The organism is Psychrobacter submarinus (assembly GCF_904846685.1).
Taxonomy (GTDB): Bacteria; Pseudomonadota; Gammaproteobacteria; order Pseudomonadales; family Moraxellaceae; genus Psychrobacter; species Psychrobacter submarinus.
The window spans coordinates 57,672-115,342 of record NZ_CAJHBQ010000004.1; the positions used below are offsets into that span (position 1 = coordinate 57,672).

Below are 57,671 nucleotides of genomic sequence, written 5' to 3' on the forward strand. Positions count from 1 at the left end.
GATGATGTTGTTGATAAATGCCTAACCAAGTGCCGCCACTTTGGCTATCGCGGCCAGCATAGATCGGCTGATCTGGCCACTGGTGCAACTGCTCGGTAGGACGCGCTAAGAACTCATCACGATTTGATAAAAGTACTAACGGCAACTCATCAAAGAGCTGCCAAGCGATAGCGACGATACACATAGTTTTCCTTTTTTAATTACTGATCAATTCTTGCTTAGCCGGATAACTGATTTGCGAGGTCGACTGCACGACTTGCGACTGTTGCGGCGCTAACTTAAAGTCCCAAGCCACGACTCCTTGATTACTATTCCAATCGCGCTCGCTAATTGGCGGCGTATGGGTGGCACTGACTTTTAAGTTATCATCGCGGCTGATAGGCTCGCTACCTAATACTTGTAAGTTGACCGTTTTATTATGCTGATTAGTAAACTGATAAGCTTCTGTCTTAGTCAAAGTTTGGATGCGATTAAACGCGCCTTTCTCGCCTTGTTTATCTTCATCTACTAATTGTTTAACTAGCATATTATTATCAACACCAAAGCCAATGCCTTGCTCTTTTAGCAGCTGATAGCTATAGCGCGTTTGCCCAATATAATTATCATCACGGTACAGCTGCAGCGAGCCATCGACCCAAGCGGGTGTCAAGAACGGCGCTGACGCATACCAATATCCTGCCAGCTCTGCACTTGGTGTGCTTCGAATCCACAGCTTACTGATTCCTGCTTGCTCATCGATAACAGTGCGTACCCGCCGACCATCACTCGGAATACTAACGCGCTGCGGCAAGCGGTATTCAGTTATGCCGTTTTTATCTTGCCGGTTGACCTCAAAGCTCGGTAACGGCGCCATATTAGCCATAGCTCCAGCGCTTTCGTCTGCTGAGACCACCACGACTGGCGCTTTCATCATTGGCTGCGCGTATCTTGCGACACTATCTTGCTGCTGCTCGTCATAGAGCGATAAGCGCTGCACATAAGGCAGCTGGCCTGTCGCGTTTTGGTTCGGATTCACTGAGCTGAGCATTAAAGGCACGTTTTGCCAGTTTTCTCCGGTTTGCTGCGCGATAATGGCCGAGGCGGTAATACTCAACTGCTTAGTATCGGTATTGAGCCGTGCTTGATAGGTCGGTTGCCAGCTAGCGCCGCGCACTTGATAGTGCAGCTTGAGGTTACTTGGCGTACGGCTAGCGGTGCGCACGCTGACTTGGGTGACGCTATTTTGCGTGGTCGTGCTGCTACCAGCCATGAGCTGATTGAGTGCATTTTGTGCGCGGGCTTGCTGCTGCTCAATCTCAAGGATTCGCTTATTAATAGCGGCGGCCTGCGTCTCTAGCTCACGAGTATTACTGGCCAAAGTGCCCTCGACGCTGATTTGGTTGACTTTGGTCATATTTTGCAAATAGGCTTTGGCCAAACGCGCCGCTTCTAAATCGGCTTTGATACTTGCTAAGTGATTTTGCTGCGTCTGTACCTTAGCATCGCCTTGATACTGGCACAGTTGAGCTTGCTCACCGCTTAAGGTCTCGACACTGACTTCACCGACATTAACGTCGCCAAGCGCTTGTACGCTCAAGCTGTCTTGATCAAGATAAGGCGACAAGCAAGAAAACACTAACGTTTGCTCACCGCTACCAGCAATCGGCAGCGTACGCGTGACGCTCGCTAAGCCTTGATAAATAGTGATTTGCTCAATGCCGCTTTCAGCCGCTTGAGCACTAATAGGAGGCAATAACAAGCTAAGCGCGGTTAGAGCAAATATCGAACTTGGTATTGTGCCTAATCTTTGCTGAGTCAGCACTGCTTTATTTGACCGATAGGGTTTCATGACTGTCCTTATTCTTATAGTATTTTTGGTCTTACAGTATTTTTGGTCTTACAGTATTTTGGTATAAACCATCACAATCTCGTTTGTTTTTATCTTAGCGTTTTTTATCCGACATTACTATCTTATAACTTTGTGCGGTTAGCTTACGCTCGCGGCTATAGTAATGATGATTATTTCTATAGCGCGGCTTCTTTACTAGCAGCATTTTTTTAGCATTGCACGCTTACCATACTGCCCAGTATTACGATGCGAAATTAGTGTACGTAACAGCTAAATTTGCTATCATGAGCAGCATCTTATTCTCAATATTATGACTTTTATGAACATTCATCCTCAGTATGACCCAGTAGCGTTAGCGCTCGGCCCTATCGAAGTACACTGGTATGGTTTGATGTACTTGCTTGCCTTTGCCGCGGCCTTTGGTCTTGCTTGGTATCGCAGTACTAAACGCGATGCTTGGTCGACGGATATGGTCTCAGACTTAGTGTTCTTTGGCGCGCTTGGGGTGATTTTGGGCGGCCGTATCGGTTACGTGCTCTTCTATCAATTTGGCGAATTACTACAAAATCCGGCCTACTTATTTAGGGTTTGGGAAGGCGGTATGTCTTTTCATGGCGGCCTTATTGGTGTCGCTCTTGGCATGCTTTATTTTGCGCGTAAGTATAAAAAGACGCCTTTTCAAGTCCTCGATTTTATCGTGCCTTGCGTGCCAACGGGCTTATTGTTTGGGCGCATTGGCAACTATATCAATGGCGAGCTGTGGGGCCGTGTTTCTGACGGCGGCTATAACTGGCTCACTTATTTCCCGCAAGCGGCGGCCTTTGATGCTCAGCTAATGCAGGCCGACCCGACCTTGCAGCAATTGGCGACTGAGGTTAGCGGTCAGTATTTGCTGCCTCGCCATCCCTCGCAGCTCTATCAAGCGTTAACCGAAGGACTGCTGCTGTTTTTGCTACTGTGGTGGTACTCCTCAAAGCCGCGTCCGCGTATGGCGGTGACGGGCGTGTTTATGCTTGGTTATGGCTTTAGCCGCTTTATTGTCGAGTTCTTCCGTCAGCCCGATGCCGATCAAGGTTTTATCCTTTTAGGCTGGGTCACCAAAGGGCAGATCTTAAGCGCACCGATGATTATCATTGGTATCGTGCTCATCATTTATGCTTATAAACGTGACATTTATGATTGGGGTAGACAAGCTGCTTATTAGACCCATATTAGACATTAAATAAACTTAGTTGTTATTAAATATTGAAGTTGTAGACCATGATTACTAGCAAAAACGAACAAGCTTATCTTGATTTACTCCAGTACGTGTTGGCTCACGGCACTGAAAAAGGCGATCGCACTGGCACTGGCACCTTAAGTCATTTCGGCGCGCAATTGCGCTTTGACTTGGCAGAGGGTTTTCCCTTACTGACCACTAAAAAAGTACACTTTAAGTCCATCGTGTATGAGCTATTATGGTTTTTAAGCGGTAGCACGCACGTTGATTATTTGCAGCAAAATAACGTACGCATTTGGAATGAATGGGCCACCGCTGAGCAAACCGCGCGCTTTAATCGCTCTGCTGGGGATCTAGGCCCTGTCTATGGTCATCAATGGCGCAACTATGGCGCAACTAAAAACACTGATAAAAGTGACAACAATGTTTATAATGATGACGGCGTCGATCAAATATCGCAGCTTATTGAGCAAATAAAAACCAACCCCAACTCCAGACGTCTTATCGTCTCTGGTTGGAATCCAAGTGAGGCCAGTCAAGTGGCCTTGCCGCCTTGTCATACACTGTTTCAGTTCTTTGTTGCGGATAATAAGCTCTCTTGTCAGCTTTATCAGCGCTCAGCGGATCTATTCCTGGGTGTGCCTTTTAACATCGCCAGTTATGCGCTATTAACACATATGATCGCGCAAGTGTGTGATTTAGAAGTGGGCGAATTTATCTGGACGGGCGGCGATTGTCATATTTATCAAAACCATCGCGAGCAAGTTGAATTACAGTTGACGCGGGATCTTTATCAGCTGCCGACCTTGTCATTGAATTCGAAAGTTAAAGATATCTTTGCTTTTACTTTTGAAGACATCAGCGTTAATGGTTACGAGTCGCATCCGGCTATTAAGGCGAAAGTCGCAGTTTAAGCGACTGAACTGTAGAATTGAAAATAACTGTAAAACTAGAAAACTGATAAATAATAAAAGGGATAAGTGATGAGTTACGCGCATACTGAAGTGGCCCAAATCGCAGCGATTAGTAGCAACCGTTGTATCGGTAAAGACAATGAGCTACCCTGGCATATCTCAGCGGATCTACAGCATTTTAAGGCTATGACCACTAAGCAAAACGATGGCGATGCAGATAGCATTCAAGGTATCGTCATTATGGGCCGCAAAACCTTTGAGTCGATGGGCAGTAAGCCGCTCCCTAAGCGAGTCAGCTTTATCATCAGCACTCAGCTTGATTATGCTGAACAAAAGAACCTCACCGATCGTGATGATGCTTATGTGGTGCATAATTTAGATGATGCCTTGACGCAAGCGGCTAGCCTCGCTCATGGCGCGCATTTAGATACAATCTGGGTGATCGGCGGCGAAAAAGTGTTTAAAGATGCGATTATGTACACCGATCGCATCGAGCTGACCCATGTCGATACCGAAATCAGCGATGGTGATGCATTTTTCCCGGAGCTGCCAAGCGATTTTATCGCCGCAGAAACCTCCGACACTCAGCATGATGAAAAAAGTGGTTTGGACTTTCAGTTTGTGAGTTATAGAAGACAAGGTTAGTTTATCATTTGTTAAAAAAATGCTGGGTTAAAAACCTAGCCTATAGCTAGCTAAATTCTAACCCATAAAAAAGCTAGGCTATTTAAAGCCTAGCTTAAACCAATGCCATTTAAAACCTAGGGCGTGTTGAACATTCACAAATGCGCACTGCTGATCGCTACTAGTTAATCAAAGCTGTGTTCTAGTCGTCGTTAAAATTGCAGGTAATGCTTATTGCATTGGCTAGCTGATTTTAATTAAACAGTCGCAACGACTAGGGCGATTTTAGCATCAGCCCTAACTACAACAACAGGGACAGGACTATTTTTTGCCGCTTTATTGATAAAAATAGACGCTTAGAGTGACTAAACTTACCATTTTTATCTGCAAATCGCCTAAAAAATAGTCTCTGTCAGTGCCAAGGTCGAATGTTCAACACGCCCTAATATAGCTATAAAATAGCGAGTGGTTGCAAACTCTACTCATGCAACACCTTATAAATCGTCTTGGCAAGTACAGGTCCAATGCCGTTGACGCCTGCCAGCTCCTGCTGCGATGCACCCAGTAGTTGCTGCATACCGCCAAAGTGATTGAGCAGATCACGGCGACGCTTTTCGCCCAGTCCAGGTATCACTTCTAACACTGAAGAAGAGCGGCGCTTATCACGCTTTTTACGGTGCGCGGTGATGGCAAAACGGTGCGCCTCATCACGGATATGCATCAGTAGATGCAGCGCTTTACTGTCCATAGGTAGATCAAGCGGCTCATGGTCTAAGAAATGTAGCACCTCGAGCCCTGCCTTACGTCCCTCGCCTTTGGCTACGCCAATGAGCAAAGTATCCCCTAAGATTGCAAGTTCTGTCAGCACTTCTTTAGCGATACTCATCTGCCCTTTACCGCCGTCAATCAGTAGTAAATCCGGCAACGGCTGCTTTTTATAACGGCGGGTCAATACTTGCTGCATCGCCGCATAATCATCGCCGCCGACAATATCGTGAATAGCATATTGACGATAGTCGCGCCGGCGCGCCCCGCCCTGATCGAAGACCACGCAGCTACCGATAGTCGCCTCGCCCATAGTGTGCGAGATATCGAAACACTCAATGCGATCGATGGCTCTATCGGTGACATCAGCGAGCACATCTTTTAGAGCATTGAAGCGCGCATGCAGCTCAAGATAATCACCAAGCTTAGTCTTTAGCGCATTGCTAGCATTAAGAGTGGCCAAATCTAACCATTCAGCGCGGTGTTCGCGCACGTTAGTCTTGATGGTGACTTTACTACCGAAATGAGTCGTTAGTGCCTCGCTGATGGCTTGTTGATCGGGTAGTTTGTGGCTTAAGATAATCTCGCTTGGTAAGTCGTCAGTCACCTGAAAATAAAACGAGGTAATAAAAGCGGATAAATTATCAGCGATAGGCTCGCTGCTATCAACATCAGGGAAGTAGTTCTTGCCACCGAGCACGCGCCCGCCGCGGACCGTCAGCACATTCACTGTTGTCATGCCAGCTTGGCTAGAGATGGCGATAACATCGGCCTCACCTTGCACGGTATAGACCGCTTGCCGCGCTTGCACTTCGCGCAGCATCGATAGCTGGTCGCGATAAAACACCGCTTTTTCGAAGTCCAATGCTTCGGCAGCGCCTTCCATTTTTTCGATCAAAGCACTATGGATATCGCTAGAGTCGCCTTTTAAGAAACGAATCGTATTATTGACATCCTCGAGATACTCTTCTGGCGACACCAGTCCCACACAAGGCGCACGGCAGCGCTTGATTTGATACTCCAAGCAAGGACGCTTACGCTGCTTAAAAAAGGTATTAGTGCATTGACGCATTTGAAACATCTTTTGCATTAGCACTAGCGTCTCTTTTGCTGCATGCGCTGAAGGAAAAGGCCCAAAAAAACGGCCTTTTTGATGGTTGCCTTTGCCGCGGCCATAAGCCAAACGCGGATAGGGTTTATCAGCAGAGATAAACACATACAGATAAGACTTATCATCGCGCAGCAGCACGTTATAAGGGGAACGGTATTCTTTAATGAGGTTTTGTTCGAGCAGCAGCGCTTCGGTCTCACTACGAGTAATGATGGTTTCGATATTATGAATACGCGCAACTAAAGCCCGAGTTTTTGGATGGTCGATAGTCTTAGCAAAGTAGCTATTAACGCGGCTTTTTAATGATTTGGCCTTACCCACGTAGAGAATATCACCATTTTTACCCAGCATTTTATAGACGCCTGGCAAGTTAGGTAAGCGCTTGATTAGGTGCTTTAAACGAGCTTTTCTATCGTCTTTACTCTCTACTTCAACAGTATTTTTACTGTTGTCTGCACCCATATTATCGTTTGCACTCATACTGTCATTCGCACTAGCCCCTTTACTAGTAGCACTTTTGACTTCACTACTAGTATCGCTGTCAGTATTCGATTTTAGAACTTTAACCATAACCACTAAAACTCTCGAAGGGTTCGAATTACTATTATTTATGGGGAGCTGCCGACTAGATTACAAGATGGAAAACAACAACCTTATCAAGCCATTATCTGCTTTATTGGACATCTTTGGACATCTATAGTGTCTATAATATCTATCCTACCTAAATATTTATCTTACTTGCGCATTTCTTTACCAAAACACCAATGCAAAAAAAGCCAGCGCTAAGCTGACCTTTTTATTGCTACAACCTGTTTTTGTTTGAGCAGTATTATTTGAGCTGCGACAAAATAGCAACCTCGCGAATATAACTGGCCAGATCTTGCTCAGACTCTTCCATCAGCTCATCGTCTTGCATATGTTTGGCGTACTCAACCCACAATAATAGCTGATACAGGCTATTACGCTCAGAGGCCGTGTATTGCTTAATGAATTGCTTAAGCGTGCTCTCATCATTGATATTGAGCCTGCCGCGCCAGCTTTCTATCTTAGCGACTTGCTCATTCGGAAAAAATGCCTCAAACAGCGCTTTGACAAGCTCGTGACGGTTCTCTTCGCTGATGAGCTTACCGACCCGCTTAGTCTGACGGTTACGCGCATTAGCACTAGTAATATCAGCTAAAGCCATCAATTCCGCCATAAAATAATCACTGGCTGGCAAGGCTTTTAATTGCTTTTTTGATAAATTGGCTAAGGGTATCGATAACGCTTGTAGCCGCTCGTGAGATTTTTTGAGTTCGGTACGCGAAACGCGCATGTCTTGTTCTGACCAATCAATCATAAAAGCTCTCTAAAAATAATGGGAATAAAAGACATAAAGTAGCGACTAAAATAAGCGACTACCAGCGATTTTTTTCACGGTGCTTAGCGACTACGGTTAGCTCTTTTGGTAGATGCTGGGTCAAATGACGCTGTAGCTTTTCAGTGATAAAAACCGAGCGATGCTTGCCGCCTGTGCAGCCGATAGCGACGGTTACGGTATGGCGATTATTATGCAAAAAATTGGGCAGCCAGCGCGTAAGAAAGTGAGCAATATCCTCGCTCATTTCACTGACCTCTGGATAATCCGCAAAAAACGTGGCAACCTCACTATCTAAGCCAGTCGCGCTACGTAGATCGGCATTCCAGTGCGGGTTAGGCAAGATTCTCACGTCAAAGACGAAGTCAGCGTCGATAGGCGTGCCGTATTTAAAGCCGAACGATAGTAAATTAATGACGATTTTGTTTTCTGCGCCGACTTGATCGCGCAGGCGCTCTTTGAGCTGATGGATATTAAGCTTGCTAGTATCGATAGTGATATCGGCGCGGCTAGCGATGGGCTGTAATAATTCAACTTCTCTTTTTATCGCGGCGGGCAAGTTATATCTAGTGTTTTTGATTCCATCAGCATCTTGCGACATTAGCGGATGTACACGGCGCGTGGCGTTGAAGCGAGCAACCAAGATATCTTCTTGCGCGGTGACGTAGATTACTTGTACTTTTGCCTCGCCATAGCGATTATGTAGCTGCTGCTGGATCGCTGCAAAGTTCGACAAGTCAGCTCGCGGTGAGCGAATATCGACACCCAGTGCCACCCGCTTGATGTTACTTTCGTTGACAAGCTTATGCGCCGCTTCAGGCACTAAAGATAACGGTAAGTTATCAATAGAGTAATAGCCCAAATCTTCCAAAGCATTGAGCACTGAGGTCTTGCCTGAGCCTGAGCGTCCAGAGATAATAAGCACGCTGAGCTTATCGCTGTTAGGCGATGGCGTTTGAGCATTTGCGCCGAGCTTGTCCACTTCCATGCTATTACCTTAATCCATAAGCTGATTAATAAATACCGTTACTGCGCTCTAAACGACTGAGCTCACTGTCTCTATCCTACGCTATTTATTTGACGATAATATGACTATTTGACCAATGGGCGGTTTAGTAGTACCAATTGATTATCCAGTAGCCTTGCCTGCCCTAAGGTGGCTGCAACTAGAATAATCAAGTCTTGCTGATTTTCTTTGAGCTTAAACGCTTCAAAATCGATAGCTTGTAGATCAGTCGTTTTTACTTGTAGATAGTCTATCTCAAACCCAGCTTGTGTGATACGCTGAGCCGCCTTTGTTAATAATGATTGCAGTACGGACTCATCAAAACTATCTGCTGCTATTTTTTGCGCTAATTGCTCAGCCAAATCTTCTAGGACTTCATGTAACACAGGTGCGGTTTGTCGCTCAGCAGCAGTTAAATATTGGTTGCGCGAAGATAACGCTAAGCCGTCTTCTGCTCGCACGATAGGCGCGCCGATAATCTTTATCTGATAACTCAAATCTCTGACTAACTGCTTAATAATCGCTAGTTGCTGATAGTCCTTTTGACCAAAAAATGCCACATCAGGCTGCACAATATTGAACAGTTTTGTGACGACAATACCTACGCCATCAAAATGCGTCGGCCGCGATTCACCGCACAACTGCATGGCTATATTACCTGCCGTAACCTTGGTAGGCGGTGGCAATTGCGGATACATCTCATCAATACTAGGCGCAAACACATAATCGGCGTCTACGCTTGCAAGCTTGGCCACATCAGCTTCAAGAGTGCGCGGATAGCTATCAAAATCCTCACCAATGCCAAACTGAGTTGGGTTGACAAAAATACTGACCACCACGATATCAGCGTGTTGTTTAGCCATTTTGACCAGTTGTAAATGTCCAGCATGCAAATTACCCATCGTCGGTACTAAGGCGATACGCTGCTGACTACGCAGAGGATTTAAGGTGTCTTGCAAGCTTGCAATATGATGATAAATGATAGGCATCAAAGGGTCTTCTTATTGTATCGGATAATATTAATCAAACTGATGCTGCGCCTGCGGAAAGCTGCCTTCACGTACCGACTGCTGGTACAGCGCAAACGCGCCTTCGATGCTACGTTCCGTGTTGCGCTCATCAGTTAAGAAATCATGAATAAATCTTGGCGCGCGCCCATGCACCATGCCCAGCATGTCATGCATCACTAACACTTGACCGTCGGTATCTGCGCCAGCACCAATGCCGATGACAGGTACCGCGACTGCCTCAGTCACTGTCTTAGCAAGCTCTGCAGGTACGCACTCTAGTACCAATAGCGCCGCGCCCGCTTCTACCACTGCTTTGGCGTCCGCTAATAATTTGTCTGCCGCTTCATCGCTGCGACCCTGAATCTTGTAACCGCCAAAGACATTGACCGACTGCGGCGTTAAGCCTAAATGTACACAAGTTGGCGTACCGGCTTGCGCTAAAGTCGCGACCAAACGACTCAGCTCACGTCCGCCTTCTATCTTGATGACATGCGCGCCTGCCTGCATCAGCTGACGGCTATTAGCGATAGCCTCAGCTTCAAGCGCATAGCTCATAAAAGGCAGGTCCGCTAAGATCAGCGCTTGTTTATTACTACGGGCGATATTCGCGGTATGGTATGCCATATCGTTTACAGTGACTGGCAAAGTCGACTCATGACCTTGCACCACCATACCTAAACTATCACCAACCAAGATAGTATCAATCTCAGCCTTCTCCATCATCCGCGCAAACATGGCGTCATAGCAAGTCAGGCAAGTGAACTTAGTACCGTCTTTTTTGAACTTTTTTAGCGTAGATAAAGTCGTCATATGACCCTCAATGACTTAAATAAAAGTATTTTGAATAGCTAATAAAGATAGGAGCGAGCGGTGACTTTTAGCGTAGCTTTTTGCACTTATTCAATAAGCTTAAGGCCGCTCCAGTCTGCACTCAATGGATGATCTGAGAGTGGCTGGCTCTTAATCATAAGCTCAGGCGCTAGCTCGCGTAGCGGCACTAGCATAAAGTTGCGCACATGCAGTCCTGCATGCGGCACTATCAACGCCGGCTCATCAATTTGCTGCTGACCATAAAGCAAAATATCAACGTCCAAACTACGCTCGCCCCAACGGCGCACACGCTCGCGCTGCGCTTGCTTCTCTAGCTGCTGACACAAAGCAAGCAGCGCTAGAGGCGCTAAAGTTGTCTTTATTTCCACCACAGCATTAATAAAGTCGGGCTGATCTTGCGGGCCCATTGGCGCTGACGCATAGTAAGAAGACACTCGCAGCTCACGTATGTCCTGATGCTGCTCTAAGCTGAGCAGCGCTTGCTGTAAATGCTCAATGGGCGAGCCAAGCTCATTAGCTAAATTACTGCCTAAGCCTAAATAACAAGTGGTCCAATGGTTACTCATACGCCCCTTCACTCAGCTTATCACTATCAAGCATTATCGGTACTGTTTTTGCTACTACTTTTAGTGCTAGGCTGACGGCGTCGGCGTTTGGCTGGTACCGCGCCTTTATGAGTTGCTGCTGTCGCTGGCGTAGTATTAGCTTTAGGATGACTAGACTTAGCGGCAGCTTGAGTAGCGGATTTAGTAGCTGGGGCTTTCTTCTCGGCTTTGGCAGCAGTGTCTTTTTTAGCAGCTTTGGCAGCAGTGTCTTTTTTAGCAGCTTTGCCGCTCTTAGAAGCTTCGCCGTCTTGCAGCGCTTTATCTGTACTGTTATTTGCTGCAGGTTCAGATAAATTTAACGGCTTACGGCGACGCTTGCTAGGGACAGGCTCGCTACTTTTAGCACTCGCTACCGACTTTGGCGTTTGCGGTACTGACATAGTGGCTGAAGCTTCTAACTGCTTAGCTTCTGATTGCTTAGCTTCTGATTGCTTAGATTTTGAAGGCTGAGCTGGTGTCTTGTCAGCTGCTGATTGAGCGCTTTCTTGATTGTCTGCAGCGGCTTTATTTTTGGCAGAGACTTTACGGCCGCCAGATTTCACCGCCTTGCTAGCGTTAGCATTGCTATTCGTGCTGTTATGATTGACTCTATCTTTATCAGCATTATCGCTACTATTTTGGCCAGCCAACTGTTTGTTTAGCGGTGGCACAACTCTTTCGTCTTCAATCACAAACAACGGCTTTGGCGCGGCAGGCTTTTTATGCGATTTTTTAGTCGCGGCTAATGACAATTGCTGCAATTGTTCAAGCTCTTGACTATCTTGTTGCAGCTGCTCAGGGCTAGCGCCTTGCTGAGCCTTATTCTGAGTGCCCGTTTTATCACTATTGCGGCGGCGACGACGCGAAGGTACATTGGCAGTATCATTTGCCGATTGATTATTATGACTTCGACTGACTTTGACTTGGTCGGGATTGCTGTGGGCAGTCGCTTGGGTAGTATCGTTTTGCTTTTGACGATTACGCCTGCGTCCACGCTGACCTTTTTTGTAAGAGCCGCGGCGGATATTTTCATCAAAATCAGCGATGGCTTGCTGCTTGTCTCTCTCGGACAAGGTTTGATAAGTCTGCCACCACTCACCCATGCCATTGGTAGACTCGGATAACGGATGCTCGCTATCGCCGCACTGCTCACGCAATAATAAAAAGTCGAAACCCGCACGAAAGCGCGGATGCTCAGCCAATTGTTCAATCTGCTTGTTACGCGGCGCCGCCAGCTTCGGCTGCAAAATCCAAATATCACGGATAAATTGTTCAGCGAACTTCGGAATGGCAGTCTTGATGCGCTGACGATCGATCACTTTACCTGCGGCATGTAGCTGCGCATCGCCAAAAGGCATATTACGGTTTTTCGCTTTTTCTAGCTGATGCAGGTAATTCTCCCACAATAAAGCGGCGTAGAAGAAGGCAGGGTTGATACTCTTACCGGCAGCGATACGCTTATCAGTGTTGATAGCGACTTGTTGTACTAATGGACTTGGCTCTGCAGGCGGATAGATAAACAGGTTATCGATAGCACCATATTCGAATAAAAGCGGCAATAGCGGTACTAGATAGCCGCCAGTAAACATCTTTTGCGTCTCGTCATAGAGACGGTGCGGCGAGATTTGCTCAAGCAGTGCCCAATTACTTTCGTGGAACTGCTTGGAGAGCTCTTTGTCAAACTCAAAGCCTAATTTGGCCTTAAAACGTAGCGCCCGTAGCAAGCGCACAGGATCTTCTTCGATGCGAATAGGCGCGTGACCTAACAAGCGAATGATTTTATTGTCAATATCTTCAAGCGCACCGCAAAAATCATGGACTACGCCTTTTAGCGGTTGATAATACAGCGCATTAATTGAAAAATCGCGACGGGCAAAATCTTGCTTGATATCGCCCCAAACATTGTCACGCAAAATCATACCGTCTTGATTGGTACTTGCTTTATTATTGGGCGGGCCACGAAAAGTTGCCACCTCAATGAGCTCACGGCCCGAATAAACATGCGCTAGCTGAAAGCGGCGACCGATAATGCGGCAGCGCTTACCAAAGACATCTTTTATCTCGTATGGCTTGGCATCGGTGACCGCATCAAAATCTTTGGGCGCAAGCCCTAATAAAGTATCGCGCACTCCGCCGCCGACGATATAGGCATCAAACCCAGCTCGCGATAAAGTGGCAATAACTTCGGTAATGGAATTGGGTAATTCAGATTTATTCAGTTCTAACTGCTTGGCGGCACGCTCGGCCATGCATCTACTCCTCGCCGGTATTCTGTCGTTCCCGATAAACACAGCGTTTATCAGGCAAACACATCGGTTAGTTTAACAAATTTTAGGCTTGATTGTTGTATTATGACATTTACTTACAGCCGATTTGCTAAAAAACTTATAACCGATAGCAAATAACAGAGCTACTTTATTAATATAGCTAGTTTTTGGCAGAGATTTTGGCAAGTGCTCAAGGCGTAACGCTTTTGACTGAGCTGCCGAATTAAAAAATGATTTAACGCCTAATGCTGCACCCGCATGCGCGCTCGGTTGTTTGCTATGGTTTTAGCGCCGATACCTTTTACTTTCTCTAGCTCATCAACGCTTGTAAACGGGCCAAACATCTCACGATACAGAATAATGGCTTGCGCTTTACTGCTACCAATACCGTCAAGCGTTACCAGCTCGCCCTCGCTAGCACTATTGATATTGACCACGGCCTGCTCACGCGCTTGCGTTTCATAATTCTCTTGCGCTAATAGATACTCATAAGCCTGCTTTGGATCTGCATAACAAACCGCTGCTTGCACCTTAATTATCATAAAGCATAGGATTAAAACAGACAAAATAGCACTTGACTCAAGGCGTGAGCGTTTATTATGGTTTTGCACACCTCGATAGTTGATAAGCTTATAAAGCGCGTTCATGTTGTTTGGCGGACTCCCAAAGTGCATCCATCTCATCGATATCGCTCTCTTCCAAGCTTTTACCACGAGCTTGCAGCTGATCTTCGATATAACCAAAGCGCGACTTAAATTTATGAACGCAAGTTAAAGTCGCCGCTTCTGCATCAAGATTGAGCTTACGCGCAACATTGACTAAGGCAAAGACACAATCACCAAGCTCTTTTTCAATATCACTACTATTGGCTTTTATCTCAGCCTTGGACTTGCCGGTAATTTCAGTTTTTAATTCATCGATCTCTTCTTCTAGCTTTTCAAACGCGCCTGCCACTCCTTCCCAATCAAAGCCTAACTTTGACGCTTGGCTTTGTACTGACTGCGCTTGCATCAGCGCACTACCTGCCTTCGTCGCATCCAAACGCCGACGCGGTTTGCCCCGCGCTTCGTCGACTCGCCGCTCCTCCGCCTTTATCTCATCCCAGCGCGCTTTTACCGCAGCCTCGTCTTTAAGACTCTCCGCTTCAAACACATGCGGATGACGACGAATTAACTTCTGTTGCAAAGTGGTAATCACATCACTCATATCAAAACGCCCTTGCTCCGCATAAAGCTGACAGTGAAAAATCACTTGCAATAACACATCGCCAAGCTCGCCTTTGATATCCTCATCGTCATCAGTCTGCACCGCCGCGCCAAGCTCGTACGCTTCCTCTATCGCATAAGGGATCAGGCTGTGATTGGTTTGCTTTTTATCCCAAGGACAATCGCGCCGCAGCCGTGCCATTAAAGCCAGTAAATCGCCTAATTCACCGGTGGCAGTGGGTGTGTCTTTTACCGGCTGCGGTGGTAAGGTTTTAGTCTGATATTCATTAACTTGTGAATTATTATCATCGATAGTCATAACCATAGTCACTCTTATTTTTATCGTTTAACACTAATTACTTAAAGCCGCTTACAAGTTAGTGTACCATTGAATGCTTATTGAAGAATAACAATGCTTTTCACTTTTAAGCCTAGGAATATCTGTTTTATGTCTACTGTCAATACTACCAGCTACCAGCCTACGACTACCTTCGATCCCATCACTATCGGCTCGTTTAAAGCCTACGATATTCGCGGCGAGCTTGGCGTGACTCTCGATGAAGACATAGCCTACCGCATTGGTCGCGCCTTCGCGCAAATTTTATCGCAGCGTATTGATGATGACGCTGAGTTAGAAACATTAAAAAAAGCAGTGGTCATAGGCTGCGACATCCGCGACTCCAGCGAAGCCCTAAAACAAGCGACTATCGCCGGTATATTGGATGCCGGTGTTAATATTATCGATTTAGGAATGACCGGCACCGAAGAGGTGTATTTTGCTACTAGCCATTACCAAGCGTTAGGCGGTATCGAAGTCACCGCGAGTCATAATCCAATTAACTACAATGGTCTAAAGTTGGTTAAGGAGCACTCAAAACCCATAAGTGCGGACGATGGCTTAGCTGAGATTCAAGCCTTGGCTGAGTCGGGTGACTTTGCTGCGATCAAGCAAAAAGGCGAATTGGCAATACTAACGGATAAAAGCGCTTACATCGATCACGTGATTGGCTTTATCGATATCGACAAGCTCAAACCGTTAAAAATAGTGATTAATTCAGGTAATGGTAGCGCCGGTCCCGTCGTTGATTTACTGATTGATAAACTCGTGCAAGCTGACGCGCCTATTGAGATCATCAAACTGCACCACAAGCCTGACGGCAGCTTCCCTAATGGTATTCCTAATCCAATGATCTTAGTCAACAGAGAGTCCACTCGCCAAGCGGTATTAGACAATAAGGCTCATGTAGGCATTGCCTTTGACGGTGATTTTGATCGTTGCTTCTTATTCGATGAGACCGGCGAGTTTGTCGACGGTAGTTATGTGGTCGGTATGCTCGCGCAGGCCTTTCTTAATAAGTACCCAAATGAGTCCATCGTTTATGATCCGCGCGTTATTTATAACACCGAAGCGGTGATTGACGATCTCGGTGGCAAGGCAGTGATCAGTAAGTCAGGGCACTCTTTTATCAAGCAAGTCATGCGTGAGTCCGGAGCGATTTATGGCGGCGAGATGTCGGCGCACCATTATTTCCGCGATTTCTTTTATTGCGATAGCGGTATGATTCCGTGGCTGTTGACTATTGAGCTGTTATCAATTACGGGTAAAAGCTTATCAGAACTCGTCAACGGTTACATCAGCGCTTATCCAAGCTCAGGCGAGCTGAATTTTCGCTTAACCACGCATGATGCGCAGGCGATTATTGAGAATATAGAAAGTAGATTTGCAGATGAAAAACCCCGTAAATCTACTCTAGATGGGCTTAGTCTTGACTTTGGCGATTGGCGTTTTAATTTGCGGGCTTCCAATACTGAACCCTTAATTCGGCTCAATATAGAGACTCGTGGCGATAAGGGTTTACTAAAAACCAAAATCAATGAGATTGAGGACTGGCTAGCTCAGCAAGGAGCGGTTCCGGCTTAATATAGTCGAACCACTATTAAAGTGTTACAGCGTTAGACTCGTTTAGCCTACTACTACTGTAGTACTTGCACTCGTCTGCCTTGTACCACTTTTAATATTGATTGACTATAACGGATTAGGCAACGTTCATGCGAAAAGATAGAGTCATACAATCTGTGTTTCTAGTTTGTAGGCTGGAGTAAAACCCAGCCTACGCCAATCAAATGCTTCCTTTACAACTAGGATAGTCTTGTGGCCTTATTTCGCACGCCCAATACCTGTATAAGCGCCGACAAGCGCGTTTATTTGTGGGCGTGATAAAGCATTTTGTGCATCAAATATCGGCATAGCGAATTGGTTGAGCTGCGCGATGTCTAGCTGGTGCTGCGGCGATAGGCTAATAATAAAAATCGCCTGCGCGTAAGCGAGCTGCTCATAAGGACTATCAAGCAGTTGTAGCAGTGGCTGCTGCCCATAGTCCTTGGCAAGCGAGCTTTTGGCTTTATCACTATAGACTAAGGTTTTAATGTTATAAGACCATAGTAGCGCCAGTAGCGGATGGATAGCTGAGCCTGTGGTACGCCCTGAGCCTGACTTATAGCTACCGCCCCAAATCATCACGGTTTTGTTATCTATAAAACCATCATAATGCTGCCAGAATTTGCGGAAAATCAGCTCTTTTTGGTCATCATTGATGTGCAGTACTGACTGCAGTAAAGGCATATTGACGCTATTGTCTTGCGATGATTGCTGCAGCTTGTCAAGCTCAGTTGGTAGCGTATGGCCGCCAAAGCCCCAGCCTGCCTGCAGATAGCTACTGCCTACCCGTGCGTCTAACCCCATAATACGGCTGACTTGACCGATATCCACTTGTTGACTGTCCGCTAAGCGCGATAGCTCATTCATAAAGCTCACTCTCGTCGCTAGCATCGCCATAATACTGCTACGCGCAAACTCGATAGTGGCAATATCAGCATGATGATAAGCGCGAGCATATTGTAGTAACGGCTGCAGCACAGTTAGCTGATGACTACTCTCAGGCGTTTTTTCGCCCAACAGCCACAGCGAGGGTTTGAGCATTGAGCTGTAAGCCTCACCATCTTGCAAAAACACAAACGGCACATAATAAACCCAAGCGCGCTGCAAGCTGTCTGCTAACTTCGTGATATGACCGAGCTTTTCGATACCACTCATAATAACGGGCGTCGTCTGCTGCTGACTATGATTAAAGGCCATTACCCAGTTATCATCTGTCCAAACGCTTTTGATACTCTCCAAAAATAACCAATAGCAACTGACTGATAAGGGCGTCGCTTTTTGTTCGTCTAGCGATTGGCCAACTTTGCCTTCATAACTTTGAATAAGCTCATCCGCGCTAGCCGGTAATGCACATTGAACGATTTGCTGCTGCTGTCCATATAGCTGCCATAATGCCTGTAAATGTCGCTCAAAGCCATACTGCTCAACTTGCTGCACTAACAAGTCTAAATCGGCATAAATGTGCACCTGATGATCTAGGCTCGCTAACACCACCGCGCTAGTAATGGCTTCGATACTATGACCGATGATCACGCAGACCTCAGATGACTTGTCGTTCAATGTGTGATCATTATTAACAGCAGACTCAGAGCTCATAGCATTCCCTTAATTATCGTTTTCTCAGCCGCAAAGTCGACTCTCATTTCTATACTTTGTCTTGCCACCGTTATTCAAATAACTGCTTGATATGCGCAAGGAGCTGATTGGTAGAGCTATCAAAAGGCGCGGTGCTGTCTTGTTGCATTGCCTGATAGACAGTTTCGGCCATCTGCTTACCCATCTCAACCCCCCACTGATCAAAAGGGTTGACGTCCCATATACTCGCCATCACGTAGACCTTATGCTCATATAAAGCAATCAGCTCGCCTAAACTATGTGGGGTCAGCTCATCGAGCAGCAAGGTCGTAGAAGGCTGATTGCCGCGATAATGCTTGTATTTATCCGTAGTACAAACCGTCGTACAAACCGTCGTACTGACAGCAGCGACAGCAGCGTTACCGAAGGCTAATACTCGGCTCTGCGCCAAACAGTTAGATAAAGACAACTCATGCTGATGCTGTAGTGAGCTGTTTTGCACGTCATCACTATAGTGACGCACGCAAGCGATAAAGTCGCAAGAGACATGCTGAGTGCCCTGATGTAGCAGTTGATAAAACGCGTGCTGGGCATTGGAGCCAATCTCGCCCCATAAAATCGGGCAAGTATCATAGTCGATATGAGTACCGTCATGTGTCACTGACTTACCGTTACTCTCCATCTCCAGCTGAGTCAAGTAGCTTGGCAGGTACTCAAGCCGACCATCGTAAGGCAAGACGGTATGCGCGTGTATCTGTAAAAAGGTACTATTCCAAACCGCAAGCAAGCCTAATAGCACTGGTAGATTGTCTTTGAAGTCCGCGCTAGCAAAGTGCTGATCCATACTATGAGCGCCAGCGAGCAGTTCACGAAACTGACTCATACCGATACGAATGGCAATCGCCAGCCCAATCGCTGACCATAAAGAAAAGCGACCACCGACCCATTCCCAAAGCTGCAGCTGATGCTCAGGATGAATGCCCCATGCCGTCATCTTGGCGCTGTTGGCAGAGATACCGATGAAGTGACGGCGCAGCACGCTATTTTGCGAGCCTGAATATAGAGCCGCTGTCGTTAATAACCAAGACAGTGCTGTTTGGGCGTTAGATAGCGTATCAACGGTGCCAAAAGATTTAGAAGAGATGATAAATAGCGTCGTCTCAGCATCTAAACGTTTTAGCAAGTTATCGAGCTGCGAGCCATCCATATTAGAGACAAAATGCACGATAATATCTGTATCAGCCCACTCATCTAGCGCAGACGTTGCCATTAGTGGGCCTAAGTCTGAACCACCGACGCCGATATTGACCACATCAGTGATGGCTTTACCCGAAAACCCGCGCCAAGTACCATTACGAATCCGCGCCGATAAACGCTCAACTTGCTGTAAGCTGTGATGCACATCACTGACCACGTCCTGCTCATTGACGACTAACTCTGCGCCCTCAGGCAATCGCAGCGCAGTATGTAGTGCCGCACGCTCTTCGCTAGTATTGACCATAGCGCCTTGTAGCAAATCTTTGATACGCGCTGTTAGCTCACAGCTCTCAGTCAAATGTAACAAACTTGCTAATACCGACTCATCGATACATTGCTTGCTATAATCCATATACAGGCTGCCTGCCTGCGCGCAAAAGCGCTGCGCTCGACTGCTATCCTCTGCAAACAGCTCCGCTATCGACCACTTCTGCTTCGCTAACGTTTGCAACTGTTGCCAATACTCAGAGTCGCGAGCACTGCTATAAATGTTATTGGCACTCATATCGTTCATCAGCTACCCTTTAGATGCGAGCTGCTGCTCAGCAAAGTAAATAAAAGCTTGCATATAAGAGTGCATGTCACCAGCATCGTAGCTATCACCGCGCATAGTGGTGACATTAACACCAGACTCACTAATCAGCGCATCGATAGCATCGGTTAGCTGAATCTCGCCGCCGACAGAAGCTTTGGTGTTGGCCAAATAGTCAAAGATTTGATTACTAAACACATAACGACCCACTACCGCTAGGCGCGACGGCGCATCGGTTAAATCAGGCTTTTCGACAAATCCCGCTACCCCAAAGCTAGCATTACTGTCTGTACTGTCACTGATCTCAGTAGTGCTATCGACAAGTTTGGCAATGCCATATTTATGGACGTCGCTATCGGCGACTTGCTCAACGAGTATCTGTGAATGCTGATCTTTAACAAATTCCGCCAACATAAAGGCTAAGTTGTCAGTAGCCATATCGCCAGTAAAGGGATCAAGCACGACATCGGGCAGTAAGACTGCAAAGTCATTGTCACCGACAATGGGACGCGCTGCTAATACCGCATGACCTAAGCCCAAAGCCCTACCTTGGCGGATCATCGACACGCTGACATCATCCGGTAGCCAGTTGAGACTATCAGCCAGCTCGTCTTTGCCTTTATGACGTAATTGCGTATCAAGCTCGGCATTTATATCGAAATAGTCTTCAATCGCGCTTTTTTGCGCATGACCGACAAGGACGATATGCTTGATGCCGGCGGCGATAGCTTCCTCGACGACGTAATGAATGGCCGGGCGATTTCCTAAAGGCAATAACTCTTTAGGTACGGACTTGGACAGTGGTAGCATACGAGTGCCGAAGCCTGCGACAGGAATAACGGCATGGGTTATTTTTTTCATAGATTAATAGTGCTTTTAGTTAGTTTTAAGGCAATATAACGATTTTTTCTGAGCTGCTCTAGTATAACCGCGTCTATTTTGTGTTATAGCCGTCAGGATTCATGCTTTGCCAGCGCCAAGTATCTTCACACATATTAGTAATGGAAAGCTTAGCTTGCCATCCTAGCAGCTCTTGCGCTTTATCTGCACTAGCATAACAGCTTGCAATGTCACCAGCACGGCGCGCCGCAAACTGATAAGGGATATCTATTTTATTTACTTTACTAAAAGCGTTAACCAACTCCAGAACTGAGCTACCTCTGCCTGTGCCCAAATTAATAGGCAAAAATCCTGCTGCATGAGTCTGCTGCTGTAAATGATCAAGTGCAGCGACATGGCCTTGTGCCAAATCAGTGACATGAATATAGTCACGCACCCCTGTACCATCGATAGTCGGATAGTCATTACCAAAGATACTAAGCTTGTCTCGTCTACCTACAGCTACTTGCGAGATAAAAGGCATCAGGTTATTTGGAATATCGCTTGGATCTTCACCAATTTGTCCTGACTCGTGCGCTCCTACCGGATTGAAGTATCTAAGAGTAATCAGACTCCACTCTTTGTCTGCTGCTGCTAAATCTTCTAAGACATGTTCAACCGTGAGCTTGCTTTGGCCATAAGGGTTAGTCGCAGAACGCGGTGAAGTCTCATTGATAGGTAAGGTCTCGGGATCACCATAGACAGTAGCTGAGGAAGAAAAGACTAAGTTCTTCACGCCAAATTCAGCCATTACTGCAAGTAAAGTGATGGTCCCGCTAACGTTATTGTCATAATACATTAGAGGCTTAGCGACTGACTCGCCTACTGCCTTGAGTCCAGCGAAGTGAATCACCCCAAAAAACTCATGCAAGTTAAATATTTCTTTTAGTTTCCCAGCATCACGGATATCACCTTCGATAAATTCGATAGACTGTCCAATGAGATTAGAAACGCGATTAATAGCTTCATAGCTGCTATTAGATAAATTGTCGTAAATGACAATCTCATATCCTGACTCGTGCAGAGCAATACAGGTATGAGTACCAATATACCCAGCACCACCCGTCACTAATATTTTATTTTTCATAGCAATTTTCAAACATAAAAAAACACCCCATTATAGGGGTGTTTCTCTTACTTCTCAACATAGCTTTAGTAGTTGGTTCTTAACTCTTTATCTACTATCAAGAATACCTGACTTACCAGCCAGTAACTTCTTTCAGCTTATCACCAATTTTTGATGGGTCACGCGTGTAAGCGATGCCTGCATCTTCAAAGGCCTTAAATTTCTCTTCAGCTGTGCCTTGACCGCCAGAAATGATTGCGCCAGCATGGCCCATGCGCTTACCAGCAGGTGCTGTGACGCCAGCGATATAGCCGACTACTGGCTTAGTAACGTTGTCTTTAATATAAGCGGCCGCTTCTTCCTCAGCGGTACCACCGATTTCACCGATAAGTACAATAGCTTCAGTCTGTGGATCGGCCTCAAACAGTTTTAGCGCATCGATCTGGTTCATGCCTGGGATAGGGTCACCGCCGATACCGATACAGGTTGACTGACCAAAGCCCAGCTTCGTGGTTTGCGCCACCGCTTCATAAGTTAGCGTACCTGAGCGGGAGATGATACCGACTTTACCTGGCAGATGGATGTGACCTGGCATGATACCGATTTTGCACTCGCCTGGCGTGATGACACCTGGGCAGTTCGGACCGACCATACGCACATCACCCGCTTCTTCGATATAGCGCTTCGCTTTTAGCATATCGATCGTCGGTACGCCTTCGGTAATGACGATAATCAGCTTAACGCCGGCATCGACCGCTTCAACGATAGAATCTAGCACAAATGGCGCAGGCACATAAATGACTGACGCATCCGCTTGTGTTTCATCCATTGCTTCTGCCATCGTGTTAAAGACTGGCAGACCTAAATGCGTTTGTCCGCCTTTACCTGGGGTTACGCCGCCAACGACTTTAGTGCCATATTCGATCGCTTGCTCAGAATGGAAAGTACCGTTTTTACCGGTGAAGCCTTGTACTAATACTTTGGTATCTTTATCAATTAATACACTCATTGTTTTATCCTTGTATTCGCTTGTCTGATAGCTGTTAGTAATAGCGGCTTACTCGCTATAGGCAAGCAAGCAGCGACTATTACTGATGAACTCTACTGTTTACCTACTGATGATAAGTTAGGCTTGAACAGCATCGACGATTTTTTGGGCAGCGCCCGCTAAGCCTTGAGCAGAGATGATTTTGACATCGGACTGCTCGAGCAGCTCGATACCTTTCTCAGCATTGTTACCTTCTAAGCGCACAACGACAGGTACTTGTACATCGACTTCTTTTACCGCGGCAATGATAGCTTCTGCAATCATGTCACAGCGCACGATACCGCCGAAGATGTTAATGAGTACGCCCTCGACACTGCTGTCTTCTAGAATAATCTTGAACGCTTCAACGACGCGATCTTTAGTTGCGCCGCCGCCAACGTCCAAGAAGTTAGCAGGCTTGCCGCCGTATAGCTTAATGATATCCATGGTCGCCATAGCAAGGCCGGCACCGTTGACCATACAACCGATGTTACCTTCTAGCGCAACATAGTTAAGGTCAAACTCTGCAGCTTTTAGCTCACGCTCATTTTCTTGCGTTTTGTCTTGTAGCGCGGCGATTTTTGGCAGACGGAATAACGCGTTTGAATCGATACCAATTTTGCCATCGACACAGACGATCTCGCCATTTTCACGTACCGCTAATGGGTTAACTTCGAGTAAAGCAAAGTCATTATCCACAAAGGCATTATAAGCACCAGTCATGATTTTCACGAACTGATTGATTTGTTTGCCTTCTAGACCTAACTGGAACGCAACATCACGCGCTTGATAAGGCATGAGACCGACTAATGGATCTACAGTGACTTTGAAGATTTTTTCTGGCGTCTCATTAGCGACTTCTTCGATGTCAACGCCGCCTTCGGTTGAGGCCATAAAGGTGACACGGCGGGTAGAACGATCGACAACTGCGCCTAAATATAGCTCAGTCTGTACCGGATACATATCTTCTGCGACTAAGACAAAATTGACCGGTTGGCCATCAGCGTCAGTCTGAAAGGTGACTAAGTTAGTACCGATAAGCTCATCAGCAACTTGCTTAGCTTCTTCGCGAGTTTTGACAAGTTTAACGCCGCCCGCTTTACCACGGCCACCCGCATGAACCTGCGCTTTGATAACAGCGATGTCTGTTGGAGTCTTATCAAAAGCAGCGGCAGCTTCGTCACCGCTGTGAGCAACGATACCCTCTTGGATCGGTAGGCCGTAACTTTTCAATAGCTCTTTGGCTTGATACTCATGTAAATTCATTGATTGTATCCTTTATTTTTTTCAATTGAGAAAATGATAATAAATAGTTAAACAAACGCGCCATGATATAACTGACAGCGCGCTTATTGTTAGCTAGAGCGATAATAATAGATAGCGCTACTAGCTGTAATTCTATGCTTAAGGTTGTCCGCATGACAGCGCATTAGCCTGCCAGTTTGACAGCTATTGACGCTTTAGTTGCCATCTTCTTTAGGACGAAGTGATGACTGACTAAGGACATACCTGCACGGATACTATTTACGTTTTTTACGCTGAATAGCGTGAATAGCACGGCCATCAGCAGATAAGGCAGCTTCATGTACCGCTTCTGAAATCGTTGGATGCGCGAAAGTCATCAGCTGCAAATCTTCGATACTAGAGACAAATTCCATCGCGATCATGCCCTGATGGACGATGTCGCCGGCGCCAGCAGAGATAGCATGCATACCGAGTAAACGATCGGTCTTAGCATCGGCAACGACTTTGATTGAGCCTTGCGCTTCACTTTGCGCCAGCGCGCGACCGTTAGCAGCTAGATTGAATGAGCCTGTTTTGACCTCATAGCCTGCATCCGCAGCTTCTTTTTCAGTCAGACCAACCCAAGCGATTTCTGGATGGGTATAGATAACGTTGATAATAGTGTCATAGTTGACTTGTGCTTTTTCGCCATGAATGCGCTCAACCGCCATCATGCCCTCTTCCATCGCTTTATGCGCGAGCATCGGGCCACGTACTAAATCGCCAATAGCATATACGCCATCTAGATTGGTTTTGCACTGATCATCGACATCGATAAGGCCGCGTTCGGTTAACGTCACACCGCTGTCCTCGCCAAGTAGCTTCTCAGAGTAAGCACGGCGACCGACACAAACGATCAATTTATCAAAGCTCTCATCTGAGGCTTCGCCTTTGTTTTCGCTAGTGACGACGACTTGACCGTCTTTGACTTCTGCATTAGTCACTTTGGTATCGACGCGGATATCTAAGCCTTGTTTTTTGAACATCTTACGAGCTTCTTTGGCGATATCTTTATCCGCAGCGGCTAAAAATTCAGGCAGCGCTTCATAAACCACGACTTCCGCGCCCAAGCGACGCCATACTGAACCAAGCTCAAGACCGATAACGCCTGCACCAATCACGCCCAAGCGCTTTGGCGTCTCAGTGAAATCAAGCGCGCCAGTCGAGTCGACGATATGCTCGTGATCGACTTTGGCAACTGGAATATCGATAGGCACAGAACCTGAGGCTAAGATAACGTTCTTGGCAGTAATAGTGCTTTCTGCATCATCCTCTAGCGCAACAAATTTAACTTTTTTGTCATCGCCTTTACCGTCGACTAACGTTCCCCAACCTTGTAGCCAGTCAACACCATTGCCCTTGAGTAGTGCCGCAACACCGCCGGTTAATTGCTTGACGATACCTTCTTTACGCTCAATCATCTTCTCGACGTTGATGCCGACATCACCAGTGCTGATGCCATGCTCGTCGAGCTCGTCTTTTGTCGCCTCATAGCGATGTGAGGTATCAAGTAAAGCTTTTGATGGAATACAACCAACGTTCAAGCAAGTACCGCCAAGCGCCGGCTCGCCTTTGTAAACACGTTTTTCGATACAAGCGACGCTCATACCCAACTGACCGGCACGAATAGCCGCTTCGTAACCACCAGGTCCGCCGCCGATAACGACTAGATCATAATTATCTTTCATAGTAGTTTCCTAATATTTTTATCGTAAAATTTAGTTTGGCTCTATGCTATTGACGTTATTCTCGCTTGCATAGCTATTTATTTTAATCGATTGATAAAGCATCAAATTCAAGATGTATAGCTAATACACTATCTTGATAGGATGATTTATCTAAAATGAATAGCGAGAGTTTTAAGGTGAAGTTTATTGTTCTAAACAGTAGGCAAGACAGAACATTTATTGACATAAAGTTAAAAAGCTTGTATTAGCAAATGCCAATACAAGCTTAGAAGCTTATAGGTCTAATAACAGCATGGTTGGGTCTTCGACAAGATCCTTAAGTGTCACCAAGAACTGTACCGCCTCTTTACCATCAATCATACGGTGATCGTACGACAGCGCTAGGTACATCATTGGCAAAATCTCAACCTTACCATCGACAGCCATCGGACGCTCATTAATCGCATGCATACCTAAGATAGCAGTTTGCGGTGGGTTCAAGATAGGCGTTGACATGAGTGAGCCAAAGACACCGCCGTTAGAGATGGTGAACGTACCGCCTGTCAGCTCATCAAGACCGAGCTTACCTTCTTGTGCCTTACCGCCAAGCTCACGGATTTTGCTTTCGACATCCGCCATGCTCATCTGATCCGTGTCACGAAGTACAGGTACAACTAAACCGCGATCTGATGATACAGCAACACCGATATCATAAAAACCATGATAGACGATATCATCGCCATCGAGTGAGGCGTTCACTGCTGGGAAACGTTTTAGCGCTTCAGTAGCAGCTTTGACGAATAACGACATAAAGCCTAGACGCACACCATGACGCTTCTCAAACTGATCTTTGTACTTAGTACGCATATCCATTAGTGGCTTCATGTTGACTTCGTTGAACGTCGTCAGCATCGCTGTTTCTTGAGTCGCTGATAGTAGACGCTCGGCAACACGCTTACGCAAACGAGTCATCGGTACGCGCTTTTCGCTACGCTCGCCCGATTCGGCGACTGGCGTCCCCTTATCGTTTTTGATGCTGCTATCGGCTTTGAGTTTAGGGCTTGCCATATCAGATTTGGTAACTCGGCCATCACGGCCACTGCCTTCGACATTTTTTGGATCAACGCCAGACTCTTTCGCCGCTTTACGTACCGCTGGGCTTTGGTCTTTATGATCGTCTTCTTTTTTGTCTGTCGCTTGTACTGGCTCACCGCCATCAGCTGCTTGCTTTTTCTGTACTGGCGCCACAGGCTGATCTGGATTGACGGCTGGAGCTTCCGCATCATCACCGCTGCTGTCTTCACTATCGGTACTGCCGCTAGCGCCAGCTTCAAACTCAGCGATAAGATCGTCTGACTCAACCGTATCATCGACTTGCTTAACGATTTTGGTGACTACGCCGTCATCTGGAGCGACTACTTCTAATACAACTTTGTCCGTTTCGATTTCCGCTAAGATATCATCACGGTTGACTTGTTGACCTTCAGTAACGTGCCACTCAACGATCGTGCCATCAGCTACCGATTCTGGAAACACGGGGGCTTTAATCTCAGCCATCGATATACTCCTTAGATTGGGATAAATATTATTTATTATGAAATTGTGGTAACCAGCCAAATCATTTGATTCACTTTAATTTAGTACTTTGTTCCAATACTGTGGTGAAATGAATAACACTCTGACTGCTACCACCTGTTTGTTTGATCTTTCTTAAAGCTAATACTGTCAAAAACTACTTTGTCAATTGTGAGACTTCTACACCTAAGCCGCCGGCAATTAAGTCTTGCTGCTGACTGGCATGCAATTTTGGCGATCCAGTAGCTGGTGCGGCACTTGCTGGACGCGCAACAGGCTCCATCACTTTCGCTTTGGTTGGGTGCGGAACCACAATACGGAACATATGCGGCGCTAGATAATACCAAGCCCCTTGGTTTAAAGGCTCCTCTTGCGTCCAAACGATCTCTTTTAAATTGCTGTATTTATCAAATTCAGCGATCAAACGCTCTTCTGGTAGCGGGTATAGCTGCTCAATACGTACGATAGCCACATGGTCTAAGCCCAATTCACGGCGCTGCTCGAGTAAGTCATAATAGACCTTACCCCCACAAAGCACTAAACGGGTAATTTTATCGTTATCCTGCTCATCAATCTCAGAGATCACCGTCTCGAACTTATGACCAGTCGATAACTCTTCTAGCTCTGAGGTAGCAAGCTTATGACGTAATAAGCTCTTCGGCGACATTACGATCAAAGGCTTACGAATCGGACGTACTGCTTGACGACGCAGGGCATGGAATATCTGCGCTGGTGTCGTTGGAGTAATCACTTGCATGTTATCTTCAGCACACAGCTGCAAGAAGCGCTCAAGACGAGCTGAAGAGTGCTCAGGACCCTGACCTTCATAGCCATGCGGTAATAACATGGTCAAGCCGCACACGCGCTGCCACTTAGTCTCACCACTAGCGATAAACTGGTCGATGACCATTTGTGCGCCATTGACAAAGTCACCAAACTGAGCTTCCCAAACGATTAATGCATTTGGCACAGTCGTAGCATAACCATATTCAAAAGCAAGCACTGCCTCTTCTGATAAAAGCGAGTTATAAATTGCAAAGCGCGCTTGATCTTTACTCATATGCGCTAATGGCACGTACATACTGCCATCGTTCATATTGTAGATCTCGCTATGACGATGCGAGAAAGTACCCCGGCCAACATCTTCGCCAGTGATACGTACTAAGGTTTTGTCATGGTCAACTAAGCTGGCGTAAGCGAGTGTTTCAGCCGCGCCCCAGTTTAGTGGCTCTTCACCGGTTTGCATCGCTAAACGCTGCTCAACCACCTTTTGTACTTGACGCTGTAGCTTATAACCTTCAGGCATCACTGCCATCTGCTTACCATAGCCTTTTAGGATGTCGATATCGACGCCAGTATCCCAGTCATCTTCTAACTCATGACCTAAATAAGGGGTCCAATCGACAAACAGTGCTTCATCAGGCTCACTCACTAAAGAGTTCGCGACATACTCGCCGCGATCTAGTGATTCGCGGTATTCGTCTTCGTATTTAGCGGCTTCATCTTTGCTAATAACGCCTGCATCGATAAGCTTATTGGTATAAATAGTGCGCGTCGTTGGCAGTTTTTTAATCACTGAATACATCAGTGGCTGCGTTGCTGAAGGCTCATCCGCTTCGTTATGACCATTACGACGATAGCAGAAGAGGTCAATAACGATGTCTTTGCCGAACTCATGGCGATAATCTAGTGCCAATTGCGCGGCAAACACTACCGACTCAGGATCATCACCATTCACATGTAAGATAGGCGCATGTACCATCTTAGCAATATCTGTACAGTACTCTGTCGAGCGCGCATCTTCTTGACGGCTAGTGGTAAAACCAACTTGGTTGTTAATAACGATATGTACTGTACCGCCAGTAGTATAAGCGCGGGTCTGTGACATCTGGAAAGTTTCTTGTACAACACCCTGCGCTGCAAAAGCAGCATCACCATGAACGACAATCGGTAATACCGAATTACCGTCTTTACCATGATCTTTTGGCTGGTCATTACGGCGAACTTGACGGGCGCGTACTGAACCTTGTAATACAGGTCCCACAATCTCAAGATGTGATGGGTTAAAGGCCAAGGCCAAATGTGCCTCTCCGCCAGGTGTCATCACGTTTGAAGAATAACCATTATGGTACTTGACGTCACCTGAGCCTTTTTCTGGCTGCACTTTACCGTCAAACTCATCGAATAGGTCCGCTGGATTCTTACCTAGGATATTGACGAGTAAGTTTAGGCGTCCACGGTGCGCCATACCGATGACCATCTCTTTGGTGCCGTAGCCACCAGCGCGCTGAATGATCTCGTTTACCGCAGGAATAAAGCTCTCACCGCCTTCTAGACCGAAGCGTTTTACCCCAGTATATTTACGTGCTAAGTATTTTTCTAATCCTTCAGCAGCCGTTAAGCGCTCAAGAATAGATAAGCGCTTTTCTTTATCGAATTCTATATGACCAAGATTGCTTTCCATATACTGCTCCATCCAGCGCTTCTCAACGCTAGTGGTCACATGCATATACTCGATACCGATATAACGGCAATAGACGCGCTCCATGATCTCAATGATCTCACGTAGCGACGCTTCAGGCTTACCAATTTTTAAATCATTGGTCGGAAAGACGGTATCTAAATCAGCTTCTGATAAGTTGTGGTAGGCCAGTGTTAAGTCTTCGACTTTGTCACGTGGATGCAAATCTAAGGGATCAAGCTGGGCACGGCGATGACCGCGGCGACGGTAAGCGGAGATGAGCTGCTGTACGCCCATTTGCTTAGGGTCAGCACAATTAGCAGTGCTATCACTATTAGCAGCTGAGGCACCAGCTTTGTTTGCCGTTTGATTGCGTGCCAGTAACAAGAACTGATCTTGAATGGCGTTATGCTTAGCATCATTTGGCGATTGATATTGTTTGAAGTACTGCTGCCAATTCTCATCGACACTGTTAGGGTCGGTTAAGAACTGCTCATAAAGCGCTTCGATATAATGAGCATTATCAGCGGCAAGTTCTGTGTATCCTGCATCGGCTTTTCTTTGAGTTGTACTATTCATAATAATCGTCTATTTCATAGATAAATGAATGGAAGTTGCGGGTTGTACTTATAATTATTAGTAACTTTTAGAACGTCTTGGGCTAAATCAATTATTTGTGAACGCTCAGTCTTATTATCTTAGTCGTTTGATAATAATAATTTATATATACTAGCTCTAGCCATAACTATGTCTATCGCTTAGTTTTAACTTTGAAGCGCTCATTAGCGTTTATGGTTTAAAGAGTCTATCGGCTACAAATATTGTATCCTTTTACTCTCGTCACTCTCACTAAATGATGCTCCCTAGGGTAGCACGGCCCACAAGCTAACCATAGTTTGTTTGTTCAATACTAGGTATTTAAGTAATGAATATTCACTATCATAGCCAATGTTAAATACATTGAGCCACTACTAATGAGCATAAAAAACCAACATAGAAAGCGAAAATTTCGTTAATTAAGCTATTATGGCCTATGATAACATTTTCGCTCGTAAGTTTTTATGGCTAGTTTGTCATTATCGCTGTACTTAGCACAAAATATTAACAAAAGAAAAACACCGCCTTAGGACGGTGTTTTTTTTGTGTCTGATAAATAGTATGTCGCTTATTGACCTACTAGATTAGCCTGCTTGATCGATAAGCAAATTACGCAGATGACCGATAGCTTTGGTTGGGTTTAAGCCTTTTGGACAGACTGAAACGCAGTTCATAATACCGCGGCAGCGGAACAAGCTGAACGGATCATCTAAACGCGCTAGGCGAGCTTGCGCATCCGTATCACGACTATCCGCTACGAAGCGATAGGCGTGTAATAATGCTGATGGGCCCAAGAATTTATCTGGGTTCCACCAAAATGAAGGGCAGCTGGTCGAACAGCAAGCACATAGAATACACTCATAAAGACCATTCAACTGCTCGCGCTGCTCAGGAGACTGTAAGCGCTCTGTCGGCGGTGCTGGCTGATCATTAATCAAATAAGGATGTACTTTTTCGTACTGCTCATAGAACTGGTTCATATCTACGACTAGGTCACGAACGACTGGCAGTCCAGGTAGCGGTCTGATGGTAATCTTCTCAGGTAGCGTGTTCATGTTAATAAGACAGGCTAGGCCATTTTTACCATTGATGTTCATACCGTCCGAACCACAAATACCTTCACGGCACGAGCGGCGGAAAGTGATGGTCTCATCTTCTTTCTTTAGGCGTAATAATAAATCAAGCAACATACGATCTGACTCTAGTAGCTCAATCGTATAGGTTTGCATGCGCGGCGCTGCGTCCACATCAGGATCGTAGCGATAAATTTCGATGGTGCGAGTACCTCGGCTCATATTGCTAAACTCCACACTTAGTAAGGGCTGGCATACAAGGATTTTATTCTCTTAGCGTAGGCGCTGCTGAGTAACTTGTAGCTGGCAGTAAACTGCCTAAAATTAAATATCTTAATACTTTATTGGTACTAGCGCACTAGTATGCGCTAGTACCAAACGATCCAAATAGCGATTGACTAATAAACACGAACTTTTGGTTCAATATAATCGACCGTCAATGGCGTCTTACGTACAGGCTTATAAATGATACGGTTATCATCAGAGTACCAGATGGTATGCTTCATCCAGTCGTGATCGTTACGACCATTTGGCGCATAATCATCGTCTTCAGGACGGTCATAGTCGGCAACACTGTGCGCGCCGCGGCTCTCATGACGGCTAGCTGCTGAGATCATCGTCGCTTTGGCTACTTCGTATAAGTTAATCACTTCAAAAGCTTCGATACGCGCGGTGTTAAATACTTGCGACTTATCTGCTAAATGAATATGATCGATCTTTTCTTCTAGCGCCAATAGCTTCTCTACGCCTTCATCCATAAGCGCTTGCGTACGGAAGACGCTAGCATGCTTTTGCATAATTGCGCGAATCTCATCAGCAACGTCTTGTGCATTGTAGCCTTCGGTTGACTGCTGTAGCTTATTCAAACGGCCAACCGTAAAGTCTAGCACATGAGTATCTAGCGGCTTGTAGTTATGATCGTTATGATGGAATCCATCAACGATATGCTTGCCTGCTGCACGGCCAAAGACGACTAAATCAAGCAGTGAGTTAGTACCTAAACGGTTAGCGCCGTGGACACTAACGCAAGCGCACTCGCCAATAGCATATAGACCTTTGACAATCGTGCCTTCGCTATACAGACCTTCGTCGTCGGTACCAGCTTCTAAATTCGGGGTGATGACCTGGCCATGAATCGTGGTTGGAATACCGCCCATCATGTAGTGAATCGTCGGAATCACCGGAATAGGCTCTTTGGTGATATCGACGTTAGCAAAGTTTTTACCAATCTCAAATACCGATGGCAAACGCTTCATAATCGTATCAACGCCCAAATGGGTCATATCCATAACGATATAGTCAGCATTTGGTCCACAGCCGCGGCCTTCTTTGATTTCTTGGTCCATAGAGCGCGATACAAGATCACGTGGCGCTAAGTCTTTGACCGTTGGCGCGTAACGCTCCATAAAGGCTTCGCCATCTTTGTTACGTAAGATAGCGCCTTCACCGCGGCAGCCTTCGGTCAATAGTACACCGGCTCCGGCCACACCCGTTGGGTGAAACTGCCAGAACTCCATGTCTTGTAGAGGAACGCCAGCGCGAACCGCCATGCCGATACCGTCGCCAGTATTGATATAAGCGTTAGTAGAAGCAGCAAAAATACGACCCGCACCGCCCGTTGCCAGTACAGTCACTGGCGACTGGAATACTGCAACCGTGCCCGTCTCTTGCTCAAGAGCGATAACACCGTTGATATTACCGTCTTCGTCTTTGATCAAATCAAGAGCAATCCACTCGATAAAGAACTGCGTACCTTGTTCAAGGTTCTTTTGATATAAAGTATGCAACAACGCGTGACCGGTTCTATCAGCTGCCGCGCAAGCACGTTGCACCGCTTTTTCGCCGTAGTTTGAGGTATGACCACCAAACGGGCGCTGATAAATCGTGCCATCTTCGTTACGGTCAAAGGGCATACCCATGTGCTCAAGCTCGTAAACCACTTTTGGCGCTTCACGGCACATATATTCGATAGCGTCTTGATCGCCTAACCAGTCTGAACCTTTGACGGTATCGTAAAAGTGGAAATGCCAGTTGTCATTGCTCATGTTCCCCAAACTTGCACCAATACCACCTTGAGCGGCTACAGTATGTGAGCGTGTTGGGAATACTTTCGTGATTACCGCAACATTCATACCCGACTCAGCCAGTTGTAGCGAGGCACGCATACCTGAGCCACCACCGCCGACGATGACTGCATCGTAATTAAGGGTTTTGATGTTACTAATAGTATTGTCTTGTCTTGTTGCCATTGTGATTTTCCTAATGCCTGTTTGTGCTCGCGCCTGTGTTATTTATACAAGATGCCAGCGAAGTAACTACAAGGGCTATCTACTATCTAAATCTGTGCTATACACTTATAAAAGATAAGAGCTTGGCGCGTTATGACCGTTGTCATCGGTATTTATTGATATAGCGACTGGCCTGTAAGAATTAAAATGCTAGGCGCTACTGTCAAAAATAGCTTAAGCGCTAATGGTTATAATCAAGCGAACGCATCACTTATCAAGCGTAATGCTAAAAATTATACGGCGATAACGCCAAAGCCATTGCCCCAAAAGATCATGATGCCCCAGAACAAATAAACTAAAATGGCAAGAATCATAAAAGTCTGTAGTACCATTCTGAGTTTAGTAGCACTTTCGCCCATCTTTCCTGAAGTGATATAGTCAGTAAACACAGTCCACATACCTACCCACGCGTGGCCAGCTAATGCCAAAATAGCAACTAAGCTAAATAGACGCATAGGTAAGCTGTACATAAAGCTCGACCATTCTAGAAAGGTCACGTCTCCATGGGTCAAAAAGAAGCCCAGTAATACGATACTGTACACCGCTAGAACAATAGCACTAATGCGCTGCACCATCCAATCACGCGTTCCTGAACCAGTAAGGCCTGTAGCGCTTTTTACTCCTGAATTATTCTTTATCATTAGAACATCACCCATACAAATGACGCGACAATCAATATCGCTGCAATCACGAAACTGACAAAAGATGCCGTACGTGCTGATTTCAACTCTTCATTTTGGCCATTATCAGCAAATAAATGCTTCACACCCATTACAAAATGATAGGCCGTAGCAGCAACAAATATCCATGCTAAGAAACGAAGAAAAACGTTATCGAATACGGTCAAAAAACTCTCAGGCGATGCCAAAGAGGTTTGCAGTAGCCACAACATAACAGGAATGAGTAAAAATAGGATAATGCCAGAAATACGATGCAAGATTGACGCAATCGCAATCGGTGAGCGGTTAACGCTAATCACTTGGCTTAAGGGCAGATCAATAGGTCGGTTGCTTTTCACAGCGGGCATCCTTTTAGCGGTTATACTCGAGTTCTACTTATGGTTTAGCAATCGTCTACCAAACACACTGAGTAACATACGAGATGAATAAAATAAGGAAGAGCTAGCTGACTTTGCTAAATGCACGTTACGCCATCATGGTGATATGACATACTTACTAAGCGATGATTGCATTATTCTAGCTAGTGTCTGTCAACCACCATAAACACAAAAAAAAGATAACGCCATCGGCTATCTTTATTAAGAATAACTACATGATCATCATTCTAAAAATAGAATAAATAACAATAACATTCAAGTCTTAAACGCTTTTTAATCGCCAAAACACCCTATCAATCGTAACAAGATATTAGAAAACGACCTTGTTAGCTGTCAGCTTCTGATAGGTTTGCGTTAAATTAACAAAGCGTATGTCAGTTAAATTACCGCAATTATAAAATGACTGGCCACTAATTACAAATTTATCCCCAAAATAGTCACTTTTGTCGTTGTTTTTACAAAAACTTAAGCTTCAGTGAGTGTTGGTTCAACTTTTCTAGATTTCTCTCTTAATCTGTCTACAATATTTATAAAGGTATATCACAGCTGTATATCTTCTTATATAAAGTAGGCTATCAGCATAGTCTTGCTACTTTGTAATTATTTACCAGTACCCTCATCATCAATATGTGCTTAAGATATATAGTGCTCTTCATCAGTTTGTTTCAGTAACATATGCCTTATAAAAGTGTTAAAACGGATGAAATTAACGCTAAATTACACATCAGACATATTTTGATACAACTTATCACCCTTTTAGCTGCCTTTAAAGCCTACGAATCTAGTGTTTGGAGAGAAAAGTATTTTCACCTCTTCCTGAATTACTGCTAATATAGCTTACATATGAAGTGAGCGGCATACAAAGTACCGCTCCTCAGTAATGACTTAACCAGTAACGAGTCAAACCGTTACGACTACACCGTATGACGCACTAGCAAGCGTCGCTTTTACATTCATACGCTAAAACAATGGAGAGGAAATTATGGCTGACAACATTAAGTCAAATAATGAAGCCAAACTAACCGCAGAAGGTAAGGAATACCAACTTCCTATTATTCAGGGTACTTTAGGTCGTCCAGTTATCGATATCGCTGCCCTACAAGATTCAGGCTTTTGGTCTTATGATCCTGGCTTTAAAGTGACTGCCCCTGTTGAGTCAAAAATTACTTTTATCGATGGTGGTAAAGGCGAGCTGTTATACCGCGGCTACCCTATCGATCAGTTAGCAAACCATGCTGAATACCTAGAAGTGGCTTATGCGCTGATTCATGGCGATCTACCAAACGCAGAACAAAAAAAGGATTTCTTTGAGAAAATTCGTAAGCATACTGGCGTCCATGATCAGCTACGTAAATTCTTTGAAGGCTTCCGCCGTGACGCACATCCTATGGCGATTATGGTCGGTGTTGTTGGAGCGTTATCCGCGTTTTATCATGACAAGCTCGACATCAGCGACGAAGATCATCGCGAAATCACGGCCATCCGCTTAATCGCTAAAATGCCAACTCTTGCGGCTATGAGCTATAAATACTCACAAGGCGAGCCGTTCATGTATCCGCGTAACGACTTTAGCTACGCAGAAAACTTCTTATATATGATGTTTGCTACTCCTGCTGATGTTGATTATAAAGTCAATCCTATCCTCGTTGATGCGATGGACAAAATCTTTACTTTGCATGCCGATCATGAGCAAAACGCTTCGACGTCTACTGTACGTCTAGCCGGCTCTACTGGTGCAAACCCTTATGCTTGTATCGCTGCAGGTATCGCCGCTCTATGGGGTCCATCACATGGCGGCGCGAACGAAGCTGTCCTTGAGATGCTAGATGAAATTGGCACAGTGGAAAACGTACCAGCATTTATGGAAAAAGTGAAAAGCCGTGAAGTAAAACTGATGGGCTTTGGTCACCGTGTCTACAAAAACTTCGATCCACGCGCGCAAGTACTGAAAAAAGCTTGTGATGAAGTATTAGAAGCTCTAGGTATCGACGATCCTAAGCTTGAGCTGGCTATGGAATTAGAAAAAATCGCTTTAGAAGATCCGTTCTTCATCGAGCGTAACCTCTATCCAAACGTTGACTTCTACTCTGGTATTATTCTAAAAGCTATTGGTATTCCAACGTCTATGTTTACGGTTATCTTCTCGTTAGCGCGTACCTCAGGCTGGATCAGCCACTGGATTGAGATGCATAGCGCACCGTTCAAAATCGGTCGTCCGCGTCAGCTCTATACCGGTGAGACGCATCGTGATCTTGTTAAGGTTGAAGACCGCAAATAAGAATCAACGATTTAGTTGTCTTACTAACCTTCTGTACTAATATAGCAAACCATAAAAAATCCCGCCGATGAGCGGGATTTTTTATGGGTGATATTTTATGCTTAGTTTTTATAAGCAGTTACTGAAACTCTTCTAAGGTCTGCTCGTATTTCGCAATTTGCTCATCATAGTCTTTAATAGTTTCATTAAACTTGGTCATCAACTCTTCAAACTCTTGCTGCTGAGCGATTTTCATCTCTTGCATGTAGCGGGCTTGCCGAGCTTCTATTTGCTCCCAAATTTGGTGCTGGACGATGAGACGCGCTAATGCCGGACTTTTGGCATTGAGCCTGTCGGCAAGCTCTGTATGTTCAAACAGCTGTGGTATCAAGGCGGCGATATTGATTAAGGTATTGACCTCGGCGCTACTCAGTGGCTGTGATATCGGCTGATAAAGCGCATCGATGGTTTGCTGATAGCTGTCGATGATTTGTTTTTCGGTCAAGATTGTCGTTTTTCGCGGCTCAGCGCTAATGCGTCTTAATACGCTCAGATCGCGCTCACCTGCATCAGTGCTGCTATTTGGTTCCAGCTCAGTATCAATATTAATATCAGTATCGACATCAGTGTCAGTATTGGCAACGGTCTCGGTTAAGGCGTCAGATTCATTCGCTGAAAGCTCAGCATCAGTAGTGCTATTATTTGCTGTGGCTGAACTGGATCCAGCAGCGGTATCCACCGCCGCTTCATTGTCATCATTAGTCACGTTATTTAGTAACAGATCATCTTCACTGGTCGTCATATCAGCCGCTTGCAAAGACTCATACTCTGCCTGTAACCGGCGCTGTAAGCTCTGCATTTGCGCCACATATACTGGCTGCATCTGCTTGATATGGGCAGCCGCTGAATCACTTTGAGGTACAGGCTTCATCTCTTCAGTAGCCGCTTGCTCCTCTGCGTTAGCCGTACTGTCATCGACTTCTGATTGTGGCTGACATCCCACTAATAGCGATGCTGCTAGCACCATAGACGCTAATACTTGAGGCGATTGGCGGCCGGCAGCTTTAGTAGGTCGTTTATGGCGCATTTGCTGGTCGTCAGCATCAGTGTCAGTGCCAGCATCGGTTTTGGGTCGAACAAGCAGAAAGTTAGGCATCAGAGAACATATCCTTTGTTAAGAGCGCCGCTATAAAAGCTAGATTAAAGTATAAATGGCTACCTTTGACTCACTTGCTCCTAGGGCGTGTTTATTCTTTATTAAAAAGTGTTTTATTGAAAAGTGCGTCGCTTTCATCATAGCGACTATCGCTGACAATCTGAAGATTAAATAGTGAACGAGCTATCGTCAGTATCTTTTTGAATAAATACCAATGTTAAAATGCTAATGAGTATCCTTGTCAATTAGTGCTAATGTTAATTAATACCTTTGCTAGGCTTTATTTGCTCAGTCGCCGCGGTCAAAAAAGGTATGCACTCCTCTAAGTCGTTGCAATCCTTCCCAAGCTTACGACGAATAAAATAGTCTTGTACCATGCGCGCTTGCTGCTCAATGCCATATCTAAAGAAGGATTTGCCCGCTTTTAGCTCATAAGCATAACGCCGATTGACCAGCGCTCCGCGTACAACCTTTAGGCCTTGTTGCCATTGCCAAACGTGAGTGAGCTCATGAATCAGCCAACTTTGTTTGCCAAGTGCAGCCTTGCTAAAGTCATCAAGCCAATTATCAGGATGAAAATAAATATGACCATTGGGACTCACTGCATAGTTTTTTAGCACCCACCAAGCGGTTTTTAAGCGCACATCTTGTAAGTGCAGACTGTCGCCAAAAACCGAGCGTGCCAGCTCACACTCGCCTTCAGTCAAAGGCCGTGATTGTTGATTAAAACGATCCCGACTTATTAGTTTAGACAACAGTCGCGATAACGATTTGGGAGAATAGCGAGACATTATTGAGACCGCCTTAAGGTAGTTTTGGAAGCTTTGTTTGCTTGTACTTTCTAAGTGCTAATTAATCTAAGATTATAAAATCAAACGCGCCACAGTAATGAGTTTTGCGCCGTTGCTCATCAGCAGCAAGTGACAGTCATACTAGTTTGCGATCACTGTTTCAAATTAAAATGGCTCTAAATCACCATCGTTTAATTATTAAAACAGAAATATTAAAACCAATCCACTTGTGAATAGCGAATATGCCCTAATATCAAAGGGGACAGTCCTTTTTAAGATTGTGCTTTTTTATTTAGGGCGTGTTAAACATTCGACCATGGCACTGACAGAGACTATTTTTTAGGCGATTTGCAGATAGAAATTTTAAGTTTAGTCGTTCTAAGCGTCTATTTTTATCAATAAAGCGGCAAAAAATAGTCCTGTCCCTGTTGTTGTCGCGAGGGCTGATGCTAAAATCGCCCTAGTCGTTGCGACTGTTTAAATAAAATCAGCTAACCAATGCAATAAGCATTATCTGCAATTTTAACGACGACTAGAACACAGCTTTGATTAACTAGTAGCTATCAGCAGTGCGCATTTGTGAATGTTCAACACGCCCTAATAGCGCATTACTTTTAATACGCCTTAGGAATTTTATGCCCTCTGCTTTTCATGCTGATACGCCTTTAGCACAGCGTATGCGCCCTACGGCTTTAGATGATATCATCGGCCAAGAACATCTGTTAGCCGCTGACGCGCCGCTGCGGCGTTTGGTCGAACAAAACCATCTGTCCTCTATTATCTTGCACGGGGAAGCAGGCATTGGTAAAACTACTATCGCGATGCTATTAGCAAAAGCGGTAGGCCGACCGTTTCATGCTTTATCAGCTTTGAACACTGGCGTTAAGCAACTGCGCGAAGTGCTCGATAACAATGACTCGCTCAGCTTTGAGTCGCCGGTGGTTTTTATCGATGAGATTCATCGGTTTAATAAAGCCCAGCAAGATGCTTTGCTTGGCGCAGTGGAAGCAGGTGATATTACTTTAATTGGCGCAACTACTGAAAACCCGTCTTTTAGTGTCAATAATGCTTTGCTGTCTCGCTGCCAAGTCTACCGCTTAGAACCGCTGGATAATGAACAAATCGCTGCTGTCTTGCAACGGGCACTCACTCAAGATACGGTGCTAAAAACTTTAAACATTGAGCTACAAGCACAAGGCTTTATTAGTGAGCTGGCACACGGCGACGCTAGAAAGGCGCTAAATTTACTAGAGTTGGCGGTGCAGACTGCTGATCCTAAGCATACCCCGATTATCATCGATGATGAGATTGTCGGGCGCGTGGCACAGACAGCATTGGTGCGATACGATAAAGATGGTGAGCAGCATTACGATATCATCTCAGCGCTGATCAAGTCGGTACGCGGCTCGGATCCAGACGCGGCGCTTTATTGGATGGCTAGAATGCTAGTCGGCGGTGAGCCTGCTGATTTTATCGCGCGGCGGCTGGTCATATTGGCGAGCGAAGATATCGGTAATGCCAATCCAAATGCGCTGCTGCTCGCAGATGCAGCCTTGCGTAGTGTGCAGTCTATCGGTATGCCTGAGGCGCGGATTATCTTAGGACAAGTGGTGGTCTATTTGGCCACTAGCGCTAAGAGTAACAGCACTTATAAAGCGATTAATGCGGCGATGCGCTTAGCGGAAAAGGACGCCTCCCCTGTACCGCTGCATCTGCGTAATGGCGTGACTAAACTGATGCGTAATGAGGGCTACGGCGCCGGCTATACTTATCCGCATAACTACCCCAACCATTACTACGCGCAAAGTTACTTGCCTGACAACCTCATTGGCACCCGCTTTTATGAGTATGCTGACAATCAGCGCGAGCAGCACAGTAAGACGTTTATGGATTGGCTAAAGAGCCAAGCTGCTAGTAACGACTGACACGCGCTTAAGAGAATAATTACCTGTAGTACAGCACGTAAGCGTATCTACTGTTACAATTCCACTGTTACAATGACGCATCGATCTTTTGACACCCAAACCAATAAAAATATAGAGAGTCCTATGAGTTTAAATACTATTCCTGAGATAATTGAAGATATTCGCGCCGGTAAGATGGTCATCTTGATGGATGACGAAGACCGCGAAAATGAAGGCGATATCATTATGGCTGCCACCCATGTGCGCCCTGAAGATATTAACTTTATGATCACCCATGCTCGCGGCTTAGTCTGTCTTACCTTATCACAAGCGCGCTGCCAGCAATTGGCACTACCACTGATGTCAGATCGCAATGAGGCTAAGTTCAGTACCAACTTTACCGTCTCTATCGAAGCGGCTGAAGGAGTGACTACAGGTATTTCGGCGGCTGACCGGGCGCGTACCATTCAAGCAGCGGTGTCTTCGGCAGCGAAACCAGAAGATATTGTCCAGCCTGGGCACATCTTCCCCATCATGGCACAAAACGGCGGCGTGCTCCACCGCGCCGGGCATACCGAAGCAGGCTGCGACTTAGCACGCCTAGCAGGGCTTGAACCTGCTGCAGTGATCGTTGAGATTATTAATGTGGATGGGACGATGGCTCGCCGTGATGATTTAGAAGTATTTGCCAAAGAGCATGATATTAAGATGGGTACGATTGCTGATCTTATTAACTACCGTATCGCCAATGAGCAAACGATAGAAGAGATAGAGTCGCGTCCATTTGAGACGGAGCATGGCAGCTTTACCTTGCACCGCTTTCGCGAATTTGGCGCTGATGAGACGCATTTAGCCTTAGTCAAAGGTGATGTCAGTGCTGGCGTCAGTACTGTACGGGTACACGGCTTTCATCCGCTGCGAGATTTATTTGCCGCCAAAAACGATACGACGGGTCGCAGTGGCTGGAGCGTACAGTCGGCACTAGAGGAAATCAGTGCTTCAGAGCGCGGAGTCATGGTTTGGATTGGCAGTCATCAGCCTGTCGATCTTGGCGATGCGTTAGATAAAGCGGCAGGCAATGAGTCCTTGTCAACGATCACTCAGCAGCCCTATCGTAGCATCGGTGTTGGCGCGCAAATCTTGCGCCATCTAGGCGTACGTGATATGCGTCTGCTATCTTCGCCCATGAAGTTTTATGCGCTATCAGGTTTTGATCTTAATGTGGTCGATTTTGTCAGCGCTCCCAATAAAGAATAAAGTGCTGTATAAGTAAATTATTTTATTCAAAACTGTAGGGCGTGTTGAACATTCGACCTTGGCACTGACAGAGACTATTTTTTAGGCGATTTGCAGATAAAAATGGTAAGTTTAGTTGTTCTAAGCGTCTATTTTTATCAATAAAGCGGCAAAAAATAGTCCTGTCCCTGTTGTTGTAGTTAGGGCTGATGCTAAAATCGCCCTAGTCGTTGCGACTGTTTAAATAAAATCAGCTAGCCAATGCAATAAGCATTATCTGCAATTTTAACGACGACTAGAACACAGCTTTGATTAACTAGTAGCTATCAGCAGTGCGCATTTGTGAATGTTCAACACGCCCTAATTAAAAATAAAAAGGCACGCTAGCTACTGTTAGCGTGCCTTTTTTTGTCGATAGAATGATAGAAGCGCTTTAATGCTCTGGGGTATGATCAAATTGCGCTTCTAAAGCGAGCAGGCGCGAGCGCTCTTTAGCTGTCCAAGGCAGTTTGTGCTCGCTATTATTATCTAAACGTACGATGACCGCTTCTGCCTCTGCTACTACCTCTTGCTGCTGCTGGCTATAATAGCTATATTCTATAATCATGCTGGTAGTACCCAAACGCTGACAACGTAGACCTATAAGTAGCGTGTCAGGATAAGTGACTGGCCGCAGATATTGGCAACTTGAATGCGCCAGCAACATAGCGCCGCTCTCGAACAGATCTAAGGCTTGCAAATAATGAATGCGCGCCGACTCAGCATAACGATAATAAACGACGTTATTGAGATGGTTTAAGGCATCCATCTCACCCCATTGCACCACCTGAGAGTAAATGACAGGATAGTGCTGTAAAGCAGCGGGCGTCTCATCTTCCCCATTGCTATGCGTCTGGTTCTGCTGTTTGACTTTGGTATGCTCAGGACTAGTAGGGCTCATAGTAGAGTATCCATAATTCTGTGTTATTGATTATTTTTAGGCTGATTTAGCACTTGGGTGGTCAGTAGTGGCATAGACTCAGGAGGACTGGCTATTAACTCATCCAACCAAGTAATGACTTCGCTAATATTGCTCGGCGTTTTTACCGCTGATTTGTCACTGTTAGCATTAGCAGCACTGAGATTAGCCGTTTTCTGCTCTGTTGATGACTCACCTTTTGAGACGCTGTGGTCTTTAGCCTGCGTTGGGACGACTAAGGGCTGTAGCTGAGCGCGCGTTTGGCTCAAGTAGCGTGTCAACTGATCAGGCTCACGCATATTGCTCGCTTGTATGGCTAAGTTAAGCGTCATCAGCGCTTCGTGAATGATCAACTGGCGGCGGCTAAGACTGGTGTTTTTAGACGGTAAAGTGTGACTGGACTGCTCATTACTTTTGGTGACTGAGCGACTATCAACAGACTTTTCATAGCGATGCAAAAAGGTTTGGATATCTTGAATAGCTAAGCTCTGTAATTGCCACGGGCTAGGCTGAGCACTCCGCGCTTGCAGACGCTCGATGTCATCACTGAGGCTTTGCTTAATGACGATATTGAGCGCCGGGGCGATCTCATTGTTTGCTTGTGACAGTTGCCACTGTAACCCAGTTAATAAGTCAATCGCCGCGCTATAGTTGTTATCTACAAGCAAACTATCTGCCGCTTGCATCTGAATACGCAATAAGTCTAACTGATTCTGCGCTTGACTGGTGAGCGGCGCTTTAGGAGCTGGCGCGGTCTGCTGGCTAATGGCAAACAGACGATCATCCATCTCATTGAGACGAGTGACTACTTGCTCATTATTATTCAGGCGCTCTTTAATTTGGCTCTCAAAGCGCTGCTGACTGACGTAAAGCCAAACCAGCGCTAGTGCTAAAAGTACAATAAACAACCACTGCAAGCGCAGTAATAATATATTCGCTTGCCGGCGCTGCTGAATGACTAAAGGCGACTCAGATGACGGTTTAGGCTCAGTTGACATAACAAGCACCATTATTTAAAAGAAGATAACTATTAGGGCGTATTGATTGCCATCGAAATTGTTTCAGGAGATAAATCCTCGACCTGAATATACATAAGCTGCTGCGCGGCCACCATGTCCGCTAAGCGTACGCCTAGCACCACATAACGAAAGTCGTCTAACCTAAGAGCGCCCGTATGTCTTGTTTGTGCTTGCTGCACGACACTGACCCAATGCTCAAACGCGGTGCCACTGCTGATAATCACAATAGGCTTAGGTTGCGATGTGCTAGCTTGGTCTTGTTGATTAAGATAGCTTGCTAACCATGTTGCATAATCACTCGCCGCCGAGTTTGGCATCATGCGCTCATACCATGCGATGCTCTCGATCTCAACCCCGCGCGCCTGCAACGTATCGACCAAAAGCCTACGCCCGCCAAGCCCGCGCCAAACCAGTAATTTATCACCTGCTTGCAACCGTTCAATCTCTGGCATCGCTAGCATGCCTTCATTATTCGCTACTAACGGCTGTAGTACTGGCTGAGTCGCCGCTTGTAAAACCTCAGCGGTGGCGTCACCAACAGCAATGATAGCGCTTGGCGGCTCATAGTGAGCGCGCTTCGCTGTTATTGGCTCGATTGGCTGCACTTGCTGCTCATCAATCAGCGCTTGCCAGACGGCCAAACCGGACTGCGCGGCGGTAGGACTGACCACCACTAACGCTTGATAATCACCGGCAAGCCAGCGCCGCATGATGTCGATATCGGCATCGACGACCGCGCGCGTCTGCAACCTCAGCATGGGCATCTCGACTACTGCAAAGCCGACATCTTGCAAGTGCTTGGTCAAAGGAGCGGCGCGTTCTATGGGACGGGTATTAATCACTACTGGTGAGAGGTTACGAGACATTGAGGTGGGCACCGAGTTAAACCTTGAATGAGACATTAAATGACACAGACAAATGCCGCTATGGTCAATCGCCAATACAATAGCGGCATCATTATTAAAGCACGAGTATTATGATGCGCAGCTGGCAGGGCCTATACTAATTATTGCTAATTGCTCATTGCTCATTGCGACTTAAATTATATGCTTAAGGGTTATAAATAGCATCCAAAATAGCGCTAGCACCTTTTGCTAGTAGTTGCTCAGCAACATCAATACCTAGCTGATTGGCTTGCTGCTCTTTTTGTGCTTGTGTGCCGCTCAGCGTTATGCGCTTTTCCGCTTTTAACAGTCTACTGCCATCTTCTTCACCAACGCGTCCGCGCAGCCATAAGGTGTCGCCATTATCATCATTAAGATTACTACTGATATCGGCAGCATCTGCCATTTGCAATATCGCGTAGGCGGCAATGGGCACCTGACACCCGCCTTGCAAGTGACGGTTCAGCGCGCGCTCAGCGATTAGGCGAATACGCGCCATATCATCATTGAGCGGAGCTAGTAGTGCCATTACCTCTTGATCGTCCTCACGGCATTCGATAGCCAAAGCGCCTTGGCCCACTGCCGGTAGGCATGTATCGATATCCAGCTCGCTACGGATACGCTCGTCCAGCTCAATACGCTGCAAGCCACTAGTGGCAAGGATAATCGCATCATACTCTCCAGCGTCGAGCTTACCGAGTCTCGTTCCTACGTTGCCGCGCAAAGTCTTAATCTGTAAGTCTGGGCGATAGGCTTTGATCTGGCATTGGCGACGTAGACTTGCTGTGCCGACCACAGCGCCTTGTGGTAGCTCATCGATATTATTATAAGTATTAGACACAAAAGCATCGGTTGGCGAGGCGCGCTTGCAATATACCCCTAGCGTTAGACCTTCAGGGAGCTGCATCGGCACGTCTTTGAGCGAATGCACAGCGATATCTGCCTGTTTTTCATAAAGCGCCTGCTCAAGCTCTTTGACAAATAAGCCCTTACCGCCGATTTTTGCTAAAGGAGTGTCCAAAATTTTGTCACCCTTAGTGACAATTTTGAGCAGGTTGATGGTCAAATCAGGATATAAGGCCGATAATCGATCGCGAATATGCTCAGCTTGCCATAAGGCTAAAGGGCTTTGACGAGTTGCGATGTTCAAAGTAGACAAAGGAGATGACTGAGTATTGCTCATAGATAGCCTCGGAATGATAAATATAAAGAGATATATCAGAATAAAATGATTTTAGCGCAAAAAAATACCCCTATTTAAGCATAAATAGAGGTCTTATGATATGGTCGGTTAATTAAGGCGTGTTTAACACCCTTAATATCTACATACTTTGGATTTTTTCGCGTAACGCGGGCAGATGGCGACGGCTCACGGCTCACGGCTAGCGTCTCATCTGTTCCTTTAAAGCGCACTTGATAACGACCGCCTTCTATTGTTTCTAAGAAGTCCAAAAAATCTAAATTAATAATGGCATTACGGTGGACACGAAATAAGCGATCGTCGAACTCTTCTTCTAGCTCTTTTAACGTCTCGTCAATCAGCACTATCCCATCAGTGTGACGGACTTTGACGTATTTTTGATCTGCCGTAAAATAGTAGATATCGCTGATGTTAATTAGCTCAACCCCGCGGTGGGTACGAGCTGCGATGTGCTCACGTGGCGGACGCGACATTGGATCTTCAAGCTTACGAATGCCATCGAGCTGCGCGGCATTTAAATTGCTGGCCTTACTCAAAGCGTCAATCAGCTCATCTTTATTGGCAGGCTTTAACAAGTAGCCAATAGCATTGGCCTTAAAAGCGGCAATAGCATAATGATCGTAAGCGGTGACAAAGATAATCGCTGGCGGATGTTCAAGCTCGCCAAGTATTTGCGCGCAGCGTACGCCATCCATCTCAGGCATACGTATATCGAGCAGTATGAGCTCAGGCTGATGGAGTTTTACAGCGTCAACCGCTTCAGCTCCAGTGCCTACTTGCGCCACAACTTCATGGCCTGATTGTTTGACAATCCTGACCAAACGCTCGCGTGCGAGTGGCTCATCGTCACAAACTACTATCCGCATAAAACACCTCTTCTACTCTTTACTCAGTCGGTTGGTTCAAAATCGTCATCTTGACTATCGCCAGCCACTTTTTATATCTATAGCGACTATTTTATACTTCTTATGTTATAGCTTTCGTTTTTACCGTGGTTATCATTTAGGACACTGACAATTTAGGGAGATGACTATTTTTCTTGGGTATGTACTTCATTCTGTAATAGATCTAACACAGTCAATACAGAGCAATAAACATACCATATTGCAGGTATTACTTATGCTTTTTTGAGTATTAACAGCCAGTCATGCAGCAAATACACGGAAATAGGCAGTCCTACATTACAAGCCTGCATCTTGCAAAGGATAATCGATAATCGTCACAATCTGGGTGTTAGTGACCGTACTTTCAATGCTTGAGCTGGGACCAAAATAGAGTTGTAAGCGTTCAGCTTGCATCCGAAAATTAACATGCTGACGTAGATCATGTACGATCATCAAGGTTTTACTCGGAAGCTGTACGCTGACAGTGATAATAACGCGGTGATCTTGCCAGACGACAGCTATATCTATATATATCGTCTCCGTGGTCATCTCTACCACATTGATAAGTATTTTTTCGATAATGCTTTGTAAGGTAAGCGCAGTGATGACCATATCGCCCATCACTTCGTCATCGGGCAGCTGCCAATTAACAACTAATTTATCTGCCAAGCGATAAGACTCAATCGTCACGTAGTGCTTACAAAGCGCCACCTCTTCCTCAAAACTAATCTCGCGTACGCCATTGAAACTGGCTCGAAACAGCGCTGAGACATGCTCAAGTAGCCTAGCTGCATAAGGCGGGTTAGACTCTATAAGCGATAGCAAACTGTTAATCGTATTAAAGAAGAAATGCGGAGATAGACGCGCCTTTATTAAGTCGTTTTGGGCGCTAAGCTTGTATTCAAAGGATTGCTTCAGCGCTATCAGCTCACGATGACGACGCATAAAATAAAGCAAAAATACTAAAGTAAAACCGCCGGTAAACATCATATTAAATAGCAGCTCTAGCCCTAGCGCCTGACGCTCGTACGCCAGCCAGCCGACATTAATCAACACTAAAATGACCAATAGCATAGCTAAAGTAGACGCCAGCATGAACATCAGCACTATATAGAGACTGACTCTAATAGGATTGATCCTTTTGAATATTGGACGCAAATAATCTACTAAATATAAAGTCGGTATAATGGCTAAAATATACTGAATACACTTAGCCAGATAAGCCACTAAAAACTGCGGCCCTGTCGCCAGCTCATGCCGACCAACAATAGTAACAAACAGCGCCCAAGCCAAGATATACTGTAGCCATTGCCAAAGCGTCATCATCTCCATAACTTTCGGCACGAAAAACTCTAAGCGCTCAGCTAGCAAGGCGACCTCATCCTTTGCTATACTTGAGCTCTTATTCTTATGAGTTGTCTTATACCGATATGAACGCCAATTCTTCAAACTCTAGTAATCCTATGCCAGATAATTCTATCTCTTCTGCTGATTTTAGCACAAATGCCATTAAGCCAAGCCCTTCTTCTAGTAGCCAAGGCCAGCAGATGTGGGGCGGACGCTTTAGTGAAGCAACAGACAGTTTCGTCGCCGCTTTTACCGCCTCTGTCGGCTTCGATCAGCGCTTTGCCCGTCATGATATCGAGGGCTCTATCGCTCATGCCACTATGCTAGGTCAGTGCAATATTTTGACCGATAGCGAGGTTGCCACCATCATCGAAGGTCTTCAGCAAGTCTTACGCGAGATTGAAGCAGGAGACTTTAACTGGTCAATTGCGCTCGAAGATGTGCATATGAATGTCGAGTCGCGCCTGACCGATATCATCGGTGCAGTGGGTAAAAAGCTGCATACGGGGCGTAGCCGTAACGATCAAGTCGCCACTGATATTCGCTTGTGGTTACGTGAAGAGACCGATAATATCATTGAGCTGCTAGTACGCTTACAAAGCGGCCTACTTAATCTAGCTGAGCAGCATACCGATACGATTATGCCAGGCTTTACACACTTGCAGACCGCTCAGCCGGTAAGCTTCGGTCATCATGTGATGGCTTGGTTTGAGATGCTCTACCGCGATACCGAGCGCCTAGTCGATGCGCGCCGCCGTATCAATCAGCTGCCTCTTGGTAGCGCCGCGCTTGCAGGCACCACTTTCCCTATTGATCGTACGATTACCGCTGAGCTATTAGGCTTTGAGGGTATTTGCCAAAACTCACTCGATGCCGTCTCTGATCGAGACTTTGCTATTGAGTTTACCTCAAACGCTTCTATTTTGATGATGCATCTATCGCGCATGAGCGAGGAGATTATCCTTTGGATGTCAGCGCAGTTTAACTTTGTGAAAATACCGGATCGCTTCTGTACCGGCTCCTCCATCATGCCGCAAAAGAAAAATCCTGATGTGCCAGAGCTGGTACGCGGTAAAGCGGCGCGGGTGTTTGGGCAGTTGACGACGCTGCTAAGCTTAATGAAAAGCCAGCCTTTGGCGTACAATAAGGACAACCAAGAAGACAAAGAGCCACTATTTGACTGTGTCGATACGTTGACAGGCTCACTTCTCGCCTTTGCCGATATGCTACCTAATATTACCCCTAATGTTGAGGCTATGCGTGAAGCAACGATGAAAGGCTACGCTACCGCTACGGACTTAGCAGACTACCTCGTACGCAGAGGCGTGGCGTTCCGTGATGCCCATGAAGTCGTTGGCAACGCTGTTGCGCTCGCTATCGATGAAGGTGTTGATTTGAGCGATTTAACACTAGAACAATTACAGCAGTTTAGTGATGCTATTGGCGATGACGTCTTTGATTATCTAACGTTAGAAGGCTCATTGGCCGCTCGTGATCATCTCGGTGGTACGGCGCCCAATCAAGTTAAACAAGCTGTGATCAATGGCCGCGCGCGCCTAAAAGCTTTTGCTTAGTCTTTGTTTTTGACTTGAGCTTTTGCTTTCTTTGTTATTTAAAACCTGCCAATACGGTGGGTTTTTTCATGCTTTTTTATAGACAGTTACTGTTGCTACACCCGATAGTCTTTGCTAAATTTGCCAAGACCGTTATCATAGGATGATACATCTACAGCCCAATAAACATAATGAATGAGGAGCACATCATGACGGAGACTTTTAATCCGCAAGCCAACACTGTATTTTGCCGTAAGTACCAGCAAGATTTGCCAAAAATGCCGCATCCGCCTTTTCCTAACAAAAAAGGCCAAGAGCTACAAGACACTGTCTCTGACAAAGCATGGAAGGAGTGGCTTGAGCAGCAAACCATGCTGATCAACGAAAACCATCTAAGTATGATGGACCCAGAAGCAAAGAAGTTCTTAACTGAGCAGCGTGAGAAGTTCTTAGATAACGAGGATTATGAGCGCGCGCAGGGCTGGACACCTGAGAAATAAACCTAGCTCTTTACTGCAAGCAAACTAATCCATTATAAGCAAACTATGCAAATGGCTATATATTATGAGCCAAATTTGCTACTATCAAAACTGCTAGTATTAAGCTTACTAGCTCAAAACATGACAACACTGACAGACTCGGGGTGCGTTGTACAATAAGCTAAAGAGCTTTTGTACATTCGCTGAGAGATCACCCGCCGAACCTGATGCGGTTAGTACCGACGCAGGGAAGTCTTCAGCATTTATTATCTATGACAAAGGACGGGCAGAAATGCCTTTTTATCCCGATTACTTTTAGCCTTAATGTACGCATGGCTAAGTAATCAAAGCGGATATCAAGCGTCGTCCATAGCTCGATGACAATTATTTGCAGCTAGATGGTTTTTGATTTAGTCGCTAGCGATTGCTCATAAGCTCAACTTGCCTAGATAACGAATGCTATCCCCGCAGCGACTGGCGGTGTTGATTTTATTCAAAACAACACGCTAGGACAGCATATGACAACCTCAACCGTACCTCCAAAGACCCAACAAAACGCCGCTGACAAAAAGGCGGATGCACTAAAAACTCCGGCCCATCGTAATCAACAAGACACTCGTTTTGAAGAAGACGCGCGTGACCTGCACCGCATTCTCCCTGCTTCTCGTAAAGTCTATATCCAAGGCTCAAGGCCTGACATCCAAGTACCCATGCGCGAGATCACGCTGGATTCCACGCCTATTCAGGGCGTTGATGAGTCCGACTGGGAGCAAAACCCACCGTTTTATGTTTATGACACCTCAGGCGTCTATACCGACCCCAATGTCGATATCGATCTAACCCGCGGCTTGCCCAAACTGCGCGAGGGCTGGATAGCCGAGCGCGGTGATACCGAACAATTAAGCGGTTTATCCAGCTCATACGGGCAAGCGCGTGCGCGTGATATCACCACAGCCAATCTACGCTTTGCCCATATCGATAAGCCGCGCCGCGCAAAAAGTAGTGAGGGCAAAGCCGGCAATGTCACGCAAATGTACTACGCGCGCCGCGGTATTATCACCCCTGAGATGGAATATATCGCCATTCGCGAGACGCAAAAGCAGCATGAGCTGACTGACATGCGTCAGCACGACGGCGAGAGCTTCGGCGCTAATACGCCAAAAGTGATTACCCCTGAGTTTGTACGTAGCGAGGTCGCGGCTGGTCGCGCAATCATCCCCAATAACATCAATCATCCTGAGTCTGAGCCGATGATTATCGGGCGCAATTTCTTAGTAAAAATTAACGCCAATATCGGCAACTCAGCACTCGGTTCGTCTATCGATGAAGAAGTATCAAAAATGACATGGGCAACGCGCTGGGGCGCGGATACCATCATGGATTTGTCGACAGGTAACCATATCCATGAGACTCGTGAATGGCTGATTCGTAACTCGCCGGTACCCATCGGTACGGTGCCTATTTATCAAGCATTAGAGAAAGTCGATGGCGTCGCTGAAGACCTTACATGGGAGATATTCCGTGATACGCTTATCGAGCAAGCCGAACAAGGCGTCGATTACTTCACCATTCACGCAGGCGTGCTGCTGCGTTATGTGCCGCTCACTGCCAATCGCTTAACGGGTATCGTCTCGCGTGGTGGCTCTATCATGGCGCAGTGGTGCCTAGCCCATCATAAAGAGAGCTTTTTATACACCCATTTTGAGGATATCTGCGAGATTATGAAGCAGTATGATGTGGCGTTTAGCTTAGGCGATGGTCTACGTCCTGGCTGCTTACAAGACGCCAATGACGAAGCGCAATTTGGCGAATTGCGTACGCTTGGCGAGCTGACAAAAATCGCTTGGCAGCACGATGTGCAGGTAATGATCGAAGGTCCAGGGCACGTGGCGATGAACCGCATCAAAGAAAATATGGACTTGCAGCTTGAGCTCTGTAATGATGCGCCGTTCTACACCTTAGGGCCACTGACCACCGATATCGCACCCGGCTATGATCATATCACTAGTGCTATTGGCGCGGCAATGATTGGCTGGTTTGGCACTGCTATGCTGTGCTATGTAACACCAAAAGAGCATTTAGGCCTACCGAATAAAAAAGACGTGAAAGACGGCATTATTACTTATAAAATCGCCGCGCATGCCGCTGATCTAGCCAAAGGTCATCCGGGCGCGCAAGCTCGCGATAATGCCTTATCTAAGGCGCGTTTTGAGTTTCGCTGGGATGATCAGTTCAATCTAGCGCTCGATCCTGATACCGCCCGTGAATATCATGACGAAACGCTGCCTAAAGACGCGCACAAATCAGCGCACTTTTGCTCCATGTGTGGCCCTAAGTTTTGCTCAATGAAAATCACCCAAAACGTCCGCGAGTACGCTAAAGGTTTGGATGCTAAAGAAAGTCTAGGCGCAGACGCTATGAGCACCGCTGAGATTGAGCAAGGTATGAAAGAGATGACTGAAAAATACCATAGTGAAGGCCGTCAGCTGTATAAAGAGGTATGATAATCAAAATTAATTTTTGTCCCATAAAAAAGCGCTACTAATCAGTAGCGCTTTTTTAATAGGCAATTCACTTGCTAAGAGTGCTTAGATCTGTGATGCTTTATAAATCTTATCGATAGAGGCATCAATGGTATCGGCAAACTCTTTATCGCTTTGCTGCTTACTCAAGCCTTCAGTAAAAGCACGTGAGAAGCTGGCAATCATACCAGGGTTTTCTTCAAGCTTATTACAAGCATCTTGACGACTATAGCCACCTGAGAGCGCCACTACTTTAAGCACTTTTGGATGGTCAATCAGCTCTTGATAAAACCCGCCTTCTTCTGGCAAGGTCAGCTTCAGCATCACTTGATGATCGTCATTTAGACGATCGAGGTTACGTAAGATGTCCGCTTTTAATAACAATTCGCACTCATGCTTTTCGGCGCTATCGATGTTGACCTCTGGCTCAATGATAGGCATAAAGCCTTTAGAGATAATTTGCTTAGCGACATCAAACTGCTGCTGCACTACTTTTTCGATACCATCGACGCTAGGCTCATAGATGACCGAACGCATCTTCGTGCCAAATATCGGATACTTTTTGGCTTTATCAAGTAGTAAGTCTAAGTTTGGCATCGGGCGCATGACCTGTACGCCACTCATCTGCTCCGCTAAGCCCTTATCTACTTTTAAAAACGGCACAATGTTTTTGTCTTCCCAAAGATAATTTGCAGTCGGTTTACCTTCAACCTCACGCTCCATGGTGTCCTCGAACAAGATCGCGCCTAAAACGCGCTTATCATCGAAGCAGTCACAAGTCATAATCCGCGCGCGCATTTGATGTACTTGATCGAACATCTCTTCATCATTGCTATAATCAGCGCTTGTAACGCCGTAGTTTTCTAGCGCTTTTGGCGTACTACCACCGCTTTGATCAAGAGCTGCAATAAAGCCTGTGCCGTTTTTTATTTTTTCTAGTTGTTTTTGATAGTCCATTGCAAATGCATCCTATAGTTGTGAGTAAAATCAAAAAAGATAAAGGTTAAGCGAGCGCTCATAACACTATAGACGGCTATATAAGTGTCAGATAACAAGCCAAATAGTTTACAAATTACCTTACCATAGCACAAGCGACGTGCCTATTATTGCAATGTAAAACGAGCGCAAAAATATCAAAGCCTGTAAGGGGTATTAAAAACGCTCTAAGCTAGAAATAATACTGCCACACAGCTGATCGCTAATATGATGCCCAGCATGTTAATACGATTCAGCTGCTCTTTAAACACGCCAACACCTATTAAAGTCGCGACAGTGATGACCCCAACATTCATTCCGGTAAAGACAATACTAGGCGACTCAGACAGTACCTGATGGGCACGTACATAAGCATAGATATTACCCATATTCAATGCGCCAAGTAGCAGCCCTGCGAGCAAGGCACTACCTTGCCAGCGCACGCGAGTGATCAGTAAATAGATAAATAACAACAATCCTGCTAAGCCAAAACTAACAAATAACGTCAATGGAAAAGCCGCGCCTTGCTTCGCTACTTGCTTAAATAAGATATCAATAATACCGTAGCCTGCCCACACGCCAAATAACCATAGTGGCGTTTTGGACAGCGCCTTGCCTTGATGAGCAGACGCAGTCAAAGAAGCAGCGGCGTTATGGTTATCTTTGCCATTAGCTACAGACTGCGGGCGATACACCAGCGCGCCTAGCGCTAAAAAACCCAGCATTAGGCCAAAGATACGTGTCCCTGTCAGCACTTCACCGAACCATAAAAAAGCGGCGATGATAGGAATAATCAGTGATAAGCGCTGAGCGGCGTCCGTGGCAACCATACCTACCGCTGAGATAGCACGGCCAAGAATAACAAAAACGAGCGGCAGTAGAATACCAAGGGCGATGATAATGCCCCATGCGCCGCCAAGCGTACTGATAGCGCTGACATCAGGTTTGAGCAGGACTAGAGTGAGTAAAAAGGCAACAGGGTAACCGGCGACAATCGTTTGACGAATATCGATATCTTTTTGGCGTAGCACCTTTAGCAGTACAGAAACAGCAACGCTACATAGCACCGCTATAATTAAATAAATCATCAATTCTAACCCTTAGTTTTTGTTATCTAGCGATACAGTGATACCGTCTTTTATAATAAAAGACTAAATGTAACCATATATTTCTAAACTAGCAATGGCTAATTTTGACTCGGTCTATTTTATGGTCATATCACCAGTAGCGGCGTAGACAAATTACAATTAGGCAGCAAGAGAGAGTGCTAAGTTTGTTAAAATAGAGCCCAATTTAGCCATCCCATCTCAGTGTCAATTTAGGCTACGCTTCTTTTACTACACCATCCTTATGTACTGCTATTACTTATGAACGCACTATTTCGTTTTTTTGAAAACCGCTTATCCGCCTTTCCTGACACCCCTATGCCATTGCCCTCACCTCGTGATGGGCTGTTAAAGTTTCTGTGGGCGTGTACGACAGGTCTGCGCGGCTGGCTACTGCTGTTTGTCATTTTGTCGGCAGGCATTGGCGTTTATGAAGCGATGCTATTTGCCTGGATCGGCAATATCGTCGATTGGCTTGGTATCTATACGCCGGCGATGCTATGGGCTGAAAAAGGCGATATGCTACTGCTAATGCTCGCTGTCATGCTTGCAAGTCCGGTGTGGATTGCTTTGACATCTTTCATCCACTTTCAGACCTTGCAAGGCGTGTTTCCGATGCAGATGCGTTGGCGCTTTCATCAGCGCATGCTGGGTCAATCGATGCAGTTTTATCAAGATGAATTCTCAGGCCGCGTTTCAGCAAAGGTGATGCAAACCGCACTCGCCGTGCGCGATACGGTGCTCACCGTTGCTGATATGTTTACCTATGTCACGGTTTATTTTATTACTACTAGCGTCATTTTATTTAACTTAGATAGCTTATTACTGATTCCTTTTGTCGTTTGGTTCGTTTTGGTCGCGCTAGCTATTTGGTTTTTTATTCCTAGGCTCAAACGCACAGCCATCGTACAAGCCGACGCCCGCGCCTTAATGACAGGACGAATCACTGATGCTTATGCCAACATCATGACGGTGAAGTTGTTCAGCCATTCGCGCCGGGAGTTAGGCTACGCCAAAAATGCCATGGGGCAGTTTTTGGGCACCGTACACGCGCAGATGCGCTGGGTCAGCTATCTAGAAGTCTCCACCCATCTTATCAGCGTCATTTTAGTCAGTAGCACCGCCGGTATCGGGCTATATCTGTGGCAACAAGGCGCGGTCGGTGTCGGCGCTATAGCCGCGGCGACAGCAATGGCGCTACGTCTAAATGGTCTAACACGCTGGATTATGTGGCAAACGGCCAGTCTGTTTGAGAGTATCGGTACGGTACAAGACGGCATGCGCACCCTATCTGCTCCGCAAACTATCGTTGATGCGCCGAATGCGCAGGAGCTCAAAGTCACAGACGGACATATCGTGTTTGATCATGTCGACTTTAGCTATGAGAGTGAGAATGTGACGGATATTGAAGGCGAGCGCATCGATGAGATTAAGCCTTCCAGCGCTTTAACCAAATCAGAAGTAAAACTGTTAGATAATTTTTATCTAGATATTAAACCAGGAGAAAAAATCGGTCTCGTCGGAAGTTCAGGCGCGGGTAAATCAACCTTAGTCAACCTACTGTTGAGATTCTTCGATGTCGATAGCGGCAAGATCTGTATTGATGGCCAAGCGATCGATGAAGTCACGCAAGACTCCTTACGTGCGCAGATCGGTATGGTCACGCAAGACACCTCTCTACTGCACCGTACAGTCCGCGAAAACATCGCTTATGGTCGACCTGATGCTTCTGACGAAGAGATTATTGTTGCCACTAAGCAAGCGCAGGCTTGGGATTTCATCAAAGATCTGTATGATGATAAAGGCAATACCGGCCTTGATACCCAAGTCGGTGAGCGCGGCGTTAAACTCTCAGGCGGGCAGCGCCAACGCATCGCGATCTCGCGCGTCATGCTTAAAAATGCACCGATCTTATTATTAGATGAAGCCACTAGCGCGCTCGACTCTGAGATTGAATTTGCTATTACTGAGAGTCTCAACGACATCATGACTGGCAAAACCGTTATCGCCATTGCCCATCGCCTCTCCACTATCGCCGCGCTCGACAGGCTAGTGGTGATGGATCGCGGGCGTATTATCGAGCAAGGCAGTCATGAAGAGCTGCTAGCATTAAACGGTGTTTATGCTGGGCTTTGGCAGCGCCAAAGTGGCGGGTTTTTGGGCGCAGAGAGCTAATTTTGGCTTGCAAGCTTAAGCCCTAAAACAAAACGATTTAAACTTAATTCTTATGATAAAAAGGTTCTAGCATCATGGAAGAATTTGCTAAACGTATTACTCTGGATAATAAGCAAGCGCGTTACTATACTCTAAGCAATTTGACTCTAAACGATTTGGTTTCGGGCAATTTAAATGAGTCCACTAAACGTGGCTCTGCTCGCCCCAAAGCGCATTTTTATGGAGG

At 46.0% G+C, this 57,671-nt stretch carries 45 protein-coding genes, 1 pseudogene and 1 riboswitch (2 of these 47 cut by a window edge); of the genes and pseudogenes, 12 read left to right on the plus strand and 34 right to left on the minus strand.

Annotated features, from left to right (window positions below; genetic code table 11):
* Together JMY03_RS11080 and JMY03_RS11085 are read right to left on the minus strand one after the other, a co-directional pair.
* A protein-coding gene (locus tag JMY03_RS11080; RefSeq protein ID WP_201603728.1) for an NRDE family protein crosses the window boundary here: on the minus strand, nucleotides 1-184 show its beginning. Its footprint begins 614 nt before the window's first position; only the first 184 of its 798 coding nucleotides appear in the window; it begins with the start codon at nucleotides 182-184; its stop codon lies beyond the left edge, outside the window.
* Between the two features lie 12 nt (nucleotides 185-196).
* Nucleotides 197-1,828: a DUF4139 domain-containing protein gene (locus tag JMY03_RS11085; protein ID WP_201603730.1), complete on the minus strand. Its 1,632-nt coding sequence runs from the start codon at nucleotides 1,826-1,828 to the stop codon at nucleotides 197-199.
* 319 nt (nucleotides 1,829-2,147) lie between these two features.
* On the opposite strand from JMY03_RS11085, the gene lgt reads away from it, so the two are divergent.
* The 3 genes from lgt to JMY03_RS11100 all read left to right on the plus strand — a co-directional run bounded on the left by lgt (nucleotide 2,148) and on the right by JMY03_RS11100 (nucleotide 4,606).
* Nucleotides 2,148-3,032 carry a prolipoprotein diacylglyceryl transferase gene (gene lgt / locus JMY03_RS11090; protein ID WP_201603732.1) on the plus strand — a complete coding sequence of 295 codons (885 nt, stop codon included), beginning with the start codon at nucleotides 2,148-2,150 and terminating at the stop codon, nucleotides 3,030-3,032.
* Between the two features lie 56 nt (nucleotides 3,033-3,088).
* A complete protein-coding gene (locus JMY03_RS11095; protein WP_201603734.1) occupies nucleotides 3,089-3,961 on the plus strand; it encodes a thymidylate synthase in 873 nt (290 codons plus the stop codon).
* 69 nt (nucleotides 3,962-4,030) lie between these two features.
* Nucleotides 4,031-4,606 carry a dihydrofolate reductase gene (locus JMY03_RS11100; RefSeq protein ID WP_201603736.1) on the plus strand — a complete coding sequence of 192 codons (576 nt, stop codon included), beginning with the start codon at nucleotides 4,031-4,033 and terminating at the stop codon, nucleotides 4,604-4,606.
* 457 nt (nucleotides 4,607-5,063) lie between these two features.
* On the opposite strand, the gene uvrC is transcribed toward JMY03_RS11100, so the two are convergent.
* From uvrC to mazG, 9 genes are all read right to left on the minus strand, one after another.
* Nucleotides 5,064-6,923, minus strand: a complete 1,860-nt coding sequence (gene uvrC, locus JMY03_RS11105; RefSeq protein ID WP_201603987.1) for an excinuclease ABC subunit UvrC — start codon at nucleotides 6,921-6,923, stop codon at nucleotides 5,064-5,066.
* Nucleotides 6,924-7,290: 367 nt separating this feature from the next.
* Nucleotides 7,291-7,800 carry a ribosome biogenesis factor YjgA gene (gene yjgA / locus JMY03_RS11110; RefSeq protein ID WP_025646123.1) on the minus strand — a complete coding sequence of 170 codons (510 nt, stop codon included), beginning with the start codon at nucleotides 7,798-7,800 and terminating at the stop codon, nucleotides 7,291-7,293.
* A 58-nt stretch (nucleotides 7,801-7,858) separates the two neighbouring features.
* Entirely contained in the window at nucleotides 7,859-8,806 is a 948-nt protein-coding gene (gene rapZ, locus JMY03_RS11115) for an RNase adapter RapZ (protein ID WP_201603738.1), read from the minus strand.
* Between the two features lie 104 nt (nucleotides 8,807-8,910).
* Nucleotides 8,911-9,813 carry a pantoate--beta-alanine ligase gene (gene panC / locus JMY03_RS11120; RefSeq protein WP_201603740.1) on the minus strand — a complete coding sequence of 301 codons (903 nt, stop codon included), beginning with the start codon at nucleotides 9,811-9,813 and terminating at the stop codon, nucleotides 8,911-8,913.
* Nucleotides 9,814-9,843: 30 nt separating this feature from the next.
* The gene (panB, locus tag JMY03_RS11125) at nucleotides 9,844-10,644 is read right to left on the minus strand and encodes a 3-methyl-2-oxobutanoate hydroxymethyltransferase (RefSeq protein WP_025646128.1); all 801 of its coding nucleotides are present in this window, start codon (nucleotides 10,642-10,644) and stop codon (nucleotides 9,844-9,846) included.
* Between the two features lie 86 nt (nucleotides 10,645-10,730).
* Nucleotides 10,731-11,231, minus strand: coding sequence for a 2-amino-4-hydroxy-6-hydroxymethyldihydropteridine diphosphokinase (gene folK, locus JMY03_RS11130; protein ID WP_201603742.1), 501 nt, complete (start codon nucleotides 11,229-11,231; stop codon nucleotides 10,731-10,733).
* Nucleotides 11,232-11,257: 26 nt separating this feature from the next.
* Complete coding sequence (pcnB, locus tag JMY03_RS11135; protein WP_201603744.1) at nucleotides 11,258-13,498, minus strand: polynucleotide adenylyltransferase PcnB; 2,241 nt, start codon at nucleotides 13,496-13,498, stop codon at nucleotides 11,258-11,260.
* Between the two features lie 260 nt (nucleotides 13,499-13,758).
* Complete coding sequence (locus JMY03_RS11140; RefSeq protein ID WP_227675613.1) at nucleotides 13,759-14,163, minus strand: ComEA family DNA-binding protein; 405 nt, start codon at nucleotides 14,161-14,163, stop codon at nucleotides 13,759-13,761.
* Nucleotides 14,147-15,046: a nucleoside triphosphate pyrophosphohydrolase gene (mazG, locus tag JMY03_RS11145; RefSeq protein WP_390880321.1), complete on the minus strand. Its 900-nt coding sequence runs from the start codon at nucleotides 15,044-15,046 to the stop codon at nucleotides 14,147-14,149. Before mazG ends, JMY03_RS11140 begins: the two co-directional genes overlap by 17 nt.
* Before the next feature lie 123 nt (nucleotides 15,047-15,169).
* Between mazG and JMY03_RS11150 the strand changes: the two genes are divergently transcribed.
* A complete protein-coding gene (locus tag JMY03_RS11150; RefSeq protein ID WP_201603746.1) occupies nucleotides 15,170-16,642 on the plus strand; it encodes a phosphomannomutase CpsG in 1,473 nt (490 codons plus the stop codon).
* 237 nt (nucleotides 16,643-16,879) lie between these two features.
* Here the strand turns inward: JMY03_RS11150 and JMY03_RS11155 are convergent, their stop codons facing one another.
* The 13 genes from JMY03_RS11155 to sdhC all read right to left on the minus strand — a co-directional run bounded on the left by JMY03_RS11155 (nucleotide 16,880) and on the right by sdhC (nucleotide 34,968).
* Nucleotides 16,880-18,256, minus strand: coding sequence for a UDP-glucose/GDP-mannose dehydrogenase family protein (locus tag JMY03_RS11155; protein WP_201603747.1), 1,377 nt, complete (start codon nucleotides 18,254-18,256; stop codon nucleotides 16,880-16,882).
* Between the two features lie 70 nt (nucleotides 18,257-18,326).
* On the minus strand, nucleotides 18,327-20,006 hold the full coding sequence (gene pgi, locus JMY03_RS11160; protein ID WP_201603749.1) for a glucose-6-phosphate isomerase: 1,680 nt from the start codon (nucleotides 20,004-20,006) through the stop codon (nucleotides 18,327-18,329).
* A 3-nt stretch (nucleotides 20,007-20,009) separates the two neighbouring features.
* Nucleotides 20,010-20,885 carry a UTP--glucose-1-phosphate uridylyltransferase gene (locus JMY03_RS11165; protein WP_201603751.1) on the minus strand — a complete coding sequence of 292 codons (876 nt, stop codon included), beginning with the start codon at nucleotides 20,883-20,885 and terminating at the stop codon, nucleotides 20,010-20,012.
* Nucleotides 20,886-20,958: 73 nt separating this feature from the next.
* Nucleotides 20,959-21,990 (minus strand): UDP-glucose 4-epimerase GalE, encoded by a 1,032-nt coding sequence (galE, locus tag JMY03_RS11170; RefSeq protein ID WP_201603753.1) that lies wholly within the window; start codon nucleotides 21,988-21,990, stop codon nucleotides 20,959-20,961.
* 112 nt (nucleotides 21,991-22,102) lie between these two features.
* A complete protein-coding gene (gene sucD / locus JMY03_RS11175) occupies nucleotides 22,103-22,978 on the minus strand; it encodes a succinate--CoA ligase subunit alpha (RefSeq protein WP_025646140.1) in 876 nt (291 codons plus the stop codon).
* Between the two features lie 117 nt (nucleotides 22,979-23,095).
* Nucleotides 23,096-24,262, minus strand: a complete 1,167-nt coding sequence (gene sucC, locus JMY03_RS11180) for an ADP-forming succinate--CoA ligase subunit beta (protein WP_025646142.1) — start codon at nucleotides 24,260-24,262, stop codon at nucleotides 23,096-23,098.
* A 254-nt stretch (nucleotides 24,263-24,516) separates the two neighbouring features.
* Nucleotides 24,517-25,968 carry a dihydrolipoyl dehydrogenase gene (lpdA, locus tag JMY03_RS11185; RefSeq protein ID WP_201603755.1) on the minus strand — a complete coding sequence of 484 codons (1,452 nt, stop codon included), beginning with the start codon at nucleotides 25,966-25,968 and terminating at the stop codon, nucleotides 24,517-24,519.
* A 273-nt stretch (nucleotides 25,969-26,241) separates the two neighbouring features.
* Nucleotides 26,242-27,504, minus strand: coding sequence for a 2-oxoglutarate dehydrogenase complex dihydrolipoyllysine-residue succinyltransferase (gene odhB / locus JMY03_RS11190; protein WP_201603757.1), 1,263 nt, complete (start codon nucleotides 27,502-27,504; stop codon nucleotides 26,242-26,244).
* A 175-nt stretch (nucleotides 27,505-27,679) separates the two neighbouring features.
* Nucleotides 27,680-30,562, minus strand: a complete 2,883-nt coding sequence (locus JMY03_RS11195) for a 2-oxoglutarate dehydrogenase E1 component (RefSeq protein ID WP_201603759.1) — start codon at nucleotides 30,560-30,562, stop codon at nucleotides 27,680-27,682.
* A gap of 602 nt (nucleotides 30,563-31,164) precedes the next feature.
* Nucleotides 31,165-31,875, minus strand: a complete 711-nt coding sequence (locus JMY03_RS11200) for a succinate dehydrogenase iron-sulfur subunit (RefSeq protein ID WP_025646150.1) — start codon at nucleotides 31,873-31,875, stop codon at nucleotides 31,165-31,167.
* A 176-nt stretch (nucleotides 31,876-32,051) separates the two neighbouring features.
* Nucleotides 32,052-33,902, minus strand: a complete 1,851-nt coding sequence (sdhA, locus tag JMY03_RS11205; RefSeq protein ID WP_025646151.1) for a succinate dehydrogenase flavoprotein subunit — start codon at nucleotides 33,900-33,902, stop codon at nucleotides 32,052-32,054.
* A gap of 272 nt (nucleotides 33,903-34,174) precedes the next feature.
* A complete protein-coding gene (sdhD, locus tag JMY03_RS11210; protein WP_037059282.1) occupies nucleotides 34,175-34,582 on the minus strand; it encodes a succinate dehydrogenase, hydrophobic membrane anchor protein in 408 nt (135 codons plus the stop codon).
* Entirely contained in the window at nucleotides 34,582-34,968 is a 387-nt protein-coding gene (sdhC, locus tag JMY03_RS11215) for a succinate dehydrogenase, cytochrome b556 subunit (RefSeq protein WP_025646159.1), read from the minus strand. Before sdhC ends, sdhD begins: the two co-directional genes overlap by 1 nt.
* A 1,012-nt stretch (nucleotides 34,969-35,980) precedes the next feature.
* On the opposite strand from sdhC, the gene gltA reads away from it, so the two are divergent.
* Nucleotides 35,981-37,276, plus strand: a complete 1,296-nt coding sequence (gene gltA, locus JMY03_RS11220; RefSeq protein ID WP_201603761.1) for a citrate synthase — start codon at nucleotides 35,981-35,983, stop codon at nucleotides 37,274-37,276.
* Nucleotides 37,277-37,394: 118 nt separating this feature from the next.
* Here gltA and JMY03_RS11225 read toward each other — a convergent pair whose 3' ends face one another.
* Both JMY03_RS11225 and JMY03_RS11230 read right to left on the minus strand, forming a co-directional pair.
* Nucleotides 37,395-38,411 carry a hypothetical protein gene (locus tag JMY03_RS11225; RefSeq protein WP_201603763.1) on the minus strand — a complete coding sequence of 339 codons (1,017 nt, stop codon included), beginning with the start codon at nucleotides 38,409-38,411 and terminating at the stop codon, nucleotides 37,395-37,397.
* A 257-nt stretch (nucleotides 38,412-38,668) separates the two neighbouring features.
* Entirely contained in the window at nucleotides 38,669-39,202 is a 534-nt protein-coding gene (locus JMY03_RS11230) for a type IV secretion protein Rhs (protein WP_227675614.1), read from the minus strand.
* Between the two features lie 635 nt (nucleotides 39,203-39,837).
* On the opposite strand from JMY03_RS11230, the gene JMY03_RS11235 reads away from it, so the two are divergent.
* Entirely contained in the window at nucleotides 39,838-41,127 is a 1,290-nt protein-coding gene (locus JMY03_RS11235) for a replication-associated recombination protein A (RefSeq protein ID WP_201603765.1), read from the plus strand.
* Nucleotides 41,128-41,250: 123 nt separating this feature from the next.
* On the plus strand, nucleotides 41,251-42,363 hold the full coding sequence (gene ribBA, locus JMY03_RS11240; protein WP_201603766.1) for a bifunctional 3,4-dihydroxy-2-butanone-4-phosphate synthase/GTP cyclohydrolase II: 1,113 nt from the start codon (nucleotides 41,251-41,253) through the stop codon (nucleotides 42,361-42,363).
* 412 nt (nucleotides 42,364-42,775) lie between these two features.
* Here ribBA and JMY03_RS11245 read toward each other — a convergent pair whose 3' ends face one another.
* The 6 genes and pseudogenes from JMY03_RS11245 to JMY03_RS11270 form a co-directional block, all read right to left on the minus strand.
* Entirely contained in the window at nucleotides 42,776-43,282 is a 507-nt protein-coding gene (locus tag JMY03_RS11245; RefSeq protein WP_025646170.1) for an acyl-CoA thioesterase, read from the minus strand.
* A 23-nt stretch (nucleotides 43,283-43,305) separates the two neighbouring features.
* On the minus strand, nucleotides 43,306-44,298 hold the full coding sequence (locus tag JMY03_RS11250) for a hypothetical protein (RefSeq protein ID WP_201603768.1): 993 nt from the start codon (nucleotides 44,296-44,298) through the stop codon (nucleotides 43,306-43,308).
* Between the two features lie 32 nt (nucleotides 44,299-44,330).
* Nucleotides 44,331-45,197, minus strand: a complete 867-nt coding sequence (locus tag JMY03_RS11255; RefSeq protein WP_227675615.1) for a uroporphyrinogen-III synthase — start codon at nucleotides 45,195-45,197, stop codon at nucleotides 44,331-44,333.
* Between the two features lie 172 nt (nucleotides 45,198-45,369).
* On the minus strand, nucleotides 45,370-46,386 hold the full coding sequence (gene hemC, locus JMY03_RS11260) for a hydroxymethylbilane synthase (protein ID WP_201603772.1): 1,017 nt from the start codon (nucleotides 46,384-46,386) through the stop codon (nucleotides 45,370-45,372).
* A gap of 139 nt (nucleotides 46,387-46,525) precedes the next feature.
* A pseudogene (locus JMY03_RS11265) lies at nucleotides 46,526-47,270 on the minus strand (LytR/AlgR family response regulator transcription factor).
* Nucleotides 47,271-47,585: 315 nt separating this feature from the next.
* Nucleotides 47,586-48,632, minus strand: a complete 1,047-nt coding sequence (locus tag JMY03_RS11270) for a histidine kinase (protein ID WP_227675616.1) — start codon at nucleotides 48,630-48,632, stop codon at nucleotides 47,586-47,588.
* Nucleotides 48,633-48,835: 203 nt separating this feature from the next.
* On the opposite strand from JMY03_RS11270, the gene argH reads away from it, so the two are divergent.
* The 3 genes from argH to thiC all read left to right on the plus strand — a co-directional run bounded on the left by argH (nucleotide 48,836) and on the right by thiC (nucleotide 53,171).
* Nucleotides 48,836-50,209, plus strand: coding sequence for an argininosuccinate lyase (argH, locus tag JMY03_RS11275; protein ID WP_201603995.1), 1,374 nt, complete (start codon nucleotides 48,836-48,838; stop codon nucleotides 50,207-50,209).
* 188 nt (nucleotides 50,210-50,397) lie between these two features.
* The gene (locus JMY03_RS11280) at nucleotides 50,398-50,688 is read left to right on the plus strand and encodes an oxidative damage protection protein (protein ID WP_025646180.1); all 291 of its coding nucleotides are present in this window, start codon (nucleotides 50,398-50,400) and stop codon (nucleotides 50,686-50,688) included.
* A gap of 129 nt (nucleotides 50,689-50,817) precedes the next feature.
* Nucleotides 50,818-50,935: riboswitch (TPP riboswitch) on the plus strand.
* 250 nt (nucleotides 50,936-51,185) lie between these two features.
* Entirely contained in the window at nucleotides 51,186-53,171 is a 1,986-nt protein-coding gene (gene thiC, locus JMY03_RS11285; RefSeq protein ID WP_227675617.1) for a phosphomethylpyrimidine synthase ThiC, read from the plus strand.
* 84 nt (nucleotides 53,172-53,255) lie between these two features.
* On the opposite strand, the gene JMY03_RS11290 is transcribed toward thiC, so the two are convergent.
* Nucleotides 53,256-54,146, minus strand: a complete 891-nt coding sequence (locus JMY03_RS11290) for a fructose bisphosphate aldolase (protein WP_201603776.1) — start codon at nucleotides 54,144-54,146, stop codon at nucleotides 53,256-53,258.
* Between the two features lie 206 nt (nucleotides 54,147-54,352).
* The gene (locus JMY03_RS11295) at nucleotides 54,353-55,252 is read right to left on the minus strand and encodes an EamA/RhaT family transporter (protein ID WP_201603778.1); all 900 of its coding nucleotides are present in this window, start codon (nucleotides 55,250-55,252) and stop codon (nucleotides 54,353-54,355) included.
* A 279-nt stretch (nucleotides 55,253-55,531) separates the two neighbouring features.
* On the opposite strand from JMY03_RS11295, the gene JMY03_RS11300 reads away from it, so the two are divergent.
* Nucleotides 55,532-57,445 carry an ABC transporter ATP-binding protein gene (locus tag JMY03_RS11300; protein WP_201603780.1) on the plus strand — a complete coding sequence of 638 codons (1,914 nt, stop codon included), beginning with the start codon at nucleotides 55,532-55,534 and terminating at the stop codon, nucleotides 57,443-57,445.
* Between the two features lie 74 nt (nucleotides 57,446-57,519).
* Nucleotides 57,520-57,671, plus strand: partial view of an alpha/beta fold hydrolase gene (locus JMY03_RS11305; RefSeq protein ID WP_201603782.1) — the 5' end (the start) only. The gene runs 781 nt beyond the window's last position; the window shows 152 of its 933 coding nt (coding positions 1-152); its start codon is at nucleotides 57,520-57,522; the stop codon falls past the right edge of the window.

Coding starts and splice junctions, on each gene's coding strand:
- JMY03_RS11230 (WP_227675614.1), bottom strand. CDS start 39,202: ATGTCTCGCTATTCTCCCAAATCGTTATCGCGACTGTTGTCTAAACTA.
- JMY03_RS11290 (WP_201603776.1), bottom strand. CDS start 54,146: ATGGACTATCAAAAACAACTAGAAAAAATAAAAAACGGCACAGGCTTT.
- odhB (WP_201603757.1), bottom strand. CDS start 27,504: ATGGCTGAGATTAAAGCCCCCGTGTTTCCAGAATCGGTAGCTGATGGC.
- lpdA (WP_201603755.1), bottom strand. CDS start 25,968: ATGAAAGATAATTATGATCTAGTCGTTATCGGCGGCGGACCTGGTGGT.
- mazG (WP_390880321.1), bottom strand. CDS start 15,046: ATGGTTATGACTATCGATGATAATAATTCACAAGTTAATGAATATCAG.
- JMY03_RS11280 (WP_025646180.1), top strand. CDS start 50,398: ATGACGGAGACTTTTAATCCGCAAGCCAACACTGTATTTTGCCGTAAG.
- JMY03_RS11300 (WP_201603780.1), top strand. CDS start 55,532: ATGAACGCACTATTTCGTTTTTTTGAAAACCGCTTATCCGCCTTTCCT.
- JMY03_RS11150 (WP_201603746.1), top strand. CDS start 15,170: ATGTCTACTGTCAATACTACCAGCTACCAGCCTACGACTACCTTCGAT.
- lgt (WP_201603732.1), top strand. CDS start 2,148: ATGAACATTCATCCTCAGTATGACCCAGTAGCGTTAGCGCTCGGCCCT.
- sdhC (WP_025646159.1), bottom strand. CDS start 34,968: ATGCCCGCTGTGAAAAGCAACCGACCTATTGATCTGCCCTTAAGCCAA.
- thiC (WP_227675617.1), top strand. CDS start 51,186: ATGACAACCTCAACCGTACCTCCAAAGACCCAACAAAACGCCGCTGAC.
- JMY03_RS11245 (WP_025646170.1), bottom strand. CDS start 43,282: ATGAGCCCTACTAGTCCTGAGCATACCAAAGTCAAACAGCAGAACCAG.
- rapZ (WP_201603738.1), bottom strand. CDS start 8,806: ATGGAAGTGGACAAGCTCGGCGCAAATGCTCAAACGCCATCGCCTAAC.
- folK (WP_201603742.1), bottom strand. CDS start 11,231: ATGAGTAACCATTGGACCACTTGTTATTTAGGCTTAGGCAGTAATTTA.
- panB (WP_025646128.1), bottom strand. CDS start 10,644: ATGACGACTTTATCTACGCTAAAAAAGTTCAAAAAAGACGGTACTAAG.
- ribBA (WP_201603766.1), top strand. CDS start 41,251: ATGAGTTTAAATACTATTCCTGAGATAATTGAAGATATTCGCGCCGGT.
- hemC (WP_201603772.1), bottom strand. CDS start 46,386: ATGAGCAATACTCAGTCATCTCCTTTGTCTACTTTGAACATCGCAACT.
- sucD (WP_025646140.1), bottom strand. CDS start 22,978: ATGAGTGTATTAATTGATAAAGATACCAAAGTATTAGTACAAGGCTTC.
- JMY03_RS11235 (WP_201603765.1), top strand. CDS start 39,838: ATGCCCTCTGCTTTTCATGCTGATACGCCTTTAGCACAGCGTATGCGC.
- yjgA (WP_025646123.1), bottom strand. CDS start 7,800: ATGATTGATTGGTCAGAACAAGACATGCGCGTTTCGCGTACCGAACTC.
- JMY03_RS11250 (WP_201603768.1), bottom strand. CDS start 44,298: ATGTCAACTGAGCCTAAACCGTCATCTGAGTCGCCTTTAGTCATTCAG.
- JMY03_RS11295 (WP_201603778.1), bottom strand. CDS start 55,252: ATGATTTATTTAATTATAGCGGTGCTATGTAGCGTTGCTGTTTCTGTA.
- JMY03_RS11225 (WP_201603763.1), bottom strand. CDS start 38,411: ATGCCTAACTTTCTGCTTGTTCGACCCAAAACCGATGCTGGCACTGAC.
- argH (WP_201603995.1), top strand. CDS start 48,836: ATGTGGGGCGGACGCTTTAGTGAAGCAACAGACAGTTTCGTCGCCGCT.
- pgi (WP_201603749.1), bottom strand. CDS start 20,006: ATGAACGATATGAGTGCCAATAACATTTATAGCAGTGCTCGCGACTCT.
- JMY03_RS11140 (WP_227675613.1), bottom strand. CDS start 14,163: ATGAACGCGCTTTATAAGCTTATCAACTATCGAGGTGTGCAAAACCAT.
- galE (WP_201603753.1), bottom strand. CDS start 21,990: ATGAAAAATAAAATATTAGTGACGGGTGGTGCTGGGTATATTGGTACT.
- gltA (WP_201603761.1), top strand. CDS start 35,981: ATGGCTGACAACATTAAGTCAAATAATGAAGCCAAACTAACCGCAGAA.
- JMY03_RS11195 (WP_201603759.1), bottom strand. CDS start 30,562: ATGAATAGTACAACTCAAAGAAAAGCCGATGCAGGATACACAGAACTT.
- sucC (WP_025646142.1), bottom strand. CDS start 24,262: ATGAATTTACATGAGTATCAAGCCAAAGAGCTATTGAAAAGTTACGGC.
- JMY03_RS11100 (WP_201603736.1), top strand. CDS start 4,031: ATGAGTTACGCGCATACTGAAGTGGCCCAAATCGCAGCGATTAGTAGC.
- pcnB (WP_201603744.1), bottom strand. CDS start 13,498: ATGGCCGAGCGTGCCGCCAAGCAGTTAGAACTGAATAAATCTGAATTA.
- JMY03_RS11095 (WP_201603734.1), top strand. CDS start 3,089: ATGATTACTAGCAAAAACGAACAAGCTTATCTTGATTTACTCCAGTAC.
- JMY03_RS11155 (WP_201603747.1), bottom strand. CDS start 18,256: ATGAGCTCTGAGTCTGCTGTTAATAATGATCACACATTGAACGACAAG.
- panC (WP_201603740.1), bottom strand. CDS start 9,813: ATGCCTATCATTTATCATCATATTGCAAGCTTGCAAGACACCTTAAAT.
- JMY03_RS11165 (WP_201603751.1), bottom strand. CDS start 20,885: ATGAAAAAAATAACCCATGCCGTTATTCCTGTCGCAGGCTTCGGCACT.
- JMY03_RS11085 (WP_201603730.1), bottom strand. CDS start 1,828: ATGAAACCCTATCGGTCAAATAAAGCAGTGCTGACTCAGCAAAGATTA.
- JMY03_RS11200 (WP_025646150.1), bottom strand. CDS start 31,875: ATGAGCCGAGGTACTCGCACCATCGAAATTTATCGCTACGATCCTGAT.
- sdhA (WP_025646151.1), bottom strand. CDS start 33,902: ATGGCAACAAGACAAGACAATACTATTAGTAACATCAAAACCCTTAAT.
- sdhD (WP_037059282.1), bottom strand. CDS start 34,582: ATGATAAAGAATAATTCAGGAGTAAAAAGCGCTACAGGCCTTACTGGT.
- uvrC (WP_201603987.1), bottom strand. CDS start 6,923: ATGGGTGCAGACAACAGTAAAAATACTGTTGAAGTAGAGAGTAAAGAC.